This window comes from Paracoccus sp. SY, assembly GCF_002901215.1.
Taxonomy (GTDB): domain Bacteria; phylum Pseudomonadota; class Alphaproteobacteria; order Rhodobacterales; family Rhodobacteraceae; genus Paracoccus; species Paracoccus acridae.
In genome coordinates, this window is sequence record NZ_NWMQ01000003.1 from 1 (window position 1) to 54,114 (window position 54,114).

General features: G+C 67.8%; 59 protein-coding genes (1 of these 59 only partly in view). 29 read left to right on the forward strand and 30 right to left on the reverse strand.

Features of this window, described 5'->3' with window-relative positions:
- Positions 1-248 precede the first annotated feature (248 nt).
- Together greA and CK944_RS03760 are read left to right on the forward strand one after the other, a co-directional pair.
- Positions 249-719, forward strand: coding sequence for a transcription elongation factor GreA (gene greA / locus CK944_RS03755; protein WP_103171710.1), 471 nt, complete (start codon positions 249-251; stop codon positions 717-719).
- 4 nt (positions 720-723) lie between these two features.
- Positions 724-1,638: a hypothetical protein gene (locus CK944_RS03760; RefSeq protein WP_103171711.1), complete on the forward strand. Its 915-nt coding sequence runs from the start codon at positions 724-726 to the stop codon at positions 1,636-1,638.
- Here the strand turns inward: CK944_RS03760 and CK944_RS03765 are convergent, their stop codons facing one another.
- Positions 1,639-2,121: an N-acetyltransferase gene (locus CK944_RS03765; RefSeq protein WP_158247949.1), complete on the reverse strand. Its 483-nt coding sequence runs from the start codon at positions 2,119-2,121 to the stop codon at positions 1,639-1,641. It lies immediately after the preceding gene.
- Positions 2,122-2,189: 68 nt separating this feature from the next.
- On the opposite strand from CK944_RS03765, the gene CK944_RS03770 reads away from it, so the two are divergent.
- Positions 2,190-2,957: an AzlC family ABC transporter permease gene (locus tag CK944_RS03770; protein ID WP_103171713.1), complete on the forward strand. Its 768-nt coding sequence runs from the start codon at positions 2,190-2,192 to the stop codon at positions 2,955-2,957.
- The gene (locus CK944_RS03775; RefSeq protein ID WP_103171714.1) at positions 2,954-3,286 is read left to right on the forward strand and encodes an AzlD domain-containing protein; all 333 of its coding nucleotides are present in this window, start codon (positions 2,954-2,956) and stop codon (positions 3,284-3,286) included. The genes CK944_RS03770 and CK944_RS03775 overlap by 4 nt, the downstream gene beginning before the upstream one ends.
- Here CK944_RS03775 and CK944_RS03780 read toward each other — a convergent pair.
- The 4 genes from CK944_RS03780 to CK944_RS03795 are packed head-to-tail and all read right to left on the reverse strand — an operon-like array spanning position 3,274 to position 6,843.
- A complete protein-coding gene (locus CK944_RS03780; RefSeq protein ID WP_103171715.1) occupies positions 3,274-3,897 on the reverse strand; it encodes a hypothetical protein in 624 nt (207 codons plus the stop codon). The two genes, CK944_RS03775 and CK944_RS03780, sit on opposite strands and share 13 nt — an antisense overlap.
- Positions 3,898-3,916: 19 nt before the next feature.
- Entirely contained in the window at positions 3,917-4,075 is a 159-nt protein-coding gene (locus CK944_RS03785; protein ID WP_103171716.1) for an aa3-type cytochrome c oxidase subunit IV, read from the reverse strand.
- A 54-nt stretch (positions 4,076-4,129) separates the two neighbouring features.
- On the reverse strand, positions 4,130-5,149 hold the full coding sequence (locus CK944_RS03790) for an MBL fold metallo-hydrolase (RefSeq protein ID WP_239985949.1): 1,020 nt from the start codon (positions 5,147-5,149) through the stop codon (positions 4,130-4,132).
- Positions 5,146-6,843, reverse strand: coding sequence for an acyl-CoA dehydrogenase (locus tag CK944_RS03795; RefSeq protein ID WP_103171717.1), 1,698 nt, complete (start codon positions 6,841-6,843; stop codon positions 5,146-5,148). The genes CK944_RS03790 and CK944_RS03795 overlap by 4 nt, the downstream gene beginning before the upstream one ends.
- A gap of 112 nt (positions 6,844-6,955) precedes the next feature.
- On the opposite strand from CK944_RS03795, the gene CK944_RS03800 reads away from it, so the two are divergent.
- A complete protein-coding gene (locus tag CK944_RS03800; protein WP_103171718.1) occupies positions 6,956-7,903 on the forward strand; it encodes an L-threonylcarbamoyladenylate synthase in 948 nt (315 codons plus the stop codon).
- 68 nt (positions 7,904-7,971) lie between these two features.
- Here CK944_RS03800 and CK944_RS03805 read toward each other — a convergent pair whose 3' ends face one another.
- Positions 7,972-9,399, reverse strand: coding sequence for a Glu/Leu/Phe/Val dehydrogenase (locus tag CK944_RS03805; protein WP_103171719.1), 1,428 nt, complete (start codon positions 9,397-9,399; stop codon positions 7,972-7,974).
- Between the two features lie 228 nt (positions 9,400-9,627).
- Between CK944_RS03805 and CK944_RS03810 the strand changes: the two genes are divergently transcribed.
- The 4 genes from CK944_RS03810 to CK944_RS03825 all read left to right on the forward strand — a co-directional run bounded on the left by CK944_RS03810 (position 9,628) and on the right by CK944_RS03825 (position 11,438).
- The gene (locus CK944_RS03810; RefSeq protein ID WP_103171720.1) at positions 9,628-10,278 is read left to right on the forward strand and encodes a TetR/AcrR family transcriptional regulator; all 651 of its coding nucleotides are present in this window, start codon (positions 9,628-9,630) and stop codon (positions 10,276-10,278) included.
- A gap of 103 nt (positions 10,279-10,381) precedes the next feature.
- A complete protein-coding gene (locus tag CK944_RS03815; RefSeq protein WP_103171721.1) occupies positions 10,382-10,750 on the forward strand; it encodes a hypothetical protein in 369 nt (122 codons plus the stop codon).
- Positions 10,751-10,754: 4 nt separating this feature from the next.
- Complete coding sequence (locus tag CK944_RS03820; RefSeq protein WP_158247950.1) at positions 10,755-11,042, forward strand: I78 family peptidase inhibitor; 288 nt, start codon at positions 10,755-10,757, stop codon at positions 11,040-11,042.
- 60 nt (positions 11,043-11,102) lie between these two features.
- Entirely contained in the window at positions 11,103-11,438 is a 336-nt protein-coding gene (locus CK944_RS03825) for a DUF2794 domain-containing protein (protein WP_370463819.1), read from the forward strand.
- Between the two features lie 12 nt (positions 11,439-11,450).
- On the opposite strand, the gene hrpB is transcribed toward CK944_RS03825, so the two are convergent.
- Positions 11,451-13,910 carry an ATP-dependent helicase HrpB gene (gene hrpB, locus CK944_RS03830; RefSeq protein WP_103171723.1) on the reverse strand — a complete coding sequence of 820 codons (2,460 nt, stop codon included), beginning with the start codon at positions 13,908-13,910 and terminating at the stop codon, positions 11,451-11,453.
- Between the two features lie 113 nt (positions 13,911-14,023).
- Here hrpB and CK944_RS03835 point away from each other — a divergent pair, with 113 nt between their 5' ends.
- The 4 genes from CK944_RS03835 to nagA are packed head-to-tail and all read left to right on the forward strand — an operon-like array spanning position 14,024 to position 18,428.
- A complete protein-coding gene (locus tag CK944_RS03835; RefSeq protein ID WP_103171724.1) occupies positions 14,024-15,391 on the forward strand; it encodes a YcjX family protein in 1,368 nt (455 codons plus the stop codon).
- On the forward strand, positions 15,388-16,446 hold the full coding sequence (locus tag CK944_RS03840; protein WP_103171725.1) for a YcjF family protein: 1,059 nt from the start codon (positions 15,388-15,390) through the stop codon (positions 16,444-16,446). Before CK944_RS03835 ends, CK944_RS03840 begins: the two co-directional genes overlap by 4 nt.
- A 24-nt stretch (positions 16,447-16,470) precedes the next feature.
- Positions 16,471-17,307: a BadF/BadG/BcrA/BcrD ATPase family protein gene (locus tag CK944_RS03845; protein WP_103171726.1), complete on the forward strand. Its 837-nt coding sequence runs from the start codon at positions 16,471-16,473 to the stop codon at positions 17,305-17,307.
- 14 nt (positions 17,308-17,321) lie between these two features.
- The gene (gene nagA, locus CK944_RS03850; protein WP_239985950.1) at positions 17,322-18,428 is read left to right on the forward strand and encodes an N-acetylglucosamine-6-phosphate deacetylase; all 1,107 of its coding nucleotides are present in this window, start codon (positions 17,322-17,324) and stop codon (positions 18,426-18,428) included.
- Here the strand turns inward: nagA and ilvD are convergent.
- The 3 genes from ilvD to CK944_RS03865 all read right to left on the reverse strand — a co-directional run bounded on the left by ilvD (position 18,415) and on the right by CK944_RS03865 (position 21,237).
- A complete protein-coding gene (ilvD, locus tag CK944_RS03855) occupies positions 18,415-20,253 on the reverse strand; it encodes a dihydroxy-acid dehydratase (protein ID WP_103171728.1) in 1,839 nt (612 codons plus the stop codon). The two genes, nagA and ilvD, sit on opposite strands and share 14 nt — an antisense overlap.
- Before the next feature lie 92 nt (positions 20,254-20,345).
- The gene (locus tag CK944_RS03860) at positions 20,346-20,660 is read right to left on the reverse strand and encodes a multidrug efflux SMR transporter (RefSeq protein WP_103171729.1); all 315 of its coding nucleotides are present in this window, start codon (positions 20,658-20,660) and stop codon (positions 20,346-20,348) included.
- A gap of 91 nt (positions 20,661-20,751) precedes the next feature.
- Positions 20,752-21,237, reverse strand: coding sequence for a pyridoxamine 5'-phosphate oxidase family protein (locus CK944_RS03865; protein ID WP_103171730.1), 486 nt, complete (start codon positions 21,235-21,237; stop codon positions 20,752-20,754).
- 156 nt (positions 21,238-21,393) lie between these two features.
- Here CK944_RS03865 and CK944_RS03870 point away from each other — a divergent pair, with 156 nt between their 5' ends.
- From CK944_RS03870 to CK944_RS03880, 3 genes are all read left to right on the forward strand, one after another.
- Entirely contained in the window at positions 21,394-22,182 is a 789-nt protein-coding gene (locus CK944_RS03870) for an inositol monophosphatase family protein (protein ID WP_103171731.1), read from the forward strand.
- A gap of 52 nt (positions 22,183-22,234) precedes the next feature.
- The gene (locus CK944_RS03875) at positions 22,235-23,233 is read left to right on the forward strand and encodes a DMT family transporter (protein ID WP_256388077.1); all 999 of its coding nucleotides are present in this window, start codon (positions 22,235-22,237) and stop codon (positions 23,231-23,233) included.
- A gap of 78 nt (positions 23,234-23,311) precedes the next feature.
- Entirely contained in the window at positions 23,312-23,686 is a 375-nt protein-coding gene (locus tag CK944_RS03880; protein ID WP_103171732.1) for a hypothetical protein, read from the forward strand.
- Between the two features lie 3 nt (positions 23,687-23,689).
- Here the strand turns inward: CK944_RS03880 and CK944_RS03885 are convergent, their stop codons facing one another.
- Positions 23,690-25,759 carry a transglycosylase SLT domain-containing protein gene (locus CK944_RS03885; RefSeq protein WP_103171733.1) on the reverse strand — a complete coding sequence of 690 codons (2,070 nt, stop codon included), beginning with the start codon at positions 25,757-25,759 and terminating at the stop codon, positions 23,690-23,692.
- Positions 25,760-25,868: 109 nt separating this feature from the next.
- Between CK944_RS03885 and dapA the strand changes: the two genes are divergently transcribed.
- Together dapA and CK944_RS23595 are read left to right on the forward strand one after the other, a co-directional pair.
- Positions 25,869-26,744, forward strand: a complete 876-nt coding sequence (gene dapA, locus CK944_RS03890; RefSeq protein ID WP_103171734.1) for a 4-hydroxy-tetrahydrodipicolinate synthase — start codon at positions 25,869-25,871, stop codon at positions 26,742-26,744.
- Positions 26,745-26,838: 94 nt separating this feature from the next.
- Positions 26,839-27,012, forward strand: coding sequence for a hypothetical protein (locus tag CK944_RS23595; RefSeq protein WP_188713801.1), 174 nt, complete (start codon positions 26,839-26,841; stop codon positions 27,010-27,012).
- A 12-nt stretch (positions 27,013-27,024) separates the two neighbouring features.
- On the opposite strand, the gene CK944_RS03895 is transcribed toward CK944_RS23595, so the two are convergent.
- The gene (locus CK944_RS03895) at positions 27,025-27,624 is read right to left on the reverse strand and encodes an HNH endonuclease (protein ID WP_103171735.1); all 600 of its coding nucleotides are present in this window, start codon (positions 27,622-27,624) and stop codon (positions 27,025-27,027) included.
- A 185-nt stretch (positions 27,625-27,809) separates the two neighbouring features.
- On the opposite strand from CK944_RS03895, the gene CK944_RS03900 reads away from it, so the two are divergent.
- Positions 27,810-28,235 carry a VOC family protein gene (locus CK944_RS03900; protein ID WP_103171736.1) on the forward strand — a complete coding sequence of 142 codons (426 nt, stop codon included), beginning with the start codon at positions 27,810-27,812 and terminating at the stop codon, positions 28,233-28,235.
- Between the two features lie 51 nt (positions 28,236-28,286).
- Here the strand turns inward: CK944_RS03900 and CK944_RS03905 are convergent, their stop codons facing one another.
- The 3 genes from CK944_RS03905 to CK944_RS03915 are packed head-to-tail and all read right to left on the reverse strand — an operon-like array spanning position 28,287 to position 30,203.
- On the reverse strand, positions 28,287-28,940 hold the full coding sequence (locus tag CK944_RS03905) for an alpha/beta hydrolase (protein WP_103171737.1): 654 nt from the start codon (positions 28,938-28,940) through the stop codon (positions 28,287-28,289).
- Positions 28,937-29,584 (reverse strand): DNA-3-methyladenine glycosylase, encoded by a 648-nt coding sequence (locus CK944_RS03910; protein ID WP_103171738.1) that lies wholly within the window; start codon positions 29,582-29,584, stop codon positions 28,937-28,939. The genes CK944_RS03905 and CK944_RS03910 overlap by 4 nt, the downstream gene beginning before the upstream one ends.
- Positions 29,577-30,203, reverse strand: coding sequence for a GntR family transcriptional regulator (locus CK944_RS03915; RefSeq protein WP_103171739.1), 627 nt, complete (start codon positions 30,201-30,203; stop codon positions 29,577-29,579). The genes CK944_RS03910 and CK944_RS03915 overlap by 8 nt, the downstream gene beginning before the upstream one ends.
- A 65-nt stretch (positions 30,204-30,268) precedes the next feature.
- Between CK944_RS03915 and CK944_RS03920 the strand changes: the two genes are divergently transcribed.
- From CK944_RS03920 to CK944_RS03930, 3 genes are read left to right on the forward strand one after another with little or no spacing between them, the layout of a single operon-like run.
- Positions 30,269-30,961, forward strand: a complete 693-nt coding sequence (locus tag CK944_RS03920; protein WP_103171916.1) for a pyrimidine 5'-nucleotidase — start codon at positions 30,269-30,271, stop codon at positions 30,959-30,961.
- A gap of 46 nt (positions 30,962-31,007) precedes the next feature.
- Positions 31,008-31,193, forward strand: coding sequence for a hypothetical protein (locus tag CK944_RS03925; protein ID WP_146038600.1), 186 nt, complete (start codon positions 31,008-31,010; stop codon positions 31,191-31,193).
- A gap of 7 nt (positions 31,194-31,200) precedes the next feature.
- Positions 31,201-32,400 carry a UbiH/UbiF family hydroxylase gene (locus tag CK944_RS03930; RefSeq protein WP_103171741.1) on the forward strand — a complete coding sequence of 400 codons (1,200 nt, stop codon included), beginning with the start codon at positions 31,201-31,203 and terminating at the stop codon, positions 32,398-32,400.
- A 13-nt stretch (positions 32,401-32,413) separates the two neighbouring features.
- Here CK944_RS03930 and CK944_RS03935 read toward each other — a convergent pair whose 3' ends face one another.
- Entirely contained in the window at positions 32,414-33,328 is a 915-nt protein-coding gene (locus CK944_RS03935; RefSeq protein WP_103171742.1) for a LysR family transcriptional regulator, read from the reverse strand.
- A gap of 90 nt (positions 33,329-33,418) precedes the next feature.
- On the opposite strand from CK944_RS03935, the gene metF reads away from it, so the two are divergent.
- Positions 33,419-34,288: a methylenetetrahydrofolate reductase [NAD(P)H] gene (metF, locus tag CK944_RS03940; protein ID WP_103171743.1), complete on the forward strand. Its 870-nt coding sequence runs from the start codon at positions 33,419-33,421 to the stop codon at positions 34,286-34,288.
- Positions 34,289-34,359: 71 nt separating this feature from the next.
- On the opposite strand, the gene CK944_RS03945 is transcribed toward metF, so the two are convergent.
- Positions 34,360-35,514: a type III PLP-dependent enzyme gene (locus CK944_RS03945; protein ID WP_103171744.1), complete on the reverse strand. Its 1,155-nt coding sequence runs from the start codon at positions 35,512-35,514 to the stop codon at positions 34,360-34,362.
- Between the two features lie 173 nt (positions 35,515-35,687).
- Here CK944_RS03945 and CK944_RS03950 point away from each other — a divergent pair, with 173 nt between their 5' ends.
- On the forward strand, positions 35,688-36,119 hold the full coding sequence (locus CK944_RS03950; RefSeq protein ID WP_103171745.1) for an Lrp/AsnC family transcriptional regulator: 432 nt from the start codon (positions 35,688-35,690) through the stop codon (positions 36,117-36,119).
- Between the two features lie 4 nt (positions 36,120-36,123).
- Here CK944_RS03950 and CK944_RS03955 read toward each other — a convergent pair whose 3' ends face one another.
- Entirely contained in the window at positions 36,124-36,753 is a 630-nt protein-coding gene (locus CK944_RS03955) for a helix-turn-helix domain-containing protein (protein ID WP_103171746.1), read from the reverse strand.
- Between the two features lie 86 nt (positions 36,754-36,839).
- Here CK944_RS03955 and CK944_RS03960 point away from each other — a divergent pair, with 86 nt between their 5' ends.
- The 5 genes from CK944_RS03960 to CK944_RS03980 all read left to right on the forward strand — a co-directional run bounded on the left by CK944_RS03960 (position 36,840) and on the right by CK944_RS03980 (position 42,540).
- Complete coding sequence (locus CK944_RS03960) at positions 36,840-37,568, forward strand: DUF1428 domain-containing protein (RefSeq protein ID WP_103171747.1); 729 nt, start codon at positions 36,840-36,842, stop codon at positions 37,566-37,568.
- Positions 37,568-38,356, forward strand: a complete 789-nt coding sequence (locus tag CK944_RS03965) for a VOC family protein (protein ID WP_103171748.1) — start codon at positions 37,568-37,570, stop codon at positions 38,354-38,356. Before CK944_RS03960 ends, CK944_RS03965 begins: the two co-directional genes overlap by 1 nt.
- Complete coding sequence (locus CK944_RS03970) at positions 38,353-38,994, forward strand: glutathione S-transferase family protein (RefSeq protein ID WP_103171749.1); 642 nt, start codon at positions 38,353-38,355, stop codon at positions 38,992-38,994. Before CK944_RS03965 ends, CK944_RS03970 begins: the two co-directional genes overlap by 4 nt.
- A 72-nt stretch (positions 38,995-39,066) precedes the next feature.
- The gene (locus CK944_RS03975) at positions 39,067-42,156 is read left to right on the forward strand and encodes a valine--tRNA ligase (RefSeq protein ID WP_103171750.1); all 3,090 of its coding nucleotides are present in this window, start codon (positions 39,067-39,069) and stop codon (positions 42,154-42,156) included.
- A 60-nt stretch (positions 42,157-42,216) separates the two neighbouring features.
- A complete protein-coding gene (locus tag CK944_RS03980; RefSeq protein WP_103171917.1) occupies positions 42,217-42,540 on the forward strand; it encodes a DUF1992 domain-containing protein in 324 nt (107 codons plus the stop codon).
- Here the strand turns inward: CK944_RS03980 and CK944_RS03985 are convergent.
- The 12 genes from CK944_RS03985 to CK944_RS04040 form a co-directional block, all read right to left on the reverse strand.
- Positions 42,527-43,630: a pyridoxal phosphate-dependent aminotransferase gene (locus tag CK944_RS03985; RefSeq protein WP_103171751.1), complete on the reverse strand. Its 1,104-nt coding sequence runs from the start codon at positions 43,628-43,630 to the stop codon at positions 42,527-42,529. The genes CK944_RS03980 and CK944_RS03985 overlap by 14 nt on opposite strands.
- On the reverse strand, positions 43,630-43,866 hold the full coding sequence (locus CK944_RS03990) for an Lrp/AsnC ligand binding domain-containing protein (RefSeq protein WP_103171752.1): 237 nt from the start codon (positions 43,864-43,866) through the stop codon (positions 43,630-43,632). The genes CK944_RS03985 and CK944_RS03990 overlap by 1 nt, the downstream gene beginning before the upstream one ends.
- Before the next feature lie 30 nt (positions 43,867-43,896).
- The gene (locus tag CK944_RS03995; RefSeq protein WP_103171753.1) at positions 43,897-45,267 is read right to left on the reverse strand and encodes an MATE family efflux transporter; all 1,371 of its coding nucleotides are present in this window, start codon (positions 45,265-45,267) and stop codon (positions 43,897-43,899) included.
- A gap of 78 nt (positions 45,268-45,345) precedes the next feature.
- Entirely contained in the window at positions 45,346-45,693 is a 348-nt protein-coding gene (locus CK944_RS04000; protein ID WP_103171754.1) for a hypothetical protein, read from the reverse strand.
- A gap of 1 nt (position 45,694) precedes the next feature.
- Complete coding sequence (locus tag CK944_RS04005; RefSeq protein ID WP_371411645.1) at positions 45,695-46,663, reverse strand: DnaJ C-terminal domain-containing protein; 969 nt, start codon at positions 46,661-46,663, stop codon at positions 45,695-45,697.
- 25 nt (positions 46,664-46,688) lie between these two features.
- Positions 46,689-47,747, reverse strand: coding sequence for an aldo/keto reductase (locus tag CK944_RS04010; protein ID WP_103171755.1), 1,059 nt, complete (start codon positions 47,745-47,747; stop codon positions 46,689-46,691).
- 60 nt (positions 47,748-47,807) lie between these two features.
- Positions 47,808-48,560: an ABC transporter ATP-binding protein gene (locus CK944_RS04015; protein ID WP_103171756.1), complete on the reverse strand. Its 753-nt coding sequence runs from the start codon at positions 48,558-48,560 to the stop codon at positions 47,808-47,810.
- Between the two features lie 43 nt (positions 48,561-48,603).
- Complete coding sequence (locus CK944_RS04020; RefSeq protein ID WP_103171757.1) at positions 48,604-49,482, reverse strand: ABC transporter ATP-binding protein; 879 nt, start codon at positions 49,480-49,482, stop codon at positions 48,604-48,606.
- Positions 49,479-50,399 (reverse strand): nickel transporter permease, encoded by a 921-nt coding sequence (gene nikC / locus CK944_RS04025; RefSeq protein ID WP_103171758.1) that lies wholly within the window; start codon positions 50,397-50,399, stop codon positions 49,479-49,481. Before nikC ends, CK944_RS04020 begins: the two co-directional genes overlap by 4 nt.
- Positions 50,396-51,376: an ABC transporter permease gene (locus tag CK944_RS04030; protein WP_371411646.1), complete on the reverse strand. Its 981-nt coding sequence runs from the start codon at positions 51,374-51,376 to the stop codon at positions 50,396-50,398. Before CK944_RS04030 ends, nikC begins: the two co-directional genes overlap by 4 nt.
- Positions 51,377-51,499: 123 nt before the next feature.
- On the reverse strand, positions 51,500-53,098 hold the full coding sequence (locus tag CK944_RS04035) for an ABC transporter substrate-binding protein (protein WP_103171759.1): 1,599 nt from the start codon (positions 53,096-53,098) through the stop codon (positions 51,500-51,502).
- A 93-nt stretch (positions 53,099-53,191) separates the two neighbouring features.
- Positions 53,192-54,114 carry the 3' portion of a BatD family protein gene (locus CK944_RS04040; protein WP_103171760.1) on the reverse strand. The gene runs 238 nt beyond the window's last position, so the window shows 923 of its 1,161 coding nt (coding positions 239-1,161); its start codon lies off the right edge, out of view; its stop codon occupies positions 53,192-53,194.

Genomic DNA, 54,114 nt, shown 5'->3' on the forward strand with positions numbered 1-54,114 from the left:
GGATGATTGGTGTCGGTCATGGCGCGCTCCTCCCAAGGCTGGCTTGCTGTTCATGTAGCGTTTCCGCCGCATCGCGGCAATGCTGACGCGACGGCCAAAATCTGCCACTTTCGACGCGGGCGGGCTTGCAAAGGCGCGGCGATTCAGGTCACGGTGCCGACAACTGGGACGCGCCCCTGCCATTCGAATGGCGGGGGCGTTGCCTTAGCATTTGGACGGTAACGCATCCCGCAAAGGACAGGGCAGCGATGGACAAGATTCCGATGACCCGCAGCGGCTATGCCGCGCTGGAACGCGAACTGGGCGAGTTGAAGTCGAAGGAACGCCCCGCGATCATCCGCCAGATCGCCGAGGCCCGCGAACATGGCGACCTGTCGGAAAACGCCGAATACCATGCCGCCCGCGAAAAGCAGGGCTTCATCGAAGGCCGCATCAAGGAACTGGAATCGATCCTGTCGCGTGCCGAACAGATCGACCCGGCAAAGCTGTCGGGTTCCGTGAAGTTCGGCGCCATCGTCCATCTGGTCGATGAGGATACCGAAGAGGAACGCACCTATCAGATCGTGGGCGAGGCCGAGGCGAATATCGAAAGCGGGCTTCTGAACATCCGGTCCCCCCTGGCCCGCGCCCTGATCGGCAAGGACGTGGGCGACAGCGTCGAGGTCGCCACCCCCGGCGGTCAGCGCAGCTATGAAATCCTGGCGATCCGGTACGAATAAGCCGATGTCGCTGGTTGCACGCATCGCCACCCTGACCCAGCGGGATGCCCTGACCGCCATCGGCATCGCGCTGAGCGCCGCCTGGCTGTTCCTGATCGCGCTGTTCTGGCTGCTGGCGCCCGAAAGCGAGGTGTCCGAGGGCGGCCTTGCCCGCTTGGCGACCGTTATGGGCACGATCCTGCCCCTGGTGCTGATCTGGCTGGCAGTCGGCATGGCCCGCGCCTTGGCCGTCCTGCGGGCCGAGGCCGAGGATCTGCGCCAGCGCCTGACGCTGCTGCGCGACATGGCCGCGACCAGGGGCGCCCCGCCGCCGCGCCCCGTCCCTGAGGCGGTGATCGCCGAGGATGCGGAGCCCCTACCCCGCGCGCCCGTTGTCCCGCGTCCTGCGCCCCGGCCCGTCGCCGAACAGCGCCCGCAGGGGCAGCGGCCGGACAACCCGCCTCCGGTCCATGTCGATGCGGAAACCCTGATCCGGGCGCTGAACTTTCCCGATGGCGCCGACGATACCCCCGCCATCACGGCGCTGCGGCTGGCACTGCAGGATCCCGAACATGCCCGTGTGCTGCGGGCCGCGCAGGATGTGGTCACGCTGCTGGCGGGCCAGGATCTGTATATGGACGATCTGCCGCCCGATCCCGCCCCCGTCGCCGTCTGGCGGCGCTTCGCCCAGGGCGAACGCGGCAGCGCCATCGCCCCGCTGGGCGGCATCCATGATCCCGTCGCGCTGGACATCGCGTCGAACCTGCTGGACCGGGACGAGATCTTCCGCGACACCGCCCATCACTTCCTGCGCCATTTCGACGCCATGCTGACGCGCCACCTGCCGCAGATGGACGATGCGCAGATCGCCGTGTTGGCGGAAACCCGGTCGGCCCGCGCCTTCATGCTGCTGGGGCGCATCGCAGGCACGTTCGGCTGATCAGACGGGCCGGTGCAGGATCGCCACCGGCCCCGACCAGGGCCAGCCGAAGAAGCCCCGCCCGATTTCGACGAAGCCGGTTGCCGCGTAAAAGGCCATGGCGGCGGTGTTCCGCATCTCGACCTCGGCCCGCAGGCCGGGACGGCCCGCATGGTGGGCAACCTGGGCAGCCCGGTCTAGAAGCGCGCGCCCGATGCCCTGCCGGCGATCATCGACCACGATCCCGTCGATCACCAGATCGGCCGTGGGCGGCGCGGCGCGGTAGAGAACACGCGCCAGCCAGGGCTGATCGGCCAGAATCCCGCCCCGATGATCGCGGATCCCCGCGACCCCGCCCAGGCGCCCGCCCGTCCCGATGGCCGCGATGCCATGGCAGGCGCGCAGCCTGGGCTGCCCTGCCCCTAGCGGGGGCGCAAAGGCCGCGGACCAAAGGCGGGCCGCATCGGCAAGATGCCGGTCGGGAATGGGACTTGCGATCTGCACCCGGCCTTGCCTTATCCTTGCGCGTCGTGCAACGAAGGTGCCGCGATCCGGTCCCATGCGAAAGCCCCATGTCAGCCACCCATGATCCCCGCCCCGATGGTCGGCGCCCCCTTGCCGATGACGGCGCCACGCGCACCGTGCGGGAAAGCTTTTGGCGGGGCGCGGTCCAGTCGCTGCCCTTCCTGATCGTGATGATCCCGTTTTCGGCCCTGTTCGGCGTCGTTGCGACCGAGGCGGGGCTGGACGTGGCACAGGTGCTTGGCTTTTCGGTGCTGGTCCTGGCCGGCGCGTCGCAGTTCACGGCCGTGCAGCTCTTGTCCGACAACGCTTCCGTCGTCATCGTGATCCTGTCCTGCCTGGCGGTGAACCTGCGCATGGCGATGTATTCGGCATCGCTCGTGCCCTGGCTGCGCGGGGCGACGGGCGGGCAAAGGGCCTGGCTGGCCTATGCCCTGGTCGATCAAAGCTATGCCCTGTCGATCCAGGAATACGAAAGCCATCCCCGCCTGGGAATGCCGCAGCGGCTGGCCTTCTTCCTGGGCGTGGCGGTCGTGGTCTGCATTCCCTGGATGATCGGATCCTGGCTGGGCGCGACCCTGGGGCGTGCGATCCCGGACGACATCGCCCTGGATTTCGCCATGCCCATCACCTTTCTGGCGATGATCGCGCCGATGCTGCGCACGCCTGCGCATCTGGCGGCCTGCTTTGTCGCCGTGGCGGGGTCGCTGCTGCTGGCGGGGCTGCCGTCCGGCCTTGGCCTGCTGATCGCCGCGCCCGTGGGCATGGCCGTCGGGGCGATTGTGGAAACCAGGACAGCGCGAAAGGCGCAGGCATGAACAGCGGCATATCCGACCTGACCGTCTGGCTGGTGATCGTGGTGCTGGGCATCGGCACCTTCCTGATCCGCTGGTCCTTCCTGGGGGCGCTTGGCGACCGGGACATGCCGGCCTGGGTGCTGCGGATGCTGCGCTATACCCCGGTGGCGGTGCTGCCCGCCCTGGTCGCGCCGCTGGTGGTCTGGCCCGCCGCGACGGGGGGCCAGCTTGATCCGGCGCGCATGGCCGCCGCTGCGGTGACCGTGGCGGTCGGCCTGTGGACGAAGAACATGATCGGCGCCATCGTGGCGGGCGCCCTCACGCTGTTCACCATGCTCTACATGTTGTAGCCAACGATCCGGCCGTCCTTCTGGCGCAGCAGCACGTCGTGGTTGTTGGCCGGATCGCCGTCCATGTGGCGCTTGGACTGGACGTTCGGCAGGGTCAGGAACCAGTTGCGCAGCTTGATCGGGCTATAGCCTGTCGGCGCGTTCTCGAAGCCCGGCACGCGGCGCAGGGCCTTGCCGCTGTTCACCGCGCAATAGCTTTTGGGCGAAGCGCCCTGCATCTCCACCGAACGGATCGCGGCATCGGCCACCTCTCGGCTGACGAAGAGGGTGTCCTCGGCCACCCAGTATGTGCTGCGGGCGTGATAGTCGATGTAGAAGTTCTTGAAGTTGTCGGTGATCCCGTAAAGCACGTCGTTGCGTTCCGGGATGCGGGGATGTTCCCAACTTCCCGCCGGGTCATAGATCACCCGCTGGCTGCCGTTGATCATCAGCCCGGAATGACCCCCTTCGCCGCGCGGGATGCCGATGACCGTCAGCAGCGTGATCGAGGGCGGTTCGTCGGACACGAAGCGCGCGGCCCGCAGTTCCTCGTCCGTGGCCCAGATGCTTTGGGCGCCGCAAGCGGCAAGGGCGGCGGGCAAGGCCGCAGCCAGGAAAACGCGTCTTTTCATGGGAAATCCGATCCGGCGATCAGGCGTTGACCAGGGCCATGAAGATCAGCACCAGGATCGACAGGATCGCGGTCCAGGTGGCGAACTTGATGAAGCCTGCAAAGGTCCGCTGCTGTTCGGTGATGTCCATGGTGCCGACCTTGTGTTCGGTGACGTCGTGGTGGTGATGCTGGGCCATGCGCCATTCCTTCTGTTCCCGTTGACAAGGCGATAGCCGAAACCGCCCGCCCTGTCACGCCCCCCACAGCAGGGCGCCGTCACTCTCGCCCGCCTGTGTGACGATGCCTTGTTTGCGCAGGTGGTTCACATGGGCCACCGCCTCGACCAGGGCCAGGCCGAATTCGCCCGCGCCGATCCGGCGCTTGAACAGGATGTCGAAGCAGCCGACCGCCGTGCGCGGGCCGTCGCGCAGCGCCGCCGCCATGCGGTCAAGCGCGCCGTGGTGATTGTCGATCAACTGCCGCAGGCGCGTCGGCAGGCCCAGGAAGGGCAGCTTGTGGCCGGGAAGCACCAGATGCCGCGCCTCGGCCAGGTCCATCATGCGCTGGCAGCTTTCCAGCCATTCGCCGACCGGATCGGCCTCGGGCTCGGTCGGATAGACCCCCAGGTTGGGCGAGATCGAGGGCAGAAGCTGGTCGCCCCCGATCACCAGGTCGTCGTCCAGCGACCAGAAGGTTGCGTGGCAGGGGGCGTGGCCATGGCCCATCACGACCCGCCAGCGCCGGCCCCCGAAACTGACCTGCTGGCCGTCGGACAGGCGGGTGAAGCCCAGGGGCAAGGGATGCACCACATCGGCAAAGTTGAACGGCCGTTCCGCCGCACGCTGCGACAGCATGTCGGCGGGCATCCCGGCCTGGCGCCAGAAGGCCAGCGATTCGGCCGTGGCGCGGTCCTGCCGGTCCAGAACCAGCATCCGCGCCGTCAGCCAGGCGGTGCGGCTGATCAGGAATTCCGCGCCCTGCCCGATAAACCAGCCCGCCAGCCCGATATGGTCGGGGTGGTGATGCGTGCCGATCACCCGCCTGACGGGCCGCCCTTTCAGGGGTCCGGCCAGCAGCGCTTTCCAGTCCTGGCGAAGGGACGGGGTGTCGAAGCCGGTATCGACCAGGGTCCAGCCGTCCCCGTCGTCCAAGGCATAGACATTGACGTGATCCAGCGCCATCGGCAGGGCAAGGCGCATCCACAGCACGCCCGGCGCGACCGTCACGGCCTGACCCGCCTGGGGCGGGTGTTCGAACGGATAAACGATCACGCCGCGATTTCGCCCGCAAGCGCCGCGTCACTGATGCCCGCCAGGTCGTCCAGTCCCGCCAGGGCCTCGGCCAGATCGGAGGCATGGCGCGGCAGCACGCGGGCCATGAAGACGCGGGCCAGCGCCAGATGCGATTCGCCCCCGGCCTGGGCCGCGCGCAGGTGGTAAAGACCGCCCAGAACGCGCGCGAATGCCGACAGATAGGGAACGGCGCCCGCAAAACGCTGCGGAAGGTCACGCTCTAACAAGGTCTGGGTCGCCTCGCGCAGGGTTTCCGCCGCCTGCCACAACTGGTTGGCCAGTTGCGGATGATCGGCCTGCGCGGCCTTTGCGCCGTCCGCGACCTCGTCCAGCAGGCGCAGGGCGGCGTCGCCGCCATCCGACAGCTTGCGGCCCACCAGATCCATGGCCTGGATGCCGTTCGTGCCCTCATAGATCGGGGTGATCCGCACGTCGCGCAGATACTGGGCCGCGCCGGTTTCCTCGACATAGCCCATGCCGCCATGGACCTGCACGCCGATGTCAGACACGCGGCAGCCCACATCGGTGCCGTAAGCCTTGGCGATCGGAGTCAGGAAGGCCGCGCGGGCGGCGTGGACCGCATCGCCCGTGGCGCGTTCCAGGTCGATGGCGGTGGCGCAGGCAAGGCCGATGGCGCGGGCGGCGAACACCTCGGCCCGAGCGGTGGCCAGCATCCGGCGCACGTCGGGATGCCCGATGATCGGTCCCATCTGGTTGCGGTCGATGGCATAGGCCACGGCCTGCTGCAGCGCGGCCTCGGCCACGCCGACGCCCTGCATCCCCACGCCCAGGCGCGCCACGTTCATCATCGTGAACATCGCGGCCATGCCCTTGTGTTCGCCGCCCACCATCCAGCCGGTCGCGCCCTCGAAGCTCATCACGCAGGTGGGGCTGCCGTGGATACCCAGCTTTTCCTCAAGGCTCACGACCTTGAGGCTGTTGGCAACCCCTGGACGGCCCTGGTCGTCGGGGATCAGCTTCGGCACCATGAACAGGCTGATGCCCTTGGTCCCCTTGGGCGCGCCCGGCAGGCGGGCCAGGACCAGATGGCAGACGTTTTCGGTGACGTCGCTGTCGCCCCAGGTGATATAGATCTTCTGCCCCGTCACGCGATAGGTGCCGTCGCCATTCGGTTCCGCCTTGGTCACCAGCGCGCCCACGTCGCTGCCCGCACCGGGTTCGGTCAGGTTCATCGTGCCGGACCATTCGCCGGAAATCAGCTTGGGCAGATACAGGGCCTTCAGGTCGTCGCTGGCGTGATGCTCCAGCGCCTCGATCTGGCCCTGGGTCAGCAGGGGGTTCAACTGCAGCGCCAGGCAGGCGCCCGACATCATTTCCGCCACGGCCATGTTCAGCGCCTGCGGCAGGCCCATGCCGCCATGCTCGGGATCGGCCGAAAGCCCGATCCAGCCGCCTTCGGCAATGGCGCGAAAGCCCTCGGCATAGCCGGGCGAGGATCGCACGCGGCCGTTTTCCAGCACCGCCGGGGTTTCGTCGCCCGCGCGGTTCAGGGGCGCCAGCACGTTGGTGGCAAGCTTGCCGGCCTCGGCCAGGATGGCGGATGCGGTTTCAGCCGTGGCTTCGGCAAATCGGTCGGTGCGGGACAAATCGGAAAACGGCACGACATGGTTCAGGATGAAGTCGATCTGCGCGACCGGTGCCTTGTAGCTCATCTGGATCCCTCTCCCCTGGCGCCTTGGCATTCGGTCCCGGCGCGACTATCAGACTGTCACAAGCCATCTTATGGGGCTTGGAACAAGGCTCAACCGAAACCCGGCGTCACGGATGCAGACCGAACGACTGTTGCCAGACCAGATGGGCATGGCCCGCGCGGCGATCCTGCTGGCGGGGGGCCAGGTCGTGGCGATCCCGACCGAGACGGTCTATGGCCTGGCGGGCGACGCGCGCAATGGCGAGGCGGTGGCGCGGATATACCAGGCCAAGGGGCGGCCCAGCTTCAATCCGCTGATCGTGCATGTGCCGGATGTGGTCGCGGCGCGGACCATCGCCCGGATGACGCCCGAGGCCGAAGCCCTGGCCGCAGCCTTCTGGCCCGGCGCACTGACCCTTGTGCTGCCCTTGCGCTCTGACGCCGGCATCGCCTCGCTGGTCACGGCGGGCCTTGATACGGTCGCGATCCGCGTCCCCGCCCATCCCGTCGCGCAGGCGCTGCTGCGGCTGACGGGTCCGCTGGCCGCGCCCTCAGCCAATGCCTCGGGCCGGATCAGCCCGACAAGCGCCGCGCATGTGCTGGATCCCGACGGCGGCCTGGACGGCCGCATCGGCGCCGTCCTGGATGCCGGTCCCTGCCCGCTGGGCCTCGAATCTACCATCATCGGCTGGCCCCAAGGCCGCGCCACGCTGCTGCGCCCCGGCGGCATCCCGGCCGAGGCGATAACCGAGGCCCTGGGCCAGCCCCTTGCGGCACATCAGGCCGACCCCGCCACCCCGAACGCACCGGGACAACTGACCAGCCATTACGCCCCGAACGCCGCGCTGCGCCTTGATGCGTCGGACCCTCGCCCGGACGAAACCCATGTCGCCTTCGGCCGGCCGGGGCCCTTCACCCTGTCAGAAACAGGCGACCTGACCCAGGCCGCCGCGCGTCTGTTCGACACCCTGCGCCGCGCCGACCGCGAAGGCCGTCCGATCGCCGTGGCCCCGATCCCGGATCACGGCCTCGGCGCGGCGATCAACGACCGCCTGCGCCGCGCCGCCGCCCCACGGGACTGACGGCTCGATCTTCTGTGCCCAAATATCCCGGGGGAGTCCGAAGGACGGGGGCAGCGCCCCCAGCCCCTTTACAGCCCCAGAGACCCATAGACATTCGCGATCCGCCGGATCGCCACGACATAGCCCGCGGTGCGCATGTCATCCACCTTCGGGTTCGACATCCACACCTCCTTCATCTTCTTGAAGGCCTCGCGCATGGTGTCGTCCAGGCCTGACCGGACCAGATCCAACTCGTCCGCACCGTGCAGGAAGGAATCCTTGAACCCGGTCGCCAGCTTGAAGTTCGTACCCGTGTCGGCCGAGATCCGCTCCAGTTCCTCGACCAGCATCCGGGCGCGGGCCTCCTCGTGGCGGCGTTCCAGGCGGCCAAGGCTGATCTGCGACAGGTTCTTGACCCATTCGAAGTATGAAACGGTCACGCCGCCCGCGTTGGCATACATGTCGGGGATGATGACGATGCCCCTGCGTTTCAGGATCTCGTCCGCGTCGGCGGTGACGGGGCCGTTCGCGGCCTCGATGATCAGCTTGCAGTTGATCCTGTCGGCGTTGCCGGCATGGATCACGCTTTCCACCGCCGCCGGGATCAGGATGTCGCACTCATCCTCCAGCGCGGCCAGGCCGTTCTCGCGATAATCGCCACCGACGAAGCCCTTGATGCCGCCGGTCGCGCGGATATGGCCGCGCAAGGCGTCGATGTTGATCCCCTGCGGGTTGCGGATCGCGCCGTCGCGTTCGATCACGCAGGTAACCAAGGCCTTGTCCTCGGCCGACAGGAACTGCGCCGCGTGATAGCCCACGTTGCCCAAGCCCTGCACGATCACCCGCTTGCCCGCAAGCCCACCCTCCAGGCCGGCCCTTTTCATCACGTCGTCATGGCGGAAGAACTCGCGCAGCGCGTATTGCACGCCCCGGCCCGTGGCCTCGACCCGGCCGTCGATGCCGCCCGCATGGCGCGGCTTGCCGGTGACGCAGGCCTTGGCGTTGATGTCGTCGGGATGCAGCCGCTTGTAGGCGTCGGCCATCCAGGCCATCTCGCGTTCGCCCGTCCCCATGTCCGGCGCCGGGACGTTCTGGCTGGGCGAGATCAGGTTCCTGCGCGACAGCTCATAGGTGAAGCGGCGGGTGATGCGCTCCAGCTCGTCCTCGTTCCAGGCGCGGGGGTCGATGCACAGCCCGCCCTTCGATCCGCCGAAGGGCACCTCGACCAGGGCGCATTTATAGGTCATCAGCGCGGCCAGGGCCTCGACCTCGTCCTGGTTCACGTCCAGCGAATAGCGGATGCCGCCTTTCACGGGCTCCATGTGTTCCGAATGGACGGAACGATACCCGGTGAAGGTATGGATCTGCCCGCGCAGGCGCACGCCGAAGCGCACGGTATAGGTCGAGTTGCAGACCCGGATCTTTTCCTCCAGCCCCGGCTGAAGCTCCATCAGGCTTGCGGCATGGGTGAACATCCGCTCGACCGAGTCGCGGAAAGAGGTATGGGGGATCGTCATCGGCTGCTCCTGACAGTTAGGCCGGTTGGTGACGTCCGAAACGCTATGCCAGCCCGGTCACGGGTGCCAAGGCCGATTTGAACAAAAACAAGGCAAATCCGAAAAACCTGTGTTCCGATGACGTCACCCGGCCGCAGAACTGCCGGACCCCCTTGCAACCAGAAGGCATGTTCAGGGATTGAACCTGTCGGCACTGATGATAGGCAGTGCTGATTTGGGAATTGAAAGATGTCGAAGTCTCAGGCCGTTAGCCAAGGTCGCAAGTTCAGTCAGGTCATACGGGGGGCGACCGCGATCTTTCTGCGCGACGGCTATGCCGGGGCCAGCGTCGATGACATCGCCCGGGCCGCGAATGTCTCGAAGGCGACGCTCTACAGCTACTTCCCAGACAAGTCGCGCATGTTCCAGGAAGCCATGCGGGCCGAGGCCGACCGCCTCGACGGCGGCTTCACCCTGGACATTCCTGATGACCTGCACCCCCGGCAGGCCATACCGCTGATGACCGCCCGGATCGCGGAATGGCTGGCCGACCCGGACCGGGTGCGTCTTTATCGCATCCATGTGGCCGAGGCGCGGCGCTTCGCCGCCCTGTCGGCCAACTTCCACGACCGGGTCCTGCACATCGTGCATGACGCCATCCGTCCGTATCTGGTGCGCTGGGTCCAGTCCGGCCAGCTTTGCATCGAGGATACCAGGATCGCTGCCGAACAGCTGATTGCCCTGGCAAGCGCAGGGCTGATGGATGCGTTGCTGCGCGACCGGCAGAACTTTCCTTCGGACAGCGATATCCAGGCCATATCGCAATCCGCAGCCCACCTGTTCCTGAAGGCGGCCCTGCCCGCCCCGGCCGAACTTCTTCTGAGCGCCGGCAGCCGGTGATGCAATCGTGACGGCCGGGGCGCCTTCTCAAGCCCCGGCGGTCCCTGTATCATCGCGCCACAACCCCGCGACAGACGGGCACCCCGAGGGAAGACAGACCATCATGAAGACCACGACCTTTCTGCTGCCGCTGATTGCCGCCGCCACGCTGGTGTCGGCCTGCATGCCTCCGGCGCCTGCGCCTGCACCCATGCCGATGCCGGCACCCGCCCCCGTGGCCTATGTCCCGCCTGCGCCCGAACCGGTCCTGGGCGTGACGGGCCTGACGGAACGCAAGCCCGACCTGTGCGGGGCCAACAAGAACTATGCCTCGACCGTAGGCCAGCCGGGCAGCGTGATCCCGACACTGGGCATCACCAAGGACTATCGGGTCGTCGAATACCGCGGGATCGAGCCGCAGGAATACGACCCCAACCGGATCGTCTTCCGCTTGGATGCGGCGGGAACCATCACCAACGTCGATTGCGGATGACATCATGAATACCAAAGCCCTGCTTCTTGGACTGTCCGCCGCGGCCCTTCTGGCCGCCTGCGAACCGCTGCCCGTCGAGCCCCTGCCCGATGCGGCGCCGCCCGATGACTGCCGGGCCTCGGCCTATCAGGGGCTGGTGGGCCAGCCGGTGTCGGTCCTGGCGGCGATGACCTTCCCCATCGGCACCCGCCAGATCGGCCCCAACGATGCCGTGACCTCGGACTTCCGGCCCGAGCGTCTGAACATCGAATACGGCAGCACCGGCAGGATCGAGAAGGTCAGCTGCTATTGATCGCCGGATAGGGTCCTTTTCGGCATTGCCAGTTGCATGGCGGGCTGTCACCATCCTGTCATGATGGATGCAGGCCCGCCGTATCATCCCGCCCCTGATCGCGTCGTCTTCGACCGGGCGGAACTGTCGCTGATCCTGTCGGTCTATGGCCGCTTCGTCGCTGCGGGGGAATGGCGCGACTATGCCATGTCCTTCCTGCGCGACGCCGCCGTCTTCAGCGTCTTCCGCCGCGCGACCGAACATCCCTTGTATCGGATCGAAAAGCGTCCCCGCCTGCGCAACGCCCAAGGCGCCTATTCCGTGATCGCAATGGACGGGCGTATCCTGAAGCGCGGCCACGATCTGGCGCAGGTGCTGCGGGTGCTGGACAAGGCGCTGATTCGCGCCGTCGATTAGATCCTGGGGCGGCTAGGTCCCGCGCGGCTTGGCCCGCGTCGTGGGATCCGCTTCGCGCGGGTCCTCGGGCCAGGGGTGGCGGGGATAGCGTCCGCGCATGTCCTTCCTGACATCGGCATAGGATGACGCCCAGAACCCCGGCAGGTCGGTCGTCACCTGCACGGGCTTTCCGCCGGGCGACAGCAGGCTGATCCGCAGGGGCCGCCCACCCACGACAGGGTGTCGCGTCACGCCGAACAATTCCTGCAGGCGCAGTTCGATGGAAGGCTGCTCGTGGTCATAGTCGATGGGCACCTTGCGACCCAAGGGCGTGACGAAATGCGCCGGAACCTCGCGGTCCAGCCGCTGCTGGCCGTCCCAGCCGATGCGCGCCTTCAACGGTTCCACCAGATCCAGCGCGCGCAGGTCGGCCAGCGTCCGGGCGCGCCCCAGCCAAGGCAGCAGCCAATCCCCCCCCTCCAGCAGGCTCGTGTCGCCGACCGGCCCCAAATCGGGCAGCAGCGCAATCCGCGCCCGCAGCCGGGCCGCAGCCGGGGTCCAGGGCAGCCCGTCCAGCCGCAACCCTTCCAGCGCCGCCCGCGCCACGGCATCCGCAGGCGCATCCGCCCAGGCCCGGTCCGACAAAACCAGCGCCCCCAGCCGTTCCTGCACCCGCGCCATGACGCGCCCATCGCGGCGCGACCATTCGCAGATCTCGGCTGTCTCGATCCGGCTGCCATGCAGCGCGCGCAGATCGGCCTCGTCCAGTCGCGCGGCCATGCGGATCCGCGCCTCGCGCTGATCCCCGTCCAGATCGACCGCGACGATCAGCCGCTGCCCGGCCATGGGATCGCCTGCATCCATGACGGCACCCTTGCCGCCCGACAGCACAAATCGCGGCTCATTCCCCTTGCGCCGCAGCCCCATCCGGTCGGGATAGGCCAGCGATACCGCGCCTCCCAGTTCTTCGTCGCGCAAATACCCTCGGGGGGTGCGGGGGGCAGACGGCCCCCCGCCATCGCGGGACGCAACCAACCGCCGCAACCGCGCGGCCTCGTCCCGGATCTGCTGGATCATCCCCCGGTTCGCCTCATAGGGATGCCGCGCCGCAAAGCCCTTGGGATCGCGCAGCGCCGCCAGCCGCAAGGCCAGATCGACCGGCGCGCCGCGCAGGGGATCGCGATTGGACAGCAGGGCCGCGATGTCGGCCGCATTTGGCCCCGCCAGCATCAGCATATGCGCCAGCCGGGGATGCAGCGGCAACCGGGCCAGGGCGCGGCCGTGATCGGTGATCCGCCCCGCCGCGTCCAGGGCCTGAAGCCCCCGCAGCAATGCCCGCGCCTCGGCCAGGGCCCCTTCGGGCGGCGGCGTCAGGAAGGCCAGGTCGCCCGGCTCGGACCCCCAGGCGGCCAGTTCCAGGGCCAGGCCCGCAAGGTCGGCCACCGCAATTTCCGGCGGGGCAAAGGCGGGCAGCGCGCCCTCCTCAGCCCGCGCCCACAGGCGATAGCAGATGCCCGGCGCCACGCGGCCCGCGCGGCCCCGGCGCTGGTCGGCCTCGGCCCGGCTGACGCGTTCCGTCACCAGCCGCGACATGCCCGACCCCGGATCGAACCGCGCCCGCCGAGCCCAGCCCGCATCGACCACCACCCGCACCGCCGGGATGGTCAGCGAAGTCTCGGCAATCGCGGTGGCCAGCACGATCCGGCGCCGCGCGCCCGGCGGGGCAAGGGCCGCGCGCTGTTCCGCAGGCTTCAGGGCGCCATAAAGCGGCAGCACCTCGCAGGTATCGCCAAGCTGCGCCATGACCCGGCGGATCTCGCCCTCGCCCGGCAGAAAGGCCAGGATCGTGCCGCCGGTGTCGCGCGTCTCGGATTCGGCCTGGGCGATCAGCCGCGCGGCCTCGTCCACCAGCCGCGCGCCTGCATGCAGCGGGCGGGGCAGCCAGCGGGTTTCCACCGGAAAGGCGCGCCCCTCGGACCGGATCACCGGCGCGTCGTCCAGAAGGGCTGCGACCGGCTCGGCCTCCAGCGTGGCGGACATCACCAGGACCGCCAGATCCTCGCGCAGGGCCCCGCGCGCCTCCCACACCAGCGCCAGGCCCAGGTCGGCATTCAGGCTGCGTTCGTGGAATTCGTCGAAGATCACGCAGCCGATCCCTTCCAGCGAAGGATCGGATTGGATCATCCGCGTCAGGATCCCCTCGGTCACGACCTCGATCCGGCTGCCCAGCACCGATTCGCCGCGCATCCGGTAACCGACGCGCGCGCCCACGGCCTCGCCTAACTGCTCGGCCAGACGCTCGGCTGCGGCGCGCGCGGCCAGGCGGCGCGGTTCCAGCATCACGACCTTGCCCGCCACCCGGTCCAGCAACGCCAGCGGCACCCGCGTCGTCTTGCCTGCCCCCGGCGGCGCCACAAGCACCGCGCGACCATGCGCGGCCAGCGCGTCGCACAGCGGCGCAAGAACATCGTCGATGGGCAACCGATCCAGCATGGCCCGCGTTATGTCGCAACGGCAGGCCAAGCGGAACCCCGGCCTGCCGCCCTATTCAAACCCATTACCGGAGCCTATCTTCCGGCAAAGACGGCAAGAAACAGGCAGGCGGAATGGGTATCGGCAGCAGCATCATGGCAGGCATCGGCTTGGGCGATCCGGTCATCCGTCTGGGCGTCACGGGCCTGAGCCGGGCGGGCAAGACGGTCTTCATCACCTCGCTGGTCGCGAACCTGATGGATCGGGGACGGATGCACGCCCTGCGCGCCGCGGCCGATGGCAGCCTCAAGACCGCCTGGCTGCAACCGCAGCCCGACGACACCGTGCCGCGCTTCGATTTCGAACGCCATCTGGCCGCCCTGACCGGCCCGCAACCGCACTGGCCGGAAGGCACGCGCCATGTCAGCCAGTTGCGCCTGTCGCTGCGCCTTGACGGTAAGGGCCTGCTGGGGGGACTGACCGGCCCGCGCACCCTGCACCTGGACATCGTGGATTACCCCGGCGAATGGCTGCTGGATCTGCGCCTGATGGAACGGGAATTCTCCGAATGGTCGGCCGAGGTTCTGGACCGCATGACGGGCCGCCCCGGCGCCGACGAATACCAGGCCGCGCTTGCGGGACTTGACGGGGACCGCTTCGACGAACCCACCGCGCAGGGTCTGGCCGCGACCTATACCGCGCATCTGCACGCCGCGCGGGACGCTGGCTGGTCGGACTGCACGCCGGGCCGCTTCCTGATCCCCGGAGAGATGGAGGGATCGCCCGCGCTGACCTTCGCCCCCCTGCCCGCCACCTTTGAAGGCGGGCGGCTGCACAAGGAATTCCGTCGCCGCTTCGACGCCTACAAGTCGCGCGTGGTCAAGCCCTTCTTCCGCGAACACTTCGCCCGCATCGACCGGCAGGTGGTGCTGGTCGATGTGCTGGGCGCGATCCACCAGGGGCCAAGGGCGGTCGAGGACATGCGCCGCGCCATGGCCGACATCCTGACCGCCTTCCGCCCCGGTCGCGCCGGCTGGCTGGCGCAGCTTCTGGGCACGCGGCGGGTCGAACGCATCCTGTTCGCCGCCACCAAGGCCGACCACCTGCACCATGTCCAGCACAACCGCCTGACCGCGATCCTGTCCGCCATGCTGCGCGAGGCCCGTGACCGCGCCGACTTCAGCGGCGCCCGGACCGAGGCCATGTCCATCGCCGCCCTGCGCGCCACGACCGAGGACACGATCCGCCAGAACGGCGAGGATCTGCCCGCCGTGCGCGGTCGCCTGATGGACGGGCGGCAGGCGGCCTTCTATCCGGGCGAGCTTCCCGCCGACCCCGCCGCCCTGCTGCATCCGGCCCGCGACGGGGCGCAGGACTGGCTGGACGGCGATTACGCGATCATGAACTTTGCCCCCGCGCCCATGACCGCCCGGCCCGGCGATGGCCCGCCCCATATCCGGCTGGACCGCGCCGCCGAATTCCTGATCGGAGACCGGCTATGAGCGACACCCCCCGCAATCGCGGCCCCGTCCTGATCGAACTGGACGCGCCACAGGCCGAACCCCGCCCCGCCCCTGCGTCCGAGGCGCGGGAGGATACCCTGAACCCCGCCGATGCCCCGCCCATCGACGCGGCCGATCCCGCCCTGCCCCGCCCCCGCACGATGGAGATGGTGACGCGCCTTGTCGGGCGCCCCCCGTCGAAGCTGACGCGGTTCTTCATCAATTCGGGCGTGGCGCTGTTCACCTTTCTTCTGTCCATCGCGGCGCTGAACTTCATCAACGACCTGTTGAACCGCTATCCGGTGCTGGGCTGGATCGGGGTGGCGCTGTTCGCGCTGTTCACGCTGGCGGCACTGGGCATGGCCTGGCGCGAATATCGCGCCTGGGCGCGGTTTGCCAAGATCGACGCGATCCAGCGGCGCGCAGGCGCGGCCCTGGCCGACGACAGCATGGACAAGGCCCGCGCGGTCACCGACGATCTGCTGGCGCTTTATCGCGACCGGCCGGAACTGGAATGGAACCGCAAGCGGCTGGCCGACAATCGCGGCGATGCCTTTGACGCGCGCACCCTGCTGACCATGGCGGAAACGGAACTGCTGGCCAATCTGGACCAGAACGCCCGCCGGGAAATCGAGGCCGCCGCCCGCACCGTGGCCACCGCCACCGCGCTGATCCCCTTGGCCCTTGCCGATGTCGCCGCTGCCCTGGCCGCGAACCTGCGCATGATCCGCCGTATGGCCGAGATCTATGGCGGGCGCGCGGGGGCCGTGGGCGGCTGGCGGCTGGCGCGCACGGTCATCACCCATCTGGTCGCAACCGGCGCGGTGGCGGCGGGCGACGACCTGATCGAGACCGTGGCGGGCGGCGGGATCCTGTCCAAGGTCTCGCGCCGCTTTGGCGAAGGCGTGGTGAACGGCGCCCTGACCGCCCGCGTGGGCATCGCCGCGATGGAGGTCTGCCGTCCCCTGCCCTTCCTGGCCCAGCCGCGTCCCAAGGTCGGCAACCTTGTCACGCGCGGGCTTCGCGGGCTGTTCGGGTCCGACGAACGCGGCTAGAAGATCCCCAAAGGGGGACAGCGGATGACGTTCTTTCTGGGAATCGACGGCGGCGGCACGGGATGCCGCGCGGCGCTGGCGGATGCAGACGGCCGCATCATCGGCCAGGGACAGGGCGGGCCTGCCAACATCAACACCGATGTGGAAGGCGCGGCGGTCAACATCTTGGCCGCGACCGCACAGGCGCTGGAAGGCACGGGCGCCGATCCCCGCGACCTGATCGCGACGCTGGGCCTTGCGGGCGGCACGATGGCGACGGCGACGGAACGGCTGGCGGGGCTTTTGCCCTTTGCCCGGATTCAGATCGTCAACGACGGGATCACGGCGGCGCGCGGTGCCCTGGGCACACAGGACGGCATCCTGGCGGCGATCGGCACGGGATCGGTCTTTGCCGTTCAACGGGGCGGCAATCTGCGGCAGGTCGGCGGGCGCGGCTTTCGGATGGGCGACGAAGGATCGGGCGCGGTTCTGGGCCGGTCGCTGCTGTCGCTGGCCATCCGGGCCGAGGACGGATTCGCCGACATGACCCCCTTGCTGCAACAACTTCTTGAGGAATTCGGGGGGATCGAGGGGATCATCCGATTTGCCAACGGGGCGGCCCCGGCGGATTTCGCCCGGCTGGCCCCGCGCATCGTCGCGGGCGACGACCCTGCCGCCCGGCAGGTCTTCGATGCGGCAGTGGCCGAGATCCGCCATATCCTGACCGTTCTTCAGGCCGACGCGCCCGTGCCGGTCGTGTTCGTCGGCGGGCTTGGCCCCGCCTATGCGGCGCGGCTGACTGACTGGCCGCACCGGCCGGCGCTTGGAACCGGCGTGGATGGCGCATTGTTGATGGCCCGACAGATGGCGGGTGCGGCATGACGGCGTTTGCCCCCATGCGCCTTTTCGATGGCGAGCGATTCCTGACCGATCATGCCGTGGTGATCGAGGGCGACCGCATCGCGGCGGTGCTTCCGGCGTCCCAGGCAGGTCCGGTCACCCGGCTGCAAGGCACGCTTGCCCCCGGTTTCCTAGACCTGCAGGTGAACGGCGGCGGCGGGCTGATGGTGAACGGGGACACAGGTCCCGACGCATTGCGCCACATCTGCGCCACGCATCAGCGGCTTGGCTGCGCGGGCGTCCTGCCGACCCTGATCACCGACAGGCCAGAGGCCACGGCTGCGGTGATCGACGCGGCGACCAGGGCGATCGGTACACCCGGTTTTCTGGGCCTGCACCTGGAAGGCCCGCATCTGGACCCCCGCCGCAAGGGCGCGCATGACCCGGCACTGATCCGGCCCATGACGACCGAGGATCTGGCCCGCCTGTGCGATGCCGCCCGCACCTTGCCGGTGCTGATGGTGACGCTGGCGCCGGAATCGGCGACCCCGGACCAGATCGCGGCCCTGTCGCAGGCGGGCGCCGTCGTCAGCCTGGGCCATACCGACTGCGACCACGATACCGCCCGCACGGCCTTCGCGGCAGGCGCGCGCTGCGCCACGCATCTGTTCAACGCCATGAGCCAGATGGGCCACCGCAGCCCCGGCCTTGTCGGCGCGGTGCTGGCAGGCGATGCCCATGCCGGGCTGATCGCGGACGGGATCCATGTCCATCCCGCCGCCATGCGCACGGCCCTTGCGGCGCGGACCGAGGGCATCTTCCTGGTGACGGATTGCATGGCCTTCGCCGGAACCGACCTGGCCGAGATGCCGCTGCAGGGCCGGACCATCCTGCGCCGGAACGGCCGGCTGACGCTGGCGGACGGAACGCTGGCGGGGGCGGACCTGCGCATGGATCAGGCCATCGGGGTGCTGGTGGACCAAGTCGGGATCGCCCCCGAACGTGCGCTGGCCATGGCGACGTCGGAACCGGCGCGGGCCGCCGGGTTGTCGGACGAATACGGCGCGCTGCGGGAAGGCAGGCGCGCCGATCTGGTTCTGCTGGACGATGCGTGGTGCCTGCAATCCGTGTGGATCGCAGGCCAGCCGGTCATTCCGGGATGACGCGGACCGCGCCGCGCGCGGCACTGGTGGTCAGCGCGGCATAGGCCTTCAGCGCGGTGGACACCTGACGCTGGCGCGGCTTGGCGGGCTTCCAGCCTTCGGCCTCGCGTTTCGCGCGGCGCGCGGCCAGGGTCGCGTCGTCCACGTCCAGGTGGATCACGCGGTTCGGAATGTCGATCACGATCCGGTCGCCCTGTTCCACCAGTCCGATGGTGCCGCCTTCCGCCGCCTCGGGCGAAACGTGCCCAATGGAAAGCCCCGAAGACCCGCCCGAGAAGCGCCCGTCCGTCACCAGGGCGCAGGCCTTTCCCAAGCCCTTCGATTTCAGATAGCTGGTCGGATACAGCATCTCCTGCATCCCCGGACCGCCGCGCGGCCCTTCGTAGCGGATCAGCACGACCTCTCCGGGCTTGACCTTGCCGGTTAGGATGGCGCTGACGCTGTCGTCCTGGCTTTCGAAGATATGGGCCGGCCCCTCGAACTTCAGGATGGATTCGTCCACGCCCGCCGTCTTCACGATGCAGCCGTCCTCGGCCAGGTTGCCGTAAAGCACCGCCAATCCGCCATCCTGCGAAAAGGCGTGTTCGGCCGCGCGGATCACCCCGGTCTTGCGGTCGGTATCCACCGAATCGTAACGGCGTTCCTGCGAAAAAGCGACCTGCGTCGGCACGCCACCCGGTGCGGCGCGATAGAAGTCGTGGACCGTGGCCGCGTCGGTGCGCACCACGTCCCAGCGGTCCAGCGCCTCGGCCAGCGACCCGGCATGGACGCTGCCCACGTCGGTATGCAGCAGGCCCGCGCGGTCCAGCTCGCCCAGGATGCCCATGATGCCGCCCGCGCGGTGGACATCCTCCATATGCACGTCGTCCTTGGCGGGCGCGACCTTGCACAGCACCGGCACGCGCCGCGACAGGCGGTCGATATCGGACATGGTGAAGTCGATGCCGCCTTCATGGGCTGCGGCCAGCAGGTGCAGCACCGTGTTGGTGGACCCGCCCATGGCGATGTCCAGCGTCATGGCGTTTTCAAAGGCCTCGAAGCTGGCGATGGAGCGCGGCAACACGCTGGAATCGTCGCCTTCGTAATAGCGCCGCGCAAGGTCCACGATCAGATGACCTGCCTCGACGAACAGGCGCTTGCGGTCGGCATGGGTCGCAAGCGTCGAGCCGTTGCCCGGCAGGGCCAGGCCAAGCGCCTCGGTCAGGCAGTTCATCGAGTTGGCGGTGAACATCCCCGAACAGGATCCGCAGGTCGGGCAGGCCGAGCGTTCGATCACCTCGACCTCGGCATCCGTGATGCGGTCGTCGGCGGCGGCGACCATGGCATCGACCAGATCCAGCGCCTTGACCTTGCCGTCCTCCAGCACGACCTTGCCGGCCTCCATCGGGCCGCCGGACACGAAGACCACGGGGATGTTCAGCCGCAGCGCGGCCATCAGCATCCCCGGCGTTATCTTGTCGCAGTTGGAAATGCAGACCATCGCATCGGCGCAATGGGCGTTGACCATGTATTCCACGCTGTCCGCGATGATCTCGCGCGAGGGCAAGGAATACAGCATCCCGTCATGGCCCATGGCGATGCCGTCATCGACCGCGATGGTGTTGAATTCCTTGGCGATGCCGCCCGCGGCCTCGACCTCTCGGGCGACAAGCTGGCCCAGGTCCTTCAGGTGGACATGGCCCGGCACGAACTGGGTGAAGCTGTTGACGATGGCGATGATCGGCTTGCCGAAGTCGCTGTCCTTCACCCCGGTCGCCCGCCACAGGCCGCGCGCGCCGGCCATGTTGCGGCCGTGGGTGGTGGTGCGGGAACGATAGGCGGGCATGGCTGTGACTCCTCTGGCTGGCGCGTTGGTTTAGCACCAAGCCGCGCGGAAGGAAATTGCCGAATTCGTGCGTTTTCGGATCGTTTCGGCCTTCAGGACGCCAGTTTCATCGTGATGATGCCCGCGACGATCAATCCGGCGGCCAGCAGGCGGGTCGCGGTCACAGGCTCTCCGAACAGCACGATCCCAAGAAGGAAGGCACCAACGGCGCCGATGCCCACCCAGACGGTATAGGACGTGCCCAGGGGCAGCGTCCGCATCGCGACGGCCAGCAACCAGAAGGACGCGATCATGCTGACCAGCATGATGCCGGTGGGCAGGATGCGGGTGAAACCGGCCGATTGCTTCATCGCGGTTGCCCAGACGATTTCCAGAAGACCGGCAAGAACAAGATAGAACCAGGCCATGACGAACCTCATGCTTGCCGGGTCGTCCCGGCGCATCCGCCCATGATGGGGAGGTCGTCCTCTGCCACCCTAGATACGGCTGATGGCCGCGTCATTCAAGGCGATCGACCTTGGCATTTTCGACCAGTTGGGTCTTGGCGCCGACCAGACGTTCCGCCAGGATCTTCGCGCCGCTGACCAGAAGGTTGCTTCCGTCCCACAATTCCGCCGAATCCGGGCGCACGGTGATGACCCGCAGGTCGGGATTGTCGGGGGACTTGAAGAAGGTCTCGTCGGAAAAGCGCCAGACATCGCGCGCCTTGGCGGGATCGTGGCGGATTTCCGCGGTGCCGTCGATCACCACATAGTCATTCGCGCGTTCATCCGAAAAGGCCAGCGAAACCTTGGGATTGGCCTGGATCTGGTCCAGCTTGCAGCCCTTGGTGTCCGACAGGACATAGATCGCCCCTTCGTCGCGCCTGACGCGGGCATAGACGGGGCGAACGCGCATGCCGTCGCCGTCGCGGGTGACGAACATGCAGGGATCGAGCTTCTCGGCCATGGTCCAGATGCGGTCGGTCACGTCGGGATCGGTCATGGGCTCCTCCGGTCGGTCTGGTCACGGGGGGAACGCCCGCAACAGGTCGATGTTCCGTTCCCCGGCGGCACGCCTGTGGGTCGGGGGCGCGGAACGCTTCACATTCCCCCCGCTTCCCCCTATGACGCCACCAATCCCAGTTTCCCGAGGTATCCGATGGCAAGCGCCAACCTGAACGTCATGATCAAGGCCGCCCGCAAGGCGGGGCGCAGCCTCGTCAAGGATTTCCGCGAGGTCGAGAACCTTCAGGTCAGCGTCAAGGGCGCGGGCGACTTCGTCAGCCGCGCCGACCAGGAGGCCGAGCGGATCATCAAGGAGGAACTGCGCGGCGCGCGCCCGAACTATGGCTGGCTGGGTGAGGAAACCGGCGAGGACGCGGGCGAGGATCCGACCCGCCGCTGGATCGTCGATCCGCTGGACGGCACCACCAACTTCCTGCACGGCCTGCCGCATTGGGCCGTCAGCATCGCGCTGGAACACAAGGGCGAGGTCGTCGCCGCCGTGATCTTCGACGCCGCCAAGGACGAATTGTTCGTGGCCGAAAAGGGGGGCGGGGCCTTCATGAACGACCAGCGGCTGCGGGTATCGGGGCGCCGCCGCCTGGACGAATCGCTGTTCGCCACGGGGATCCCCTTTGCAGGCCGGGGTCCGCTGCCTGCCGCGCTGCAGGATCTGGCGCGGCTGATGCCGTTGACGGCGGGCGTCCGCAGGCTGGGTTCGGCGGCGCTGGATCTCGCCTATGTCGCGGCGGGGCGGTACGACGGATACTGGGAACGCGGCAACAAGCCCTGGGACGTGGCGGCGGGCATCCTGATGGTGCGCGAGGCCGGCGGCTTTGTCGAAGGCATCCGCGACGGCGACGACCCGCTTGAATCGGGCCGCATCATCGCCGCGAACACGCAGATCTTCGAGCCCCTGGCAAAGATCATCCGCACCCGCGACTGATTTGCACGTCCTGCAAGGCTGACTTGCCTTGACCCCGGGTCAGGACGGGCGCATGGCGGAACCGACCGGGGACCGCGCCATGCCAGACGACCAGAACAGACTGACTTATGCCGCAACGGCAGCCGCCGCCGCGGCACCCCCGCCGCTTGCGCCCGCAACGCCGGGGGCGAAGGACCGCACAGGCCTGGGCATCGCGCTGATGTGCGCGACCAGCCTGATCTTCGCGTTCCAGGACGCGTTCTCGCGCCTGCTGGGATCGGAATATCCGCCGGTTCTGGTGGTGATGATCCGGTACTGGGTCTTTGCGCTGTTCGTGATCGCCATGGTCTCGCGCCAGCCGGGCGGGCTGCGCCGTGCCGTCCGCACCAAGCGGCCCAAGACGCAGATCCTGCGCGGCGCGCTTCTGGTGGTCGAAACCACCCTGATGGTCGAGGCCTTCGTGCGCCTGGGCCTGGTCGGTACGCATGCGATCTTTACCGCCTATCCGCTGCTGATCGCGGCGCTGTCCGGGCCGATCCTGGGCGAAAGGGTCGGCTGGCGCCGCTGGCTGGCCATCGGCGCGGGTTTCGTCGGCATCCTGATCATCCTGAACCCCGGCGGGACGGAACTGAACCTGGGCGCGGGGATGGCCTTTCTTTGCGCGCTGCTGTTCGCGATCTATGGGCTGCTGACGCGGCATGTGTCGCGCGACGACCCGGCCCAGGTCAGCTTCTTCTGGACCGGGATCGCCGGGGCCGTCACGGTGACGGTCCTTGGCATCCGCCAGTGGGAATGGCTGGCGCCCGTGGACTGGATCTGGATGGCGATCCTCTGCGTGCTTGGGATCGCGTCCCACTGGCTGCTGATCCGCGCCTATGAACTGGCCGAGGCCTCTGCCCTGCAACCCTTCGCCTATACGCAGCTTGTCTGGGTCAGCTTCATCGGCGTCCTGGTCTTTGGCGAGGTGCTGCACATGAACGTGGTGATCGGCGCCGCGATCGTGGTCGCGGCAGGGCTGTTCACGCTGTGGCGGGCACGGGTCACGGCCAACCGGCTTCGTTCCGGCGAATAGCCGCCGAGTCCGAAATCCCCGATGCTGCCTATTTCGAACCAGTGCGTTACAGCGATCAGGTCTGAGAAGGGAGCGTTCATGAAAACCCTGTTCGCATCAATCCTGGTCGGTGCGCTTTGCACGGCCCCAGCCTTTGCCGATCCGGGGCATGGTCATGGCAAGGGGCACGGCCATCATGCGCACCACCGCGCGCATTGCCCACCCGGCCTTGCCAAGAAGAACCCGTCCTGCACGCCGCCGGGTCATGCGCGCAAGAAGGCGCATCATCGCCACCGCGTCGGCGACACGCTGCGCGGCGGCGACTATGTCCTTGTGCGGGATCCGCGGCGCTATGCCCTGGATACACGACCGGACTGGCGCTATTACCGCGACAACGACCGGCTTTACCGCGTGGACAGCGAAACCCGGAAAATCCTGGCGGTTCTGAACCTGATCGACGCCTTCACGAACTAGGCCTCAGTTCGTGCCGGGCACCTCCTGGCGGCGCGCCTCGACCGTGGCCGGCTGCCAGCCTTCGGGCAGGCTGGGTCCGATGAAGGGTTTCGCGACCGGCCGCGCCGACAGGGCCAGGGTCAGCCGCGCCACGGGGGGCGGCATCAGCCCGCCTCCGGTCAGATCCCAGGTCGGCACGATAGGTGCAGGACGGCCCAGCATCCGGGCGCGATAGACGGGCATCGCCTCGGTCACGCGCATGACATAGTTGCGGGTTTCGTCGAAGGGAATCAACTCGACCCATTCGACCGGGTCCATGTCCCGGCGCAGGTCGCCGAAATCGCGCAGCCATCGCCCCGGACGCCCCGGCCCCGCATTATAGCCCGATGCCGTCAGCGCCGTCGATGCGCCGAAACGGTCGCGCAGCCCCGCCAGATAGGCCGCGCCCAGGCGGGCGTTATAGGCGCCATCGCGGGTCAGGCGCCCAAGGTCATAGGGTTCCCGGATTTGTCGGGCCATCTGGCGGGCGGTGTCGGGCATCACCTGCATCAGCCCGCGCGCGCCGACATGGCTTTGCGCGGCCGGGTTGAATTCGGATTCTTGGCGGGCAATCGACAGGACCAGTTCGGGCGGGATGCCGAAATCCGTCTCGTGCAGCCCGGTCAGCGGAAAATGCGCGGCGGGATGGATGACGCCCTTGTCTGCGGCGCGCTTCGACAGGCGCAACCCGTGCCAGGGCATACCGGCTTCGTACATCAGCCGGGCCATGCGCAGGCTGTCCTGGGGATCGGCGGTCTCCGACAGGTGCAGGAAGAACCGCTGCGCCTCGTCCGGCCGGCCTGTCGCCAGCAGCCACAGCCCGGCCCGGAAGACGCCGCTGTCGCCAAGCGGCGCGCCGCGCCAGTCGGGCAAGGGTCCGGGTGCGGCATAATCGGCGGGCATCGTCGCCCCGATCCGTTCGGCGGCAAGCTGGCCGTAATAGGTGCCGGGCATGGCCGCCGCCTGCGCATAGGCGGCATCCGCCGCCCCTTGGTCGCCAAGCGCCTCCTGCGCGCGCCCTTGCCAATAAAGGGCGCGAGACCGGCTGATCTGGCTGCCGACCACCGTCTCCAGGTGCCGGAAATGCGCCAGCGCCCGGTCCGCCGCGCCCTGCTTCAGCGCGGCAAATCCCGCCAGCCATTCCAGATCGGCGTAATGTCGGTTGTCCCGAGGCAGGAAGTGCGACCGGGCAAGCGTTTCCGCCCGCGCCCAGTCGCCGTTGCGCATGGCAAGGCGGGCGTAATCCACCCGCATCGACGCCCAGGCTGCCGGATCGCGCAAGGCTTCGGCACTGGTGGAGGCTTCCAGCATCAGCGCCTGTGCGCCTTCGTGCTGCTTGGCGCGGACCCGCCACAGATAACGGTCCATGGTCAGGCCGGGATCGGCCCGCGCAGCGTCAGGCAAGGCCAGGATCAGGTCGTCCACGCCCGCCCGGCCCGCCTGCAAGGCAATGCGCGCCGCCAGAAGGGGGCGGTCCGGTTCCGGCAGGCGGGGCAGCAGGCGTTCGGCCTGCGCCCATTCCTGCCGGTCCAGCATGGCGACCGCCCGCGCGGTCATCAGGGGCACCAGTTCAGGGCCATGCGCGGCCAGAAAGGCGGTTTCCTCGGGTCCGGTCAGGGGCACGGCGGTCCAGAACCGCGCCCGTTCCGCCTTGGCGGCGGCAGGGTCCAGCGTTGCAAGATAGGCGGTTTCGGCAGCCAGGGTCGCCGGCAGGCGATCCACGAACCAGTCCCGGATATCCTGCGCAGGCAGGTCGGGCCGCATCTTCGCGTCGCCGCGTTCGCGCAGCAGCGCCAGCCCCGGCCAGTCGCCATGGCCGCGCACGAAGTCGATGTAATCGCCGGGGGCGCCGTGGCCCGCCCGCAGCGCCTGCCAGCCCACCAGGGCCTCGGCCATCGGCCCGGACCTTCGGGCCGCATCGCGCGCGGTGACCCAGTCCCGCGCATCGGCCGCCGACAGCGCCAGCGCCATCGCGCCCGCATCCTCGGCCCCGGCGGGGGCAAGGGGGACCAGCATCAGCAGCCCGGCTGCAATCATGTCGCGCAGAAGTCGCATCACCCGCCTTGTGTCGCCGCCCCGTGCGCCCGACGCAATACACAACCTTGGCAAGTTCCACCTGCCCCGTTAATCAGGCCCGCGAACCAAACCTGCAAGGAAGCGTGTCATGTTCAAGGGATCCCTGCCCGCACTGGTCACGCCGTTCACACCGGACGGCGAGCTGGATCTGGACACGCTGAAGAAGCTGGTCGAATGGCATATCGACCAAGGCAGCCACGGCCTTGTCCCCGTGGGCACCACCGGCGAAAGCCCGACCCTGACCCATGACGAACACCGCCTGGTGATCGAGGAGGTCGTGCGCGCCGTGGACGGTCGCATCCCGGTCATCGCCGGCGCCGGGTCGAACAGCACGCGCGAAGGCATCGGCCTGATCCGACACGCGGCCGAGGTCGGCGCAGATGCCGCCCTTGTTGTCACGCCCTATTACAACAAGCCCACTCAGGCGGGGTTGATCGCCCATTACACCGCCCTGGCCGAGGCATCCGACCTGCCCATCATCATCTACAACATCCCCGGCCGGTCGGTGGTGGACATGACGCCCGAAACCATGGGCGAACTGGCCAAGCTGCCCACGATCATCGGCGTCAAGGACGCCACCGGCAAGCTGGAGCGCGTCAGCCAGCAGCGCATCACCTGCGGCCACGACTTCGTGCAATTGTCGGGTGAGGACGGCACCGCGCTTGGCTTCAACGCCCATGGCGGCGTGGGCTGCATCAGCGTCACGGCCAATGTCGCGCCGAAGCTGTGCGCCGAGTTCCAGGAAGCGACGTTGGCGGGCGACTATGCCAAGGCGCTGGAATACCAGGACCGGCTGATGCCCCTTCATGTGGCGATCTTCGTCGAACCGGGCCTTGTCGGCGCGAAATACGCGATGTCGCGGCTGGGCCTGTGCGACGAAAGGGTGCGGCTGCCGCTGGTGCCCCTGACCGACCCGACCCGCCGCCTGATCGACGCGGCGCTGGACCATGCCGGCCTGATCTGACACGGGGATGCGCGACAATTTGGCGCGCATTTTCCGCATCGTCTTTTCAAAGCGCAATCTTCATCCCATATTCAGGATGAGGAGACGACCCGCCATGCCCTTGCCGCACTTCCTGGTCCTGATCGCCGCAGTCATCCTTGTCGCCGCCTTGACCCTGTGGGCGGCCTTTTCGGCTGGTGCGCCCGTGGTGGTCCTGGCGATGGTCACGCTGTCGGCCGCGGCCGCCCTGCATCTGTCCCAGGGCGACCGGCACGACCACGACGCCTGACGGGCGGGGCCGTCAGCTTTCCAGCTCGGCGTCCCAATACAGGAAATCCATCCAGCTTTCATGCAGGTGATTCGGCGGAAAGCGCCGGCCCGCCGCGTGCATCTCCTCGGGCGAGGGTTGGCACGGCTTGCGGCGCAGGCTCATCCCCGAATGGCGCAGGCTGCGGTTGGCCTTGCGCAGGTTGCAGGGCGAACAGGCGGCGACCACGTTGTCCCAGCTGGTCACGCCCCCGCGCGACCGGGGCACGACGTGATCGAAGGTCAGGTCGCCCTTGGCCCCGCAATACTGGCAGCAGAATTCGTCCCGCAGAAAAAGATTGAAGCGCGTAAATGCTACGCGCTTCTGGGGTTTCACATAATCCTTCAGAACGACGACCGAGGGCAGCTTGAACACCTGGCGCTGACTTCGCACCACCTCCTCGTATTCGGCGATGATGTCCACGCGGTCCAGGAAGGCGGCCTTGATCGCCTCTTGCCAGGGCCACAGCGACAGGGGGTAATAGGACAGGGGCCGGTAATCCGCGTTCAGCACCAGGGCGGGGTGATGGCGCAGGCTTGCAGGCTCGCGCACGAACTGGGTTCGAAAATCCGTCTGATGTCGCTGATCCAGCATGCTGCCTTTCCGCCTGCCCCCCTGGGTGGCCGGGGGCGCCCCGTCAGATCCGTTTCCTTGACTATATATCGCGTCCGGCATCTGGCAAGTCCCCGGATCTATTTGCCCTGCGGCAGGGATAAACCGCGCCGGTGACAGGGGCATGACGGTTGCCCCCTGCCCGCGGGAATGGCAGGCTGCGTTTCATGACGCAGACGCCGCCGCCCCTGCTTGGAACCCTGGAATCCGCGCTTTATGCCGAGGATCTGGACGCGGCCACCGCATTCTGGCGCGACGTGATGGGGTTGGAACCGTTCCAGACCGTGCCGGGACGGCATGTGTTCTTTCGCGTCGCGCCCGGGCAGGTCCTGCTGGTCTTCAACCCCGAGGCCACCGCACAGCCGCCAAAGCCCGATGCCCGGCTGCCGGTGCCCCCGCATGGCGCGCGCGGGCCCGGCCATTTCTGCCTAGCCGTGGCGCCTGACCGGCTGGACGCCTGGCGCGACCACCTGGAAGCGAAAGACATCACCATCGAGGCCGATTTCCGCTGGCCGAACGGCGCAAGGTCGATCTATCTGCGCGACCCGGCGGGCAATTCCATCGAACTGGCGGACCCGGCGATCTGGTCCTGATCTTCTGTGCCCAAGTATCCCACGGGGGTCCGGGGGTGTGAAACCCCCGGCTTATTTCCCCAGCCTGTCCTTCGCGAAGGACAGCGCCACCGACAGCCCGTCGGGCGAAATCCCGTGCCCGGTGCCCTTCATCACATGGCCATAGACGTCGAAGCCCGCCTTCTCCAGCGCCTCGCCGGCAAGCTGCATGTCCTGGAACGGCACCATCGGATCCTGGTCGCCATGCAGCAGCAGGACCGGCGGCTTGACCTTCGCCTCGGACGGCAGCAGTTCGGGGACCAGCAGGCGGCCCGAAAAACCGATGATGCCTGCCACCGGCTGGTCGCGGCGCGGCAGGACATGCAGCGCCATCATCGTGCCCTGCGAAAAGCCCACCACGACCATCCGGTCCGCCGTCAGTCCTTCGTCCGCCAACACCTTGTCCAGCCAGGCGTTCAGCAGGTCGATGGACTTGGCCATGGACTCCTTGGCCTGCGCCTCGGACGACCCGTCCAGCCAAGGGATCGGAAACCACTGGTAGCCGAAGGGGTTGTTGACGCTGCGTTCGGGCGCATCGGGGGCGTGGAAGGCGACGCCCGGCAGATGCGGCGACAGGGGATCGGCCAGACCCAGCAGGTCGGCGCCATCCGCGCCGTATCCATGCAGGAACACAACGACCGCATCGGCCTTGGACGGACCCTTGCGGGCGGATTTCAGAACGGTCATCGGATTCCCTCGCGGCCTTTGGCCCGCAGGTAATAGGCCCAGAGACCACGGGCCGCAACCGCGCGCCAGGGCCGCCAGGCTTCGGCCATGCGCCGCAGGCCGGCCGCCGTGGGCCGGGCATCCAGGCCATACATCATCCGCGCAGCCTCCTGCAGGGCAAGATCGCCCGCCGCGAAGACGTCGGGCCGGCCAAGCGCCATCTTCAGATAGATCTCGGCCGTCCAGGCCCCGATGCCGGGCAGCGCCGTCAGGATGGCGACGGCCTGGTTGTCAGGCATGGCGCGCAGGCCGTCCCAATCCAGGCCTGCCGCCGCGATCCCTTTCAGGTAACGGACCTTGGGACGCGACAGACCCACCGCGCGCAAGGTTTCCTCGGGCGCGGCAAGGATCGCCTCGGGGCTCATCAGCCCCGCCGCCGCCAGCCGGGCCGAGATGGCGGCCGCGGCCGAGGTCGAGATCAGTTGCCCCACCACAGCATCGGCCAGGGCTTCGAAACCATCCGCGCGGCGCAGCAGCGGCAGCGGGCCCAGATCCGGCGCGACCCGCGCCCAGACGGGACAGACCGCGACCAGATGCGCCACCCCCTCGGCCAAGTCGGCCTGGGTCTGGATCAGTCGCGGCCCACCTCGGGGCGCGTCAGTCACGATCCACCGCCGCCTCCAGCTTCAGGCGGGTTTCCCAGGCCATCGAGATATGCTGCCGCAGCGCCTTGTCCGCCGCCGCCCCGTCGCCCGCCGCGATGGCATCGACGATGCGCTTGTGTTCGGCAAGCGCGGTTTCGCCCCGCCCTTCGGCGGCCAGCGAGGTCTTGGCCATCAGCGCCATGGTCCGATGCACCAGGTCAAGCTGCTGGACCAGATAGCGGTTGTGAGACGCCAGATGGATCTGGTGATGAAAGCGCCGGTTGGCGCGGGCCAGCGCCTCGGGGTCGCGGACGGCCCGCTGGTCCTCGGCGACCATCTGGGCCAGGACGCGCACTTCTTCCGGCGTGGCGTGGCGGGCGGCAAGGCGTGCGGCCAGCGCCTCAAGTTCCGCGCGGACGGTGTAAAGCTCGGCCAGTTGGTTGTGGTCCAGCGATGCGACGATCAGGCTGCGCCCGTCACGCACCAGCATGGCCTGGGTCTCCAGCCGCTGCAAAGCCTCGCGCACGGGGGTGCGGCTGACGCCGAAGCGTTCGGCCAGTTCGGATTCGACCAGCCGGTCGCCGGGGCGATAGGTGCCGGATTCGATCGCGGCCAGGATCAGGGAATATGCGTCCTTCATGGGCCGCACGATTGGCCGGGCTTTGGGCGATTGCAAGGGCGCTGTTGCCGGGCTAGGCCATGGCCATGGATTTCACGCATGTCGATACCTGGATCTTCGATCTGGACAACACGCTTTATCCGCCGGACATGGCGCTGTTCCCGCAGATCGAATCGCGGATGACCGATTACGTCATGCGCACCCTGGCGGTGGAACGCGACGCGGCCGACCAGATGCGGCGCGACTGGTGGACACGGCACGGGACGACGCTGGCGGGGCTGATGGCCGAACATGCCATCGACCCCCTGGCCTATCTTGCGGATGTCCACGACATCGACTTCGCGCCCCTGCTGCCCGCCCCGGACCTTGCCGCCGCCATCGCCGCCCTGCCAGGGCGCAAGCTGGTCCATACCAACGGCGATTCCGCCTATGCGCAGAAGGTGCTGGGCGCACGCGGCCTGGGCCTGGTGGGCAGCGACGCGCCCGCCCCCGTCTTCGAGGCGATCTATGGCATCGCCGAGACGCATTTCCATCCCAAGCCGCGCGAGGAAGCCTTTCGCATCGTGATCGACGCCGCGCGCATCGACCCCACCCGCGCCGCCTTCTTCGAGGACGACCCCCGCAACCTGGCCTATCCGCACCGGGTCGGGATGCGCACGATCCTGGTCGGGCCGGGCCGCCACGGGCCGGATCTTCTGGACGCGCCGGTGCCCGGCCATGTCGATCACCACATCCACGACCTGACTGCGTTCTTGCGTCGCATTGCGGCGCAGGGGTGATTGCGCCACAATGTCCCCCGACGCGCGCCCATCCCATAGGTTTTCCATGACCCATACCGCCGACAAAGACGGAAATCGCCTGACGCTCCGTATCATCGCCCTGCTGCTGGCCGTTCTTGCGATTGCCGTGCTGGCCGTCATCCAGTTCGGCCTTCCCGTGCTTGGCCTGCTTGGCCTGGTGCTGACCGTGGCCGTTTTCGCGGTCATGCTGATGTTCACCGCCGGGAACTGAACGGCACATGGTGGCAGGCGACATCGAGGCGGTCGATATCCTGGTGTCCGGCGGCGGCATCGCCGGGCTGATCGCCGCGGCGGCCTTCGGCGCGCGGGGATTTTCCACGATCTGCGTCGATCCCGCGCCGCCGATCACGGATGAGGCTGCCGAAGGCGCCGACCTGCGCACCACGGCTTTCCTGACCCCCTCGGTCGCGCTGTTGCGGCGGATCGGGCTGTGGGACCGCCTGGCGCCTCATGCCACGCCCTTGCAGGTCATGCGGATCGTCGATGCGGGCGGCGCCACGCCCGCCCCGCGCCTGACGCGCGAATTCAACGCGGCCGAGATCGGCGACCAGCCCTTTGGCTGGAACCTGCCCAACTGGCTGTTGCGGCGCGAGATCACCGCCCGGCTGGCGGAAATGGACAATGTCCGCTTCCAGCCCGGCACGGGCACGGCGGCGGTGCTGGCCCGTGATACGGGCGCCCTTGTCACGCTGACGGATGGACGGCGCATCCAGGCGCGGCTGCTGGTCGGGGCGGACGGGCGCAATTCGCCGGTAAGGCAAGCCCTTGGCATCGGTGTGCGGACCTTCCGCTATGGCCAGAAGGCGCTGGCCTTTGCCGTCACGCATGAGGTGCCGCACGAAAATGTCTCGACCGAGATTCACCGGTCCGGCGGGCCGTTCACGCTGGTGCCCCTGCCCGACCGCGGCGGCAAGCCCTGTTCGGCGGTGATCTGGATGGAAAACGGGCGCGAGGTCGCGCGCCTTGCCGCCCTGCCGCCCGACGCCTTCGCGGCCGAGATGAACGCACGTTCGGCCGGGGTGCTGGGCCGGCTGACGCTGGAGACTCGGCTGACGCAATGGCCGATCATCAGCCAGATCGCCGACCGCTTCACCGGTCCCCGCACCGCCCTGATCGCCGAGGCCGCGCATGTGGTCCCGCCCATCGGCGCCCAAGGCCTGAACATGAGCCTGGCCGACCTGTCGTCGCTGCTGGATCTGTCGGGCGATGATCCGGGCAACCCGGACGGCCTGACGGCATTCGACCGCGCCCGTCGTCCCGAAGCCTTTGCCCGGCTGCTGGGCATCGACGCGCTGAACCGCGCCAGCCAGGCATCCCTGCGGCCCCTGCGCGATCTGCGCGCGGCGGCGCTTGGCGGGCTTTACGGCATCGCCCCGGTGCGGCGCCTGATGATGCGCGCCGGATTGGGAATGCGCTAGGTCCCCTTGCCGCCTATGCCGCCGCGCCGCGCAGCATCCGCAGCGGTTCGGTTCGCGACAGGCGCAGCACATGGGCCATATAGGGCTGGGCCAGATCCTCGGCCCGCACCGCCGCGTAAAGCCGCCTGATGATCCCGCCTTGCGTCAGCGGCAGCATGGCGATTTCCGCATTGGCGGATTCGCGGCGCAAGACCCAGTCGGGCATCACCGCCACGCCGCGCCCCGAGGCGACCAGCATCAGCGACACGGCGGTCAGTTCCACAGTGCGCTGCCGGGCGGGTTCCACGCCGGCGGGCGTCAGGAACTGGCTGAACACGTCCAGCCGCGCTCGGTCCATGGGATAGGTGATCAGCGTTTCCCCTGCCAGATCCTGCGGTTCGGCATACCCCTTGGCGACCAGCGGGTGATCGGCGGGCACCACCAGCGTCGGGGAATAGTCGAACAGCGGCTGGAAGACGATGCCCGGCAGATCCTCGGGGTCGGACGAGATCACCAGATCGACCTCTTGCCGGGACAGGGCGGGCAGCGCGCCGAAGGCCAGCCGCTGGCGGATGTCCAGGTCCACCTCGGGCCAGGTGCGGCGGAAGATGTCCAGGACCGGCAGCAGCCAGTCGAAGCAGGCGTGGCATTCCATGGCAATGTGCAACCGCCCGATGCGCCCTGCCTCGACCCCCTTGAATTCGTCCTCGGTGGCCTGGACCAGCGGCAGGACCTGTTCGGCCAGCCGCAGCAGGCGCATCCCGGATGGCGACAGGCGCATGGGCTTGGCGCGGCGGACGAACAGGTCCACCCCCGCCTGTTCTTCCAGCGCCTTGACCTGATGGGACAGAGCCGATTGCGTGATGTTCAGGACCTCGGCCGCGCGGGCCAGGCCGCCTTGTTCATGGATCGCGCGGACGGTCCGCAAATGGCGCAGTTCCAGATGCATGGTGAGGCAGACTCATGTTGATCTTGAGGATTATGAATTTGTCTCACGGCCGGACGCGTGGCACAAGCGGCCAAAGCCAAAGGAATCGCCATGTCCCGCCCCAAGATCAGCTTCGAGTTCTTTCCGCCGAAGACGCTGGATGCGTCCTTCCGGCTGTGGGAGACCGCGCGGGCCCTGGCGCCGCTGGCGCCGGATTTCGTGTCCGTCACCTATGGCGCGGGCGGCACCACCCGCAAGCTGACGCATGAGGCGGTGACGACCATCCACCGCCATTACGGCATCCCCGTCGCCGCCCACCTGACCTGCGTCGAGGCCACGCGGGCCGAGACGATGGAAATCGTGCAGGCCTATGCCGAAGCCGGGATTCGGGAAATCGTGGCGCTGCGCGGCGATGCGCCCAAAGGGCAGGACCGGTTCACCCCGCATCCCGACGGTTTCACCAACACGGTCGAATTGATCGAGGCGATCGCCGCGCGCGGCGACATGACGATCCGCGTCGGCGCCTATCCCGAACCGCACCCGGACAGCAGCGGCACCGATGCCGACGTCTTCTGGCTGAAGCGCAAGATCGAGGCGGGCGCGACCAGCGCGATCACGCAGTTCTTCTTCGATGCCGATACCTTCTTCCGCTTTCGCGACAAATGCGCGGCGGCGGGGATCGACGCGCCGATCATCCCGGGCATCCTGCCGATCCAGGGCTGGGCCGGGGCCAAGCGCTTTGCCGCGACCTGCGGCACCAGCGTGCCGGGCTGGGCCGAGGAGGCGTTCACGAAAGCCGCCGCCGAAGGTCCGGCGGCGGAACGCGCCCTGTCGGAACGCGTCTGCGCGGATCTGTGCCGCGCCCTGCTGGACGGCGGCGTGGACCGGCTGCATTTCTATACGCTGAACCGGCCCGATTTGACGCTGGCGGTCTGCGGGGCGCTTGGGGTCGAGCCGCTGAACCTGGGCGCGGTGGCCTGAACCGCATCGTGGCGACGGGGGGTTTTCCACCCCCCGACCCCCGGAGGATATTTGCACACAGAAGATGTGGCCTATTCGAAGCCCATCACCGTGGCACGGGTCATGGCGCCGAAGCCGTTGAAGCGGGTGTTGGTCACCACCGAATAGGCGCCCGCGCCGTGGAAGACGACGTAATCGTCTTCGGCGATGTCGTCGGGCAGGCCGAGTTCGCCCGGCAGACGATCCACCGAATCGCAGGTCGGCCCGAAGATCACGCGACCGTTGCGGTCGCCGGTGCGGGGCTTGCCCTGGGGGGTCAGAACCTCGATCCGGTCGATGTTGCCGATGATCGGAAGTTCCGCCAGCCCGCCATAAACGCCGTCGTTCAGGAACACATTGGCCCCGTCGCGCACGCCCTTGACGCGGGCGATCAGCGCATAGGCATCGGCGCAAAGGCCGCGCCCCGGTTCGCAGACCAGGGCTGGCGCATCATCGCCGAAGCATTCGGACACCGTGTCGCCGATCTCGGTGAAGATCGACTGCAGGTCGGGTTCAACGCCTACCACGCGATGCGACGGAAAGCCGCCGCCGACGTTCAGCCGGTGCGCCCGGACGCCCGCCAGATCGCAGATCTCGCGCGCGACGCGGATATAGCTTTCCCAGGCGATCGGGTCGGTGCATTGCGTGCCCGGATGGAAGGTCAGCGAGGCGACATAGCCCCGCTCCGCCACCAGCCGCAGCAGATCCGCCGCCAGGTCCGGCGTCGCCCCGAATTTCGAACCGAAGTCATAGGCCGCGCCCAGCACCGGCAGCTTGAAGCGGGGCGAGATCTCGACCCCCTGCCCGTCCACATGGGTCGGCACCTGTTCGAACAGCTTGTCCAGCTCGCTGCGGCTGTCCACCGACCAGGCGAGGATGCCTTCGCGCACGCCATGGGCGATTTCCCGGCGCGACCGGACGGGGTTGTGGTAATGGCGCGCCGCGCGGGGGGCCAGGCGGCCGATCAGGTCGATCTCGAACGGAGATGCGACGTCAAAGCCCTGGATGCCGGCAGTCACCAGGTTCTGGATCACGGCCTCATCGGGGTTGGATTTCACGGCATAGGTCACAAGGCCCGGAAAGCCCGTCAGGAATTGCCGCGCCCGGTCCTGCAACACCGTGGGCGCGAAGGCCATCACCGGATGGTCGGGCTGAAGATGGCGGATGATCTCGGCCGGATTGTCCCAGACGGTCTTCTGTGTCCCCATTGCACGGGATCCTTTCGCGCGTTCGATGTGATCGGGTCGCGGGCATGAAGCCCCCCAACCCAAGGTGGCGCTTTTCGGTTCCAATTTCACCGATGAAAAGGGTAGATCCGCGCCCTGTGCCGGTTATTATGACGAACTTCATGTCAATTTGACGAAAGCACCGGATTACGGCGATGGATGACCTGGATCGCAACATCGTGGCGCTGCTGTCGCAGGACGCCCGCACCTCGATCGCGGTGCTGGCGCGGCGGCTGAAGGTCGCGCGATCCACGCTGCAGGCGCGTCTGGAACGGCTGGAAACATCGGGCGCGATCGCCGGCTATACGCTGAGATTGGGCGATGCGGCCAGGCTGGGGCGTATCCGCGCCACCGTGCTTCTGGCCATCGAACCGCGCAGCCAGCCTGCGGTCCTGTCGCGGCTGAAGTCGATGCCGCAGGTCGAACGGATCCATACCACCAGCGGGCGGATCGACCTGCTGGTCCAGATCGTCAGCGGATCGACCGCCGAACTGGACGAGGCGCTGGATCGCATCGGCGCCCTGGACGGGGTGCGGTCGTCGGAAAGCCTGATCCACCTGACGACCAAGATGGACCGGGCGGTATAAGCGCCTAGCGCAGCCGGAACAGGTCCACGAAATCCTGGGCGGCCTGCGCATCGCCCGCCAGTCCGATCACCCCGTCCTGCACCAGTCGGGCCAGCGGCACCGGGCCATAGACCGCGCGCGCCAGGTTGTTGCCGTTGCCCGACAGCGTGAAATCCGAAGCCCCTGCCCCGGCCTGGGGGTGCAGGACGCCATTCGCCAGGCGCAGGGTAAAGGCTTCGTGCCCCATCTCCATGCCCGCCGTCGCCTGCGCGTCATTGGGCAGCATCATCGCCGTCATCGAGATCACCAGGGCCGCCGGGCTGATGAAGCGGCGCGGATCATGGCCCGGATGCAGCGCGGCCCAGCGGCACATCGCCTGCAGCACCGGCATCAAGCCGCGCCCGGAATCGGTCAGCCCATAAACCCCGCCGTCATGCGCGACCACGCCCGCGTCGATCAGTTGCGCCAGCCGCTGCGTCAGCACCGCCGCCGTGACGCCCGGCAATCCGTGGCGGATCGCCTGGAACCGCTTGGGCGCCAGCATCAGTTCCCGGACGACCAGCAGCGCCCATCGGTCGCCGACGACGTTCAGCGCATGGGCTGCAAGGCATCCTTCGTCATAGCGGATGCGCGGGGTCTGGCCTGTCCTGTTCATGGCCTCAGAGTATCAGTTGCTTTTTCATACTGCAACTGACAGGCTGCGACTCATCTGCCCCAAGGGGCTGAATGGGAGGGAATGTCATGACCTATGTTTCGGGTTTCGTCGCAGCGGTCCCCCAATCGAACAGGGACGCCTTCATCGCCCATGCCAAGGCCGGCTGGCCCTGGTTCCAGAAACGCGGCGCCTTGCGCATGGTCGAATGCCTGGGCACGGACGTGAAGCACGGCAAGCAGACCGATTTCTATCGCGCGACCCAGGCCAAGGAAGACGAGGTGCCGCTGTTTTCCTGGGTCGAATGGCCCGACAAGGAAACCTGCGATGCCGCCTGGGCCAGTATGGAAGGCGGCGACGACCTGCCCGAGATGCCAGAGATGCCCTTCGACGGCGCGCGCATGTTCTGGGGCGGCTTCGCGCCCATCGTCCAGGTGGGCGAAAGCAGGCCCGGCAGCTATGTCCAGGGCTTCGTCCTGGCCGCGCCCGAGGATCGGAAGCAGGCTTATATCGACATGGCCAACAGCGCGACCGAGATGTTCCGGCGCATGGGCGCGACCTATCAGGTCGAATGCTGGGGCGAGGACGTGCCCCATGGCAAGCAGACCGACTTCTATCGCGCGACCCAGGCCCAGGACGGAGAGGTGCCGCTGTTTTCCTGGATCGAATGGCCCGACCGCGAGACCTGCGACGAGGCCAGCCGCAAGATGGAGGCCGAGATGGCCGACATGGACATGCCGGACATGCCCTTTGACGGGATGCGGATGTTCTGGGGCGGCTTCACGCCTGTCTTCGACAGCAAGACGGGGGGCCGCTGATGCCCCGCGTGCATGGCCACCCTGTCTGGTTCGAACTGACCACCGCCAAGGGCCAGCTTGCCCAGGCGGAAGATTTCTATGCCCGCGTCCTGGGCTGGCAGATCGGCGACAGCGGGATGGAGGGTTTTGCCTATCACCTTGCCCGTGCCGAAGATCAGCTGGTGGCGGGCCTGATGGAGATCCCCGACGGCATGGACGGGATGCCGCCGAACTGGACCCTGTATCTGGGGGCCGAGGACGCCGATGCCACGGCCCGCGACATCCGCGCGGCAGGCGGTCAGATTCAGGTCGAACCGACGGACATTCCCGGCACCGGCCGCTTTGCCGTGGCCTCGGATCCACAGGGCGCGGCCTTCGGCATCCTGGCCCCCCTGCCGATGGAAGACAGGAACGAGACGCGCGCCTTCGACCAGCAGAAGGCAGGCCACGGCAACTGGACCGAACTGATGTCCACCGATTCTGTCGCGGGCTTCGACTTCTATGCCCGCGTCTTCGGCTGGCGGAAATCGCAGGCGATGGACATGGGGACGATGGGCACATACCAGCTTTTCAGCCATGACGGCGCGGATATCGGCGGCATGATGGGGCTGGGCAATGCGCCGCGGCCCGTCTGGCTGGTCTATTTCGGCGTGAACGGCGTGGATGCCGCCACCCGGCGCATCCGGGACGGGGGCGGCAGCGTCCAGCATGGCCCGACCGAGGTTCCGGGCAGCGCCCATATCGCCGTCGCCACCGATCCGCAGGGCGCGTGGTTCGCCGTGGTCGGCCCGCTGGAGGAGACGCCGTGACCCTGGTGCTGACCACCTATGACTGGGTGCCCGATTTTCCCCGCGGCTTCGTGCGCGACATCCGCGTGCGCTGGCTGCTGGAGGAGCTGGGGCGGCCTTATGCCGTCGAAACCGTGCCGCTGAAGGATCGCACGGTCGATCACCTGGCCCATCAGCCGTTCCATCAGGTGCCCTTCATCCGCGACGGCGACCTGACGCTGTTCGAATCCGGCGCGATCCTGCTGCACCTGGCGGAAGGCACCGCCCTGATGCCCGCCGCGCAGCGACCTCATGTCCAGCAATGGCTGATCGCCGCGCTGAACAGCGTCGAGCCCTTCATCATGGCCTGGATCCTGGCCAGGTTCTTCGACAAGGACGACGCCCATGCCGCCCGTCGCGAACCCCTTGTGCGGCAGCGGCTTGCGCAGGTGCAGGCGGCCATTGGCGACCGGCCCTGGCTGACGGGCAAGGATTTCACCGTGGCCGACCTGCTGATGGCCGACATCCTGCGCCTTCCGGCGCAGAACGGGTTGCTGGACGACCTGCACCAGCTTGCGGCCTATGTCGAACGCGCCACGGACCGGCCCGCCTTCCGCAAGGCCTTGGCCTCTCAGATGGCGCATTGGCGCGCGGCAGACGGCGCAAGGGCCGCCGGATAAGGCTGCACCGCCTCTCTTGGCCTTTGTCCCCTCTTTCGCTAATCCATCCCCAAGCGAAGGGGATCTGCCGACATGAGCATGGACAAAAGCTTTGACGCCAAGGCCGCCGAGGCGCGGATCGGCGCCCAGTGGGAACGGGCGAACGCATTCGCCGCCGGGGCCAATGCCCGACGGTCCGAAACATTCACCGTGATGATCCCGCCGCCGAACGTCACCGGCAGCCTGCATATCGGCCACGCCTTCAACAACACGCTGCAGGACATCCTGGTCCGCTGGCACAGGATGCGCGGTTTCGACACCCTGTGGCAGCCCGGCCAGGACCATGCGGGCATCGCCACCCAGATGGTGGTGGAACGCCAGATGGCGCAGCGCCAGGAACCCGACCGCCGCAGCATCGGGCGCGAGGCCTTCACCGCCAAGATCTGGGACTGGAAGCGGGAATCCGGCGGCACGATCATCAACCAGTTGAAGCGCCTTGGCGCATCCTGCGACTGGTCCCGCAACGCCTTCACCATGTCGGGCGCGCCGGGTGCGCCTGCGGGCGAGGAAGGCAATTTCCACGACGCGGTGATCCGGGTCTTTCTGGACCTTTACGACAAGGGCATCATCTATCGCGGCAAGCGGCTGGTGAACTGGGATCCGCATTTCGAGACCGCGATCAGCGATCTCGAGGTCGAGAACCGAGAGGTTCCGGGCCACATGTGGCATTTCAAATACCCGCTGGCCGGCGGCGAGACCTATGAGTACGTCGAACGCGACGCCGACGGCAACGTCACCCTGCGCGAGACGCGCGATTACATCAGCATCGCCACCACCCGCCCCGAAACCATGCTGGGCGACGGCGCCGTGGCGGTCCATCCCGACGACGCGCGCTATGCCCCCATCGTCGGCAAGCTGTGCGAGATCCCCGTGGGGCCGCGCGAACACCGCCGCCTGATCCCGATCATCACCGACGAATACCCCGATCCGAACTTCGGATCCGGCGCGGTCAAGATCACCGGGGCGCATGACTTCAACGACCATGGCGTGGCGACGCGCAACAACATCCCGCTTTATGCGCTGATGGACACCAAGGGCGCGATGCGCCAGGACGGGCTGTCCTATGCCGACAGCGCCGCCATCGCGACCCGTGCCGCGCGGGGCGAGGATGTGGGCGACGTGTCGGACGTGAACCTGGTCCCCGAGGATCTGCGCGGCCTGGACCGTCTCGAGGCGCGCAGGCGCGTGATCGACCAGATCAACGCCGAAGGTCTTGCCGTCACCTATCTGCACAAGGAAATCGACAAGGAAACCGGGGCCGAGCATCTGGAACGCCGCCCCGTGGTCGAGGCGAAGCCCATCATGCAGCCCTTCGGCGACAGGTCCGGCGTGGTGATCGAGCCGATGCTGACCGACCAGTGGTTCGTCGATACTGCCCGGATCGTCGGCCCTGCGCTTGACGCGGTGCGCGACGGCCGGACCCGCATCCTGCCCGAGCAGCACCGGAAGGTCTATTTCAACTGGCTGGAAAACATCGAGCCCTGGACAATCAGCCGCCAGCTTTGGTGGGGCCACCAGATCCCGGTGTGGTATGGTCTCGACCTGTCGCTTGAAGGCCAGGTCGATGACGATCGCGACGGCGAGCTGGACGACGTGGAAATCTTCGCGCTGCTGGAGGAAGGCCTGGTCCATCGCGGCGAAATCCAGCAGGCGGCGGCGAATTTCACCGATGTCGCGGAACGGTTCCGCGACGCCATCGCCGGTCTGCCGCAACCGCTGGAAATCGCCCGCATCGTCGAATGCACGGACCGCGAGGCCGCCATCGACGCCTTCGCGCGTGGTCTGGCCGATTACAACCTGACCCAGGATCCGACCCGGCTGGTCTATCCGGTCTGGCGCGACCCGGACGTGCTGGACACCTGGTTTTCCTCGGGGCTGTGGCCCTTGGGCACGCTGGGCTGGCCCGAGGACACGCCCGAACTACGCCGGTATTTCCCGACCGACGTTCTTGTCACCGGCTTCGACATCATCTTCTTCTGGGTCGCCCGGATGATGATGATGCAGCTAGAGGTCGCGGGCGACGTGCCCTTCCGCACCGTTTATGTCCACGGGCTTGTCCGGGACGAAAAGGGCGCGAAGATGTCGAAGTCGAAAGGCAACGTCATCGATCCCCTGTCGCTGATCGACGAATACGGCGCCGACGCGCTGCGCATGACACTGACCGGCATGGCCGCGATGGGCCGCGACCCCAAGCTGGGGCCGAAGCATGTCGAGGGCGCGCGCAACTTCGTCACCAAGATCTGGAACGCGACCCGCTTTGCCGAGATGAACGGCGTGCGCGGCGGCGGTGCCCTGCCCCAGCCCAGCCACACCGTGAACCGCTGGATCATCGGCGAGGTCGCGCGCATCCGCCTTGCCACCGACGAGGCGCTGGCAACCTATCGCTTCAACGATGCCGCCAACGGGCTTTACGCCTTTGTCTGGGGCAAGGTCTGCGACTGGTATGTGGAATTAGCCAAGCCCCTGTTCGACGGCGACCATGCCGACGAAACCCGCGCCACGATGGGCTGGGTGCTGGACCAGTGCTATCTGCTCTTGCACCCGATCATGCCCTTCGTGACCGAGGAACTGTGGTCCCTGACCGGGGATCGGTCGAAGATGCTGGTCCATGGCGACTGGCCCGACTATGGCGCCGAACTGATCGACGCGGATGCCGACCGCCAGATGAACTGGGTGATTTCGCTGATCGAGGCGGTGCGCTCCGCCCGTGCCCAGATGGGGGTGCCCGCCGGCGCCAAGCTGGACCTGATCGTGACCGAGGCCGACGCCGCCGCCCGCGCGGCGCTGACCGCCAACGCGCCGCTGATCGAACGTCTGGCGCGGGTAAACGCGCCCGTGGACGGCGCGGCGGGCAAGGGCATGATCGCGGTCGCAGCGCAGGGGGCCAGCTTTGCCCTGCCCATCGGCGAGGTGATCGACGTCTCGGCCGAAACCGCGCGTCTGCAGAAAGCCGTCGGCAAGACCGAGAAGGACGCCGACGGGTTGCGCAAGCGGCTTGGAAATCCGAAGTTCGTCGAAAACGCCGAGCCCGAGGTGATCGAGGAAACGCGAGAGAAGCTGGCGGCGCTTGACGACGATATCGCGCGCCTGAAGGCCGCCTTGGCGCAATTGGCCGCCATGTGACCAGGATCCCGGCGCCGCATGGGGCCGGGGACCGAAACAAGGCTTCAGGGGGGTGCCCGGATGGGCTGGCTGGACCGGATCGCCGAACGGATGATGCTGAAGGCCAGGGCCGAGGGGAAGCTTTCGGGCCTTGAAGGCGAAGGCAAGCCCCTGCCCGACCGCCCGGCGGGCGAGGACGGCACGGCGGTGGGCTTTCGCATCATGGCCCAAGCCGGTGTCCTGCCCGAGGAGATCGTGCTGAAAAAGCAGGTCATCGCCGCGCAGGAACGCCTGGCCCACCTGCCGGAAGGCCCCGAACGCACGGCCCTTCTGGCCGAGATCGCGCGGCTTCAGATGCGCCAGGCCATCGCCGAGGAAGCCCGGCGCCGCTTCATGCGTGACTGACCGCCGCGATGGTCCTTGGCAAGGCCTCGGCCAGGATCTCCAGTTCGGCGTCGGGGGCGCAGCTGATGCGGATGCAGCGGTTCAGGGGCGCTGTGCCGGGCATCCGGATGAACACGCCCTGGGCTGCAAGCGCATCCACAAGGCGGCGGGCGAAAGTGCCATCGCGGCCGGTATCGACGGCCACGAAATTGGTGGCCGAAGGCAGCGCCGTCATGCCGTTGTCCCCGGCGATGGCGCCGATCCGGGCGCGGGCGGTCGCCACCTGCGCCACGGTCAGCGCCAGCCAGTCACGGTCCTGCAAGGCGGCAAGCGCGCCTGCCTGGCCGATGCGGTTCACGCCGAAATGGTTGCGCACCCGGTCGAAGGCGGCGATCAGGTCGGGGTGGCCCATGGCATAGCCAACCCGCGCGCCCGCCATGCCATAGGCCTTGGAGAAGGTCCGCATCCGGATCACGCGCGGATCGTCGGCGGCGATGTCAGGAATGGCGTCGGCCGGAGCGAATTCGGCATAGGCCTCGTCCAGGATCAGCAGCGCGCCTTCGGGCAAATCGTCCAGCATCGCCCGGATCACCGCGCCGTCGTGCCAGCTTCCCATGGGGTTGTCGGGATTGGCCAGATAGACCAGACGCGCGCGCACCTGCCGGGCGCGGTCCAGCAGGGCCTGCGGATCCTCGGCGTCGTTTCGGTATGGCACCTTGTCCAGGCTGCCACCGAAGCCCGCGACATGGAAGTTGAAGGTCGGGTATGCCCCGTCCGAGGTGACGACAACGTCGCCCGGCGCGACCGTCAGCCGCACCAGCAGGCCCAGAAGCCCGTCGATCCCCTCGCCCACGACGATGTTTTCCGGCCGGACGCCGTGATGGGCGGCAAGGGCCTGGATCAGGTCGTGGCTGGTCGGATCGCCGTATTTCCAGACCTCGCCCGCCGCCGCCTGCATCGCGGCAAGGGCGCGGGGGCTGGGGCCGAAGCCGTTCTCATTGGCGCCAAGGCGGGCGGCGAAGGGACGGCCGGACTGGCGTTCCAGCGTCTCGGGGCCGACAAAGGGAACGGTGGCGGGCAGGCCCGCCGGGATCGGGGCAAGGCGGATCATCAGAAGGCGCGAAAGGTCATGGTGGTCAGCGTGCGGCTGATATGGGGGATGTCGAACAGCCTGTCCGACAGGAAGCGGCCCACATCCTCGTCTTCCGGGATATAGACCTTGGCGATCAGGTCGTAATCGCCCGAGGTCGAGTAAAGCTCGCTGACCACTTCGCGGTCATAGATGGCCTCGGCGACCTGATAGGTCTTGCCGGGCTCGCAGCGGAACTGGACGAAGACGGGTCGCATGAGCAGTCTCCTTTTGCAATCGGGCGCAGGTTAGACCGCGGTGGCGGGACGGGTCCAGACCCCGCGCGCGTGTCCCTGCCAGAACCGCGCCAGCAGCAGCGCGGCGGCCAGCGTCAGCCCCGCGCAAAGTCCCAGCCACAGCCCGGCGGGGCCGAAGCCCAGCGGGAAGGCCAGCCCCCAGGCGACGGGCATTCCCACCACCCAATAGCTGAAGCCCGCGATCATCATCGGCACGCGCGTGTCGTGGACGCCCCGCAGGAAGCCCAGGGCCAGCACCTGCAGCGCGTCGGCAAGCTGGAACAGGGCCGCGAAGAACAGCAGGCCCGCGCCGATGCGGATGATGGCTTCGGCCTGGGGGTCGGCAGGGTCCAGATACAGCCGCACCAGCGGCACGGCGGCGGTCAGGAACAGCACGATGGTCAAGCAGGCGAAGGCCAGCGACATCCAGGTGACGGTCATGGCCGCGTCGCGCATGAAGGCGGGATCGTTGCGTCCCTTGGCCTGGCCTACGCGGATCGTCGCGGCATTGGACAAGCCCAGATGCGCCATGAAGGCGATCGAGGTGATCTGCAGCGCGATCCCGTGCGCTGCCAGCTGCTGCGTGCCGATCCAGCCCATCATGATGTTCGACCCGACGAACAGCCCGCCCTCGGCCACCATGGTCAGGCCGATGGGCAGCCCGATCGAGGCCACGCGCCGCAGCGCCGACCAGTCGGGCCGCCACAGGCGCTGGAACAGGTTGTACTTGCGCGCCATCGGCAGCCAGGCCGCATAGGTCACCAGCAGGACCAGTTGCAGGCATTGCACCGTCAGGCTGGCGATGGCCGCACCCGCGACGCCCAGTTCCGGCGCGCCCAGGTTGCCGAAGATCAGGACCCAGTTCAGTGCGACGTTCACCGGCAGGCCCGCCAGCGTCACCCACATCACCACCTGCGTCCGCTCCATCGCCGCCAGATAGGAGTTCAGCGTCAACTGGCACAGGACGACCGCCAGGCCCCAGCCGGCGATGCGCAGGTATTCCTGAGCATAGGTCGCGACGACCGGGGATTGCCCCAGCGCGGACAGGATCGGTTCGGAAAACCACATCAAGGGCATGACCGCCAGGCCGAAGCCGCTGGACAGCCACAGGGCCATTCGGGTCTCGCGCCGCACCTCGGTCTCGTCGCCGCGGGCGATGGCGGTGGCGATCAGGCCCAGGACGCCGGTGCCGAAACCCATGCCCAGGAAGAACAGGATGTGGAAAAAGGACGTGGCGATGACCAGGCCCGCCAGGGCCTCGACCCCGTACCAGCCGACCATCACCGTATCGCCCACGCCGATGGCCATGCGCGCCAGATGGCTGCCGATCAGCGGCAGGCCCAGCGACAGGGTCGCGGCAATATGAGGCAGGTAGCGGGACATGGGACTGCCTTAGCGCGGCCAGATGTCATGCACAATCTGCAAGATCGACGGGCAGTTTATCGGCGGCGTTGAAACACCTCAGCCCCTGCCCGTCACCCTGATGCTGCGGACATGGGTCATGATGCGGCCGCGCACCTCGTCGGGTTCGGTCGCGACGGCCTGGATCAGCGCGCGCATGTCGCCGCGCGCGGTGTTCAACTGGTCGATCAGCGACATGACCATGGCCAGCGCATCGTTGGGCAGGTCATAAACCTCGGACAGGTCGCAGAGCAGTTGCAGCCGGGCCAGATCCGCCTCGCTGAAGGCCTGGCCCTGGGGGGTCTGCAGGGGGGTCACGACGCGGGCGGCCACGAAGGATCGCAGCCGGGCGGGGTTCAGGTCGTCCAGGATCGCCACCACCTCGGTTTCCGAGAAATGACGGGTCATGTCACTTGCCCCCCATCTTCATGCCTGCGCGCGGATCATGGGGATGGTTCTTGCGCCATTCCTGGAAGAAGCGGGCCAGATCGTCGTCCACCTTGGGCGGCATCACGATCTTCAGTTCCACCTGCTGGTCGCCCCCGTTGATGCCGCGCCCGCGCAGCCGCAGCTTTTGACCGCTGGTGGCGCCCTTGGGAATGGTCAGGTTGACCGGCCCGTCGATGGTCGGAACCGCGACCTTGCCGCCCAGGACCGCCTCGTCCAGGCTGATCGGCAGGGTCAACAAGATGTCGTCGCCGTCGCGCCGGAAATCGGGATGCGGGGCCACGCTGATCGTCAGATAAGCGTCGCCCGGCCCACCCTCGCCCAGGCCCTGCCCGCCCTTGCCCTTCAGCCGGATGGTCTGGCCGTCGCGGGTGCCCTTGGGGATCGTCACCTCCAGATCGCCGCCTTCGGGCAGGGTGATGCGGGTCTTGCCGCCCTTGGCGGCGGTCAGGAAATCCACCTGCAGCGAAAAGCGGTAATCCTGCCCGCGCACATGAAAGTCGCGCGGATCCTCGGGGCCACGGCCGAAGCCGCCGAAGCCGCCAAAGCCGCGCCGCCCGAACAGGTCAGAAAAAACGCCCGACAGGTCGGGATCGGATTCGAAGCCATAGCTGCGGGCATAGGGATTGCCCGCCGCCTCGGCATGGTCGCGCCACGGTCGGCGCTGCGCGCGTTCCTGGCCTTGGGCGTCGATTTCCCCGGCGTCGAAGCGGCGGCGTTGTTCGGGATCCTTCAGCAGGTCATAGGCGGCGGACGCGGCCTTGAAGCGGGCAGTCGCCGCCGGATCGGGATTCAGGTCGGGGTGATCCGACTTGGCGATCCGGCGATAGGCCTTCTTGATCTCGGCATCGGTTGCCGATTTCGTCAGCCCCAAGGCTTCATACGGATTGCCCGCCATCACCTGTTCCCCCATTTCATCGCCTGTGTTCAAGAAGATAGGGGATGGCGGCGGTTCATCAATAGGGCAGCGGATACTGCTTGTGCAGCCGGTCCACGGCCTTGCGCAGATCGTCGGGCAAGAGCTTGCCCAGACCCGCAAGGAGGTGGTCCAGCTGGTCCATCCGCGTGGCCCCGATGATCGGGACGACCTTGAAAGGCCGGGTCAGTTGCCAGGCGATCGCCATGTGGACCCCGTCCCAGCCGTGATCCGCCGCCAGCCTGTGATAGGCTTCGGTCGCGGCGATGGCTTGCGGCGTCTTGCGCCCGCCGAGGTTGCCCTGCCCGCCCGTGGCCTTGTCCACAGCCGCCCGGCTGCCTTCCGGCACCGCGCCGCCGGAATACTTGCCGGTCAGCAGACCCGCGGCCAGCGGGGAATAGGCTAGCAGCGTCACATCCTCGTTCACGGCCGTTTCGGCCAGGTCGGTGTCATAAAGGCGATAAAGCAGCGAATATTCATTCTGAATTGCCGCCATGCGCGGCGCGTCCAGCCGGTCGGCCATGTCGCACCAGCGGGCCAGGCCCCAGGCGGATTCGTTCGACAGCCCCACGGCGCGGATCTTGCCCGCCTTCCGGGCATCCGACAGCGCCCCCAGGACGTCGGCCATGTGGTCCAGCGTCCGCTGCTTGGATTGCTTCGAGGGATCATAGGTCCAGTTCTGGCGAAAGGCATAGCTGCCGCGCACCGGCCAGTGCATCTGGTAAAGGTCGATGCGATCCGTCTGCAGCCGCTTCAGCGAGGCGTCGATGGCCTTGGCGACAATGGCGCCGTCATAGGGTGCATTGTCACGGACCATCTGGCTGGGACCGGTGATCTTGGTGGCGATCTCTACCCGGTCGCGGTTGCCGCTGCGGGCCAGCCAGTTGCCGACGATGGTTTCCGTCAGGCCGATGGTTTCGCGCCGGACGGGGTTCACGGGATACATCTCTGCCGTGTCCATGAAGGTGATGCCCGCGTCCAGGGCGCGGTCCATCTGGGCATGGCCCTCGGGTTCAGGGGTCTGGTTGCCGAAGGTCATGGTGCCAAGGCAGATCTCGCTGACCTCGACATCGCTGCCGCCCAGTGTCACGCGCTTCATGGTGCATCCTTTCCTGCTGTCGCGCGCACGTTAGCGATAGCACAGGGGGACGCAAGCGGGTCAGGCACGGGCATAGCCCTGGGACGCGGCGATCAGCTGCCGGGTATAATCCTGGCGCGCGGTGCCCCGGCGCAGGGCGTCAACCTCCATCACCTCGACGATGCGGCCGCCCTGCATGACGGCCAGCCAGTCGCACATATGGCCCACGACGGCCAGGTCATGGCTGACCATCACATAGGTCAGGCCGTGTTCGGCGCGCAGGTCGGCCAGCAGGTTCAGGATTTCGGCCTGCACGCTGACATCCAGCGCGCTGGTGGGTTCGTCCAGCAGCAGCAGGCGCGGTTCGGCGGCAAGCGCGCGGGCGATGGCGACCCGCTGGCGCTGCCCGCCCGACAACTGGTGCGGATAGCGGAAGCGGAAGCCGCGACCCAGGCCCACATCGTCCAGAAGCCGCGCGATGCGGCGGTCGATGTCGTCCATCCCCTGCAGGCGCAACGTTTCCGACAGCACGGCATCGACCGAATGGCGCGGATGCAGACTGGCATAGGGATCCTGAAAGACCATCTGCACGGTCTTGTAGAAAGCCCGGTCGCGTCTGCGCGCGGCCAGGGGCCTGCCCGCGACGCTGATGGTGCCGGACCAGGTGTCGATCAGCCCGGCGATGGCGCGCAGGATGGTGGACTTGCCCGACCCGGATTCGCCCACAAGGCCGAAGCTTTCACCTTGAGCGACGCTGAAGCTGGCGTCCTGCACGGCGTCCACGCGGTCAGGGTGGTGGCCGAACCAGACGTTCAGGTGATCGACCGTCAGCATGGGCGGCTCCGGCGGGATTGGGTATTTGGACAACGGAGAAGCATCAGAGGCCACCCGGAAATTCGGTTTCCAGGCTTTCGGTGATCGTGTCGCCGTTGCGCCAGCTGTCCTGGCGCTGCAGGACCGGCAGGCGGTCCACCGGCGCGTCGAGGCGGGGCAGGCTGTTCAGCAGGCCCTGGGTATAGGGGTGGCGGGCCTGGTGCAGGTCGCGTGCCGCCAGCGTCTCCACGATCCGGCCCGCATACATGATCAGCACGCGGTCGCAGAACTGCGCGACCAGGTTCAGGTCGTGGCTGATGAAGATCAGCCCCATGCCCCGGTCGCGGACCAGACGGTCCATGATGTTCAGCACCTCAGTGCGGACGGACACGTCCAGGGCCGAAGTCGGTTCGTCCGCGATCAGGATCTCGGGGTCGGGGGCCAGCATCATGGCGATCATGATCCGCTGGCCCATGCCCCCCGACACCTCGTGCGGATAGGCGCCCATGACCCGTTCGGGATCGCGGATCTGGACGGCGGCCAGCATGTCCAGCGCCTTTTGCCGGGCGGCGGCCCGGTTGCCGCCCGCGTGCAGGCGATAGGCCTCGACGATCTGGTCGCCGATGGTCATCACCGGGTTCAGGCTGAACTTGGGGTCCTGCATGACCATGCTGATCCGCCTGCCCCGGATCTTGCGCATCCGGCGTTCGGGCAGGTTCAGGATCGACTGGCCCTCAAGCTCCATCCGGTCGGCGGCGACGCGGCCCGGCGGGCGGACAAGGCCCAGGATCGCACGGCCCGTCATCGACTTGCCCGACCCGGATTCGCCGACCACGCCCAGCCGTTCGCGGCCCAGGTCGAAGCTGACGCCGCGCACGGCCTCGAATGTGCCCTGGCGGGTCGGAAAGGTCACGCGCAGGTTGCGGACGGACAGCAGCGTCATTCCTTGGCCCCCTTGGGATCCAGGACGTCGCGCAAGCCGTCGCCCAGCAGGTTGAAGGCCATCGAGACGATGAAGATCGCGATCCCCGGCATGGCAGCAACCCACCAGAAATCCAGGATATAGGTCCGCCCGTCGGAAATCATCGCCCCCCATTCCGGCATCGGCGGCTGCGCGCCAAGGCCCAGGAAGCCCAGGCCCGCCGCCGACAGGATGATCCCCGCCATGTCCAGCGCAACGCGCACGATCAGCGAGGAAATGCACAGTGGCCAGATATGCCTGATCAGCAGCCGCAGCGGACCCGCCCCCTGCAGGCGCGCGGCGGCGATGAAGTCGGCATTGCGCACGGTCAGCGTCTCGGCCCGTGCAAGGCGGGCATAGGGGGGCCATGCGGTCAGGGCCAGCGCCAGGACCGCGTTGCCGATGCTGGGCCCAAGGGCCGCCACGAAGGCCAGGGCCAGGATCAGCTTGGGGAAGGCCAGGAAGATGTCGGTGATCCGCATCAGCACCTGGTCCACCCAGCCGCCCGCGAAACCCGCCACCGTGCCGATGAACAGCCCGATGATCGGCGCGATCAGCGCCACGGTGCCGACGATGAACAGCGTGATCCGCGAGCCAAAGATCAGGCGGGACAGGATGTCCCGGCCAAGCGCGTCCGTGCCCAGCCAGTGTTCGCTGGATGGCGGTTGCAGCCGGTTCGCGAGGTTCTGGGCAAAGGGGCTTTGCGGCGCGATCCAGGGGGCAAGGATCGCCATGCCGATCAGCCCGACCAGCACGATCAGCCCCAGCATCGCCAGCTTGTTGCCCCGGAAGGTCAGCCAGCCTTGGTAAAGCGCGCCAAGCCGCGCCTGCCTGCGGGTCTGGGGCGCATCCGACAGCAGCCATTCTTTTCGGGATGGGGCGGGTCTGGCCTGGTTCATTTCGACCTCGGGTCGAGGACGCGATACAGGATGTCGCTGAACAGGTTCAGCACCACGAAGCAGGTGCCGACGACCACCGTGCCGCCCAGGACCGCGTTCATGTCGCCCGACAGCAGCGCCTTGGTGATGTATTGGCCCAGGCCCGGCCAACTGAAGATGATCTCGGTCAGGACGGATCCTTCCAGCAGCGACCCGAAGGACAGCGCGATCACGGTGATCAGCGGGATCTGGATGTTGCGAAAGGCGTGGCGCCAGATCACCGCGCGTTCGGACAGCCCCTTGACGCGGGCGGTGGTGATGTATTCGGCCGAAAGCTGTTCCAGCATGAAGCTGCGCGTCATGCGGCTGATATAGGCCAGGCTGAAATAGCCCAAGAGGCTGGCGGGCAGGATGATGTGGCTGAAGGCGTCCTTGAAGGCGCCCCAGTCGCCGGCGATCAGCGAATCGACAAGGATCAGCCCGGTCACGGTCGGCACCATCCCGTCATAGATGATCCCCTGCCGCCCCGGCCCCCCGACCCAGCCGAGGATGCCGTAGAAGACCAGAAGCCCCATCAGCCCCAGCCAGAAGATCGGCATGGAATAGCCCACAAGCGCAACCACGCGGGCCACCTGGTCGATGATCCCGCCCCGGCGCGCGGCGGCGATGACGCCCAGCGGCACGCCGACCAGCACGCCGATCAGGGTGCCCAGGGTCGCCAATTCGAAGGTCGCGGGAAAGACGCGCCTGATGTCGTCCACGACAAGCTGGCCGGTGGAGATGGACCGGCCGAAATCGCCTGTCAGCACATCGCCCAGATAGCGCACGAATTGCACATACAGCGGCTGGTCCAAGCCCATGGCCTGATAGGCGGCGTCGTATTGCGCCTGGGACGCGCGGTCGCCCACCACCTTCAGCACCGGGTCGATGGGCATGACCCGGCCGATGATGAAGGTGACCAGCAGCAGACCCAGCATGGTCAGGGCCAGCGACAACAGCGTGCCGCCGAGGCTGCGGGCGCGGCGGCGCCGGGCGGCGGCGCGGTGGTTGGGCGCATCGGGCTTCGGCGCGGGGGACGGCGCCCCCCGGCCGGCGGCATCGGTGTCGGAAACGGCCAAGCCTTATTCGCCCTTCGTGACCTGCCGATACATAACCGAGGTCACGGACCCGCCGGAATTCCAGTTCTGCACGGTGTCGCGCAGGCCGGTGTTCTCGACCCGCTGGAACAGCGGCACGATGGGGGCCTCGGCCTGATACTGCTTCTGGATGTCGATATACATCTGGGCGCGCTTGTCGGCGTCCTGTTCCAGGGTGGCGGCGACCGTGGCCTCGTTCATCTCGGCCGGGACTTCATAGGCGTTGCGCCAGGCCAGAAGGCCGGTCGCCTGCGCTTCGTCGCTGTTGTCGGGGTTATAGGCGAAGGTCGCGGCATTGGTGTTCGGGTCCGAATAATCCGGGCCCCATTCGCCCAGGAAGATCGGTACGTCGCGGGCGCGATAGGCGTCCAGCACCTGCGCGCCGGTCATCTGCTGGATTTCCAGCGTCAGGCCTGCCTCGGCCATGGATGCCTGCAGGGCCTGGGCCACGTCCACATATTCGCGCAGGTCACGGACCTTGGTGGTGATGGTCTTGCCGGACATCCCCGCCTCGTCGATCAGGGCCTTGGCCTTGGCGACGTCATAGGTCCAGGGCATGTCCTCCAGCGCGCCCAGGTATCCCTTGGGCAGGAAGGACTGGTGCGGCACGAAGGTGCCCTTGAGGAAGCTGTTCGCGATGCCGTCGTAATCGACCAGGTGCTTCATCGCCTCGATGACCTGGGGGTTCGACAGGACCGGATCCTTCTGGTTCAGGCCCATGTACAGGATCCGGCCGCGCGGTTCGTCCTGGATCTTCACGCCCTCGACCGTGCCCACGGATTCCACGTCGGTCGGCGACAGGTTGCGGGCGGCGTCGATGTCGCCCTGTTCCAGCAGCAGGCGCTGCGCGCTGGATTCGGCGACGTTGCGGACCACCACGCGCTTCATCGCGGGGGCGCCCTGGAAATAATCCTCATAGGCGGTGAACTGCACGGCCTCGTTCGGGCGCCAGCCGGCCAGGACATAGGGGCCGGAACCCGCCTCGTTGGTGTTCAGCCAGGTATTGCCCAGGTCGTCGCCCTGGGCATTCGCCATGACCGTTTCCTTGTCCACCACACTGGCGATGTTGGCGGTCAGGCAGTTCAGCACGAAGGTCGGCGCATAGGGCTTGTCCAGGTGCAGCGTCAGGGTCGTGTCGTCGAAGGTGATCTTTTCTTCCACGTTGTCGGCGGTGAAGCCGAACTGGGTCAGGATGAAGGCCGGCGTCTTGTCCAGCTTGACCGCGCGCTGCAGCGACCAGGCGGCATCCTCGGCCCGGACCGGGTTGCCGGAATGGAAGGTCACGCCCTGGCGCATGGTGAAGGTGATGGACATGCCGTCCTCGGACACTTCCCAGCTTTCGGCCAGGGACGGCTTGAAGCCTGCTTCCATGTCCAGCGGGTCGAAATCGACCAGACGGTCATAGGTGTTCTGGTTCACGTCATTGCCCGAGAACTCGAAGCTTTGGGCCGGATCCAGGCTGATGATGTCGTCGATGGCGGCGGCCACGACCAGCGTGTCGGCAGGCGTTTCCGCCCAGGCCGCAGGCGCGATGGCCAGGGCCGATGCCAGCAGGATCGCGCGCGGGGTCAGAAGATGTTTCATGGTGGTTCCCTGTTTCCCTGGTCCCCGCGTCGGGGCGGGGTTGCATGGCCTGCAGGGTGGCCCAAGGCGGAACGACTGGCAAGTCCCAGGTGGTCAGCCCCGTCGCAATGTCCGGCTGAACGCCGCCAGCCAGCGGCGGGCGTCAAAGCCGGGCGGGGGATCGGGCGCATAAAGCTGACGGTCCAGTTCGGCCAGGATCGGCGGCGCGGGCTGTCCGCGCCAGCGCAGGTGCCGGTCGGCGGCGTCGCGCAGGGCGGCCAGATCCCCAGCATCGGCTGCCCGGCGCATGGCGCGGGCATGGGGGCCGGGCAGCAGGCGGCGGAGGCGCGTCCTGATCGCCGCCACGGGCAGCAATCCCTGGCCGTGCAGCATCAGGCCAAGCGACGCCGCCATGCCCCCGCCCAAGGCCAGCGCGGCCAAGGGCCAGTTGCGCCAGGCTATCTGGTCGGAGGCGCCGAAGTTCGACCCGAAGCCCGCAAAGCCGAAGGGAATGGGCTTCAGCGGCGCGACCTCGACCTGTCGGTGGTCGGTGTCGAACCAGGGGAAGGCCTGGGCATGAAGGATGGCGGGTTCGCCGGTGCGGGGGCGCAACTGCCATTCCCAGACCACGCGCGCGACCGGTCCCGCCTCGGTCAGGACGGTTTCGCGGGTTTCGGGCTGGCTGAACAGGATCAGCCAGGGTTCGGACAGGTCGGGACGGGCGGGCAGGTGATGGGCCAGGGCGCCGACCGCCTCGATGGTGACACGGCGGGTCAGGATCTCGTCCTTCTTCAGCCGGCCTGGTTCGGCGGACAATTCGTCGGTCAGCACCAGCCGGCTGGCCGACAAGGGCGGCGTGTCGGCCGGAAAGGGCCTGACCCCCAGGGTGATGGGCGCGGCGGTGACGGTGGTTTCCGCACGCTGGCCGTTGTTCTGCACATAGGTCAGCTTGTGGCTGATCGGGCCGACCTGTATCGCCCCCTCGCGGCGGGGGAACAAGGCGATCTTGCGTTCGAAGATCTGCAACAGCCGCCCGT

Excerpts from the sequence above, each read along its gene's own strand:
- greA (WP_103171710.1), top strand. The coding sequence starts at position 249 with ATGGACAAGATTCCGATGACCCGCAGCGGCTATGCCGCGCTGGAACGC.
- CK944_RS03760 (WP_103171711.1), top strand. The coding sequence starts at position 724 with ATGTCGCTGGTTGCACGCATCGCCACCCTGACCCAGCGGGATGCCCTG.
- CK944_RS03770 (WP_103171713.1), top strand. The coding sequence starts at position 2,190 with ATGTCAGCCACCCATGATCCCCGCCCCGATGGTCGGCGCCCCCTTGCC.
- CK944_RS03775 (WP_103171714.1), top strand. The coding sequence starts at position 2,954 with ATGAACAGCGGCATATCCGACCTGACCGTCTGGCTGGTGATCGTGGTG.
- CK944_RS03780 (WP_103171715.1), bottom strand. The coding sequence starts at position 3,897 with ATGAAAAGACGCGTTTTCCTGGCTGCGGCCTTGCCCGCCGCCCTTGCC.
- CK944_RS03785 (WP_103171716.1), bottom strand. The coding sequence starts at position 4,075 with ATGGCCCAGCATCACCACCACGACGTCACCGAACACAAGGTCGGCACC.
- CK944_RS03795 (WP_103171717.1), bottom strand. The coding sequence starts at position 6,843 with ATGAGCTACAAGGCACCGGTCGCGCAGATCGACTTCATCCTGAACCAT.
- CK944_RS03800 (WP_103171718.1), top strand. The coding sequence starts at position 6,956 with ATGCAGACCGAACGACTGTTGCCAGACCAGATGGGCATGGCCCGCGCG.
- CK944_RS03805 (WP_103171719.1), bottom strand. The coding sequence starts at position 9,399 with ATGACGATCCCCCATACCTCTTTCCGCGACTCGGTCGAGCGGATGTTC.
- CK944_RS03810 (WP_103171720.1), top strand. The coding sequence starts at position 9,628 with ATGTCGAAGTCTCAGGCCGTTAGCCAAGGTCGCAAGTTCAGTCAGGTC.
- CK944_RS03815 (WP_103171721.1), top strand. The coding sequence starts at position 10,382 with ATGAAGACCACGACCTTTCTGCTGCCGCTGATTGCCGCCGCCACGCTG.
- CK944_RS03820 (WP_158247950.1), top strand. The coding sequence starts at position 10,755 with ATGAATACCAAAGCCCTGCTTCTTGGACTGTCCGCCGCGGCCCTTCTG.
- CK944_RS03825 (WP_370463819.1), top strand. The coding sequence starts at position 11,103 with ATGATGGATGCAGGCCCGCCGTATCATCCCGCCCCTGATCGCGTCGTC.
- hrpB (WP_103171723.1), bottom strand. The coding sequence starts at position 13,910 with ATGCTGGATCGGTTGCCCATCGACGATGTTCTTGCGCCGCTGTGCGAC.
- CK944_RS03835 (WP_103171724.1), top strand. The coding sequence starts at position 14,024 with ATGGGTATCGGCAGCAGCATCATGGCAGGCATCGGCTTGGGCGATCCG.
- CK944_RS03840 (WP_103171725.1), top strand. The coding sequence starts at position 15,388 with ATGAGCGACACCCCCCGCAATCGCGGCCCCGTCCTGATCGAACTGGAC.
- CK944_RS03845 (WP_103171726.1), top strand. The coding sequence starts at position 16,471 with ATGACGTTCTTTCTGGGAATCGACGGCGGCGGCACGGGATGCCGCGCG.
- nagA (WP_239985950.1), top strand. The coding sequence starts at position 17,322 with ATGCGCCTTTTCGATGGCGAGCGATTCCTGACCGATCATGCCGTGGTG.
- ilvD (WP_103171728.1), bottom strand. The coding sequence starts at position 20,253 with ATGCCCGCCTATCGTTCCCGCACCACCACCCACGGCCGCAACATGGCC.
- CK944_RS03860 (WP_103171729.1), bottom strand. The coding sequence starts at position 20,660 with ATGGCCTGGTTCTATCTTGTTCTTGCCGGTCTTCTGGAAATCGTCTGG.
- CK944_RS03865 (WP_103171730.1), bottom strand. The coding sequence starts at position 21,237 with ATGACCGATCCCGACGTGACCGACCGCATCTGGACCATGGCCGAGAAG.
- CK944_RS03870 (WP_103171731.1), top strand. The coding sequence starts at position 21,394 with ATGGCAAGCGCCAACCTGAACGTCATGATCAAGGCCGCCCGCAAGGCG.
- CK944_RS03875 (WP_256388077.1), top strand. The coding sequence starts at position 22,235 with ATGGCGGAACCGACCGGGGACCGCGCCATGCCAGACGACCAGAACAGA.
- CK944_RS03880 (WP_103171732.1), top strand. The coding sequence starts at position 23,312 with ATGAAAACCCTGTTCGCATCAATCCTGGTCGGTGCGCTTTGCACGGCC.
- CK944_RS03885 (WP_103171733.1), bottom strand. The coding sequence starts at position 25,759 with ATGCGACTTCTGCGCGACATGATTGCAGCCGGGCTGCTGATGCTGGTC.
- dapA (WP_103171734.1), top strand. The coding sequence starts at position 25,869 with ATGTTCAAGGGATCCCTGCCCGCACTGGTCACGCCGTTCACACCGGAC.
- CK944_RS23595 (WP_188713801.1), top strand. The coding sequence starts at position 26,839 with ATGCCCTTGCCGCACTTCCTGGTCCTGATCGCCGCAGTCATCCTTGTC.
- CK944_RS03895 (WP_103171735.1), bottom strand. The coding sequence starts at position 27,624 with ATGCTGGATCAGCGACATCAGACGGATTTTCGAACCCAGTTCGTGCGC.
- CK944_RS03900 (WP_103171736.1), top strand. The coding sequence starts at position 27,810 with ATGACGCAGACGCCGCCGCCCCTGCTTGGAACCCTGGAATCCGCGCTT.
- CK944_RS03905 (WP_103171737.1), bottom strand. The coding sequence starts at position 28,940 with ATGACCGTTCTGAAATCCGCCCGCAAGGGTCCGTCCAAGGCCGATGCG.
- CK944_RS03915 (WP_103171739.1), bottom strand. The coding sequence starts at position 30,203 with ATGAAGGACGCATATTCCCTGATCCTGGCCGCGATCGAATCCGGCACC.
- CK944_RS03920 (WP_103171916.1), top strand. The coding sequence starts at position 30,269 with ATGGATTTCACGCATGTCGATACCTGGATCTTCGATCTGGACAACACG.
- CK944_RS03925 (WP_146038600.1), top strand. The coding sequence starts at position 31,008 with ATGACCCATACCGCCGACAAAGACGGAAATCGCCTGACGCTCCGTATC.
- CK944_RS03930 (WP_103171741.1), top strand. The coding sequence starts at position 31,201 with ATGGTGGCAGGCGACATCGAGGCGGTCGATATCCTGGTGTCCGGCGGC.
- CK944_RS03935 (WP_103171742.1), bottom strand. The coding sequence starts at position 33,328 with ATGCATCTGGAACTGCGCCATTTGCGGACCGTCCGCGCGATCCATGAA.
- metF (WP_103171743.1), top strand. The coding sequence starts at position 33,419 with ATGTCCCGCCCCAAGATCAGCTTCGAGTTCTTTCCGCCGAAGACGCTG.
- CK944_RS03945 (WP_103171744.1), bottom strand. The coding sequence starts at position 35,514 with ATGGGGACACAGAAGACCGTCTGGGACAATCCGGCCGAGATCATCCGC.
- CK944_RS03950 (WP_103171745.1), top strand. The coding sequence starts at position 35,688 with ATGGATGACCTGGATCGCAACATCGTGGCGCTGCTGTCGCAGGACGCC.
- CK944_RS03955 (WP_103171746.1), bottom strand. The coding sequence starts at position 36,753 with ATGAACAGGACAGGCCAGACCCCGCGCATCCGCTATGACGAAGGATGC.
- CK944_RS03960 (WP_103171747.1), top strand. The coding sequence starts at position 36,840 with ATGACCTATGTTTCGGGTTTCGTCGCAGCGGTCCCCCAATCGAACAGG.
- CK944_RS03965 (WP_103171748.1), top strand. The coding sequence starts at position 37,568 with ATGCCCCGCGTGCATGGCCACCCTGTCTGGTTCGAACTGACCACCGCC.
- CK944_RS03975 (WP_103171750.1), top strand. The coding sequence starts at position 39,067 with ATGAGCATGGACAAAAGCTTTGACGCCAAGGCCGCCGAGGCGCGGATC.
- CK944_RS03980 (WP_103171917.1), top strand. The coding sequence starts at position 42,217 with ATGGGCTGGCTGGACCGGATCGCCGAACGGATGATGCTGAAGGCCAGG.
- CK944_RS03985 (WP_103171751.1), bottom strand. The coding sequence starts at position 43,630 with ATGATCCGCCTTGCCCCGATCCCGGCGGGCCTGCCCGCCACCGTTCCC.
- CK944_RS03990 (WP_103171752.1), bottom strand. The coding sequence starts at position 43,866 with ATGCGACCCGTCTTCGTCCAGTTCCGCTGCGAGCCCGGCAAGACCTAT.
- CK944_RS03995 (WP_103171753.1), bottom strand. The coding sequence starts at position 45,267 with ATGTCCCGCTACCTGCCTCATATTGCCGCGACCCTGTCGCTGGGCCTG.
- CK944_RS04000 (WP_103171754.1), bottom strand. The coding sequence starts at position 45,693 with ATGACCCGTCATTTCTCGGAAACCGAGGTGGTGGCGATCCTGGACGAC.
- CK944_RS04010 (WP_103171755.1), bottom strand. The coding sequence starts at position 47,747 with ATGAAGCGCGTGACACTGGGCGGCAGCGATGTCGAGGTCAGCGAGATC.
- CK944_RS04015 (WP_103171756.1), bottom strand. The coding sequence starts at position 48,560 with ATGCTGACGGTCGATCACCTGAACGTCTGGTTCGGCCACCACCCTGAC.
- CK944_RS04020 (WP_103171757.1), bottom strand. The coding sequence starts at position 49,482 with ATGACGCTGCTGTCCGTCCGCAACCTGCGCGTGACCTTTCCGACCCGC.
- nikC (WP_103171758.1), bottom strand. The coding sequence starts at position 50,399 with ATGAACCAGGCCAGACCCGCCCCATCCCGAAAAGAATGGCTGCTGTCG.
- CK944_RS04035 (WP_103171759.1), bottom strand. The coding sequence starts at position 53,098 with ATGAAACATCTTCTGACCCCGCGCGCGATCCTGCTGGCATCGGCCCTG.